Below are 57,671 nucleotides of genomic sequence, written 5' to 3' on the forward strand. Positions count from 1 at the left end.
AATTCTGATAGGTCTGCGACAATACGCTCTCGATGCACTCCCTGAGGAACTCACCTCCATTGTATACGGGCGTGACGATGCTAACTAATGGTTGATTTTGCGCGTTCATATCAAGGCCTCTCTTGAATGTATGTTGCGCCCTCGGTAACGAATTCATCGTTCTCGATGAATACCGCGTCGAATTGCAGGCCGACCTGCGACTGAAATTGTGCGACGCGTCTTTCGATACGATCCTTGACATCCTCCATATTGGCGATCAGGTCATCGGCTCTCGCTGTCAGGTCATCTGCATTGCAACGCGAAATGTCGACGCAGTAATCCGATAAACCCAAGCTCTCCATCAAGGTAGAAACCTTGGGATGCGGCGCCAATGCAAGGCTTGGGACATTCAACAACGATGCGAATACAACGCCGTGGAAACGGCATGTCACGTAGAAATCGACCAGCGAGAGCGCTGCAAAGATATCGTCTGTACTTTCGACGATGTCTTGCGTGACACGATCTGAGGCCAAAGCAGGAAATTTGTCCCGAATGGCTGCATCGAGATCGGCAATCGCTTGGGAATCGAACCAGATATCGCTGCTGAAGAGCTTGATCCGGCATCCGCGCTCGAGCATCTGGCCACAGAATTCAGCCAGGTTGTCGATCAGATGCCGATAGCCGTGATCGTCGTCGACCCAATGCCGGGACGAATCACCATAAGCCATCGGCGCAATGCCGATGACGAGGCCTGCGTCAGGTTCGACCGGCTTCTTCGTCAGTTCTTCCGGGAGTCGAAGGCCCCATACATTGTCGGCAACGACCTTCATCTTGCCGCGGTATCCGATCTCCCGGAGCAATTCGCCGGACGCGTGATCTCGCAGGGACACGTCATCGGCCATGTTGAGCGTCTGCTTGACGAACCAACGGCTGAGAGAGCCATCCAACGGGCCTGCGCCACTATTCAGGACAACGCATTTGACGTTAGCGCATTTGGCGAGGAGCATCCATTTGAACAGCGTGTAGGGAAACGCCCATGGCCCGCCCCAGTCGATAAGCTGCCCTCCTCCGCATATGACGAGCATGTCGAGCTCGTACACCAGAGGCAGCGAACGCAGCAGAAACATCGCTTCGCGAAAGATCTGGACCGGTCGAACGAACAGAGCGTGCCTCAGCGCATTGGCCATGCGAAACAGCGGGCCGGTCTTCTTGATCGCTGCCTTCAGGCGGCCCCTCAGCGTGCTCTCGTCAGCAGGAGACGAGGCGTACGCCCACTCCTGCTTGAATGGGAAAACGCTTTGGCGCATCGCGACACAGGGAATTCCGTGCCGGCGCGACGTGTCTTCCGGATCCATCGTCAGCCCCACGACGGATGCGCCCGGCGATCTGCGCGTAATGTTGTCGAGCGCTGCGGCGATCGAGGCTTCATCACCCAGATTGCCCGTGCCGCAATGCGACATGAGCCCGATCCGGTTGGGCTTGGGGAGCGCGGCGTTCATTCGGTCTCCCCCTGGATGCGCTCTTGCCGGCGTCGGTGAGCCGCACCGAAACCAGCCACTCCAGTTCCAGGTACGACGTTGTTCGGCATGGCTGAGCGTTCCCTGTGTTGTCGCGTCGTTGCGCGGTCACCCTTCGGCCATTGGGATCAGAGGCGCCGGAGCGGCCGCTTTCGGCTGCGCTCCCGCCCCGTTCCGCTCGGCATGATCCTGGAGGAGATATTCGTAGCGCTCGATCTGCCGGCGCGTGAGGGATTGGAGATCCTTCCCTGCCTGGAACGCATGGTACCATTCGACGATCCAGGCGAGGCTCTGGTCGAGTTGCAGGACCGGATGCCAGTCGAGGCCGGTCCTCGCCTTGGACGTGTCGAGGCGCAGCAACTGCGCCTCGGCGGGATGCGCCGCCCCGTCCCGCGTCCAGGACGCGCCCTCGCCCCAAAGCGCCACGAGCTTGTCGGCGATCCATGACACCGGCCTGGCATCGGTCTCCGCCGGTCCGAAATTCCAGCCCGACGCGAAACGAGCACCGTCCTCGGCAAGCCTTTCGCACAGCAGCAGGTAGCCGTGGAGCGGCATCAGGACGAACTGCCAGGGCCTGATCGCCGAAGGACTGCGGATGCGGCAGGGGCGCCGGCCCAGGAAAGCACGGACCAAATCCGGAATGAGCTGATTGGCCGTCCAGTCCCCACCTCCGATGGCGTTGCCCGCGCGCACGCTCGCCAGCGCGACGCCGTGCCGGGACAGCCCATCTGGCGAGAAGTAGGAATCGCGATAGGCGTTGGTGACCAGTTCCGCGCATCCCTTGGAATTGGAATACGGGTCGTGCCCCCCCATCGGATCGTTCTCGCGATAGCCCCAGACCCACTCCTGGTTCTCGTAGCACTTGTCGCTCGTGACATTGACCACGACGCAGGGCCGCCCGAGCTGGCGTACCGCCTCCAGCAGATGAACCGTTCCCATGACGTTCGTCGCATAGGTTTCGACGGGCTCGTCGTAGCTGTAGCGGACCACCGACTGCGCAGCCATGTGGATGACGACGTCGGGATTGCATTCAGCGATCGCGGACTTCAGATGCGCGAAATCGCGCACGTCACCTCGGATCGAGCGGATACATTCGCCGACCCTCGCCTGCTCGAACAGATTGGGCTGGGACGGCGGGTCAAGCGCATAGCCCGTGACGTCGGCCCCCAGCGCCTCCAGCCACAACGCGAGCCAACTGCCCTTGAAGCCGGTGTGGCCGGTTACGAAGACCTTGCGGTTTTGCCAGAAAGAGCGATTCAACATGGCCGACCTAGCCCCGCGTCGATGAAATTACCCGGCTATCTCTGGAGTCCATTCCGCTGCACGAACCTGTCCGTGCAGCGGCTCGTCATGTCATGAGGCCGCCTCGGCGAGGACCGGCCGTCGCACGGCCTCCGCTTCGTGCATCGGCCACCGCTGCTGCTGTTCGCGCCAGAGCACATCCGCCAGGCGTCCGGCCGGCAGCGTGACGTCGTCGAACGAGACGACATCGTCCTTCTGCACGTCGCGCCGCAGAACGCAGTTCTCGGAAAGGCCGATCGGCAACGCGTCGGCAGAGCGCGCGTCGACGGCGTTCTCGATCAGGCCGTAGGCGCAGAACCCGCCGATGCCGTCGAGGCGCTCGCCCGCCTTGAGATCGCGCTTCGCCACCGTGACGACCTCGCACACCGGCCCCGCCAGCGGCGCAACGGTCGGATCGTGATCGATGACAGCACGTCCGATGGTCGCGGCGATCTGCAGATGGGGCAGATGAAACGGCGTATAGAAGACGTAGAACGGGCCGTCGCCCAGCTTGTAATAGGCGAGTTGCGCCTGCTTCAACGGCGCTTCTTCGTGGATCACGACGAAGGCGCCGGTATGGGGGGCCGCGCCCAATGCATAGTCCACCAGCCCGGTTTCCAGCATCGCCTCCGCAGGCAGGCGCTGCGCGATCTCCCGGACATCCTTGCAGGCCGGCCCGAACATTCCGCGACGCCCCGCACGAAAACCCGTCGCATTGGCGAGCACGGTCGTTTCCATCGACAGCTTCGTGGCGTCGGCGAAGGACGTCACCTTGCGGGCATCCTGATCGTTCTTCTCGGCGAAGGCACGCTGCGTGTCGGGGTTGCGGTAGTAGTCGACCATGCCCTTGATGTTGCCGGCGGCGACGGGCTTGAGGCCCAGTGTCCGCAGATAGCGCAGCAGCGTCATGGCAACGCCGGGCTCGTCGCCATCGGTGTTGGTCAGGACCACGCCGGCCTGGCGAGCGCGCTCGTTCAGGATAGGGCCGATCAGCGAGTCGAGTTCGGCATTGACCATCACCACATGCTTGCGATGCGCGATCGCGTCGAGAACGACCGCCGCACCGGCCTCGACCGTCCCGGTGACCTCGACGATGATGTCGATGGCCTCGCAGGCTGTCAGCACGGCAGGATCAGCGGTCAGAACGGGTGTCCCGCGCAGGATGGCCTGCTCGGCCTCGCGGGCGGACGAGACGTGGCACCAGCCATGGATGTTCGCTTCGCGAAAGGCGCGTTCTGCCGTAGCCACGGTTCGGTTGGCGATGGCGACGAGCCGCATTCCCGGCACGGGCGTCCCGAGTTGGAGAGCGATCGCACGGCCGGTGGCGCCCGCTCCGACCATTCCCACGCGGATCGGGCGCCCTGCAGCTTCGCGCTCCCGCAACACGGTATCGACAGCCATGACGTCCCCCTTCCGATAAGGCCTGAAAAAGCAGTCACGCGGTCAAACATGGATCTGAGGCGACAGGGCTGGGCACAGGCGTGCTCGGCGGCCAGTTGCGATCCTGCTCGGAGATTTCGGTCACGGCCAAAGGCCACACGATGCCGAATGCCGGATCGTCGAAGCGCACGCCCCTGACCGCCGACGGCGTGTAGAAAGCCGAGGTCATGTAGTGCATCTCCGTATCCGTCTCGAGCGTCTGGTACCCGTGCGCACACCCCTCGGGGAGGTAGAGCATGCGGCCGTTGTCGCCGCTCAGCTCGACGCCTTGCCACATGCCGTAGCTCGGCGATTCCGGCCGCAGATCCAGCACCACGTCGAACATCGCTCCGCGCGTGCAGCGCACCAGCTTGGCCTCGCTGGCCGGCGCCACCTGGAAGTGCATGCCCCGGACCGTGCCGCGCTTCGTGCTGAAGCCGAGATTGGCCTGGACAGGCTCGAACGCAATGCCCTGATCGGCGAATTCCTTGAGGCACCAGGCTCGCATGAAACGCCCGCGCGTATCGGCATGCTGAACCGGGTCGATGATTATCGCGCCTTCAATGCTGGTCTTCGCGAAGTACATCCGCGACCTCCGGAAATCATGGCCTTCACATAGATAATGCCGAGCGCATTGCCCTGTTCCGGCGCATAACCTGCGTCATGTCGTGGGTTTGCTTTGTCGGTCAGGCCGATTTCGCGACAGCGTCAGTCGTATGCGCCGTTCTCGCGGTACGAAGGAGATCGAGATACAGCGCCTTCTCGCCCGCGATGAGCAGCAGGGCCCCGACATAGGCGGCGCCGAACGAACCGACATCCAGTGCCAGCCGCAGCAGCGGCGACAGCGCCGACGCAGTCAGGGCATGCACCCCGAATGCGATCGCCGCTGCGACCACGCTCGCGGCCAGCGGGCTCGCCAGCGCCGCCAAGACCTCGCGAAGTCGAACCCCTGTACCGCGTAGCGCCAGAACCGCCACCGGGATCACCTTGATCGCCATCACGCTCGAATAGGCGATCGCAACGCCGCGCGGCCCGTAAGGAAGCCCGATCAGGATACCCGTGATCATCAGAGAGGCGGCGAACAACCCGATATACACGCTGCGCTTGACCAGGCCGAGCGCACTCAGCAGCCAACCGAACGGAGTGGAAATCGCAAACACCAGGATTGTCGGCGCGAGAATCCTGAAGATCTCGACGGCACTCACCCATTTCGGCCCCAGGACCACGAGGATCAGGTCGTCGGCGAAAAGCGCGCATACGACCGTCAGCGGCAGGGTGAGCGTCACCACCAGCGCATAGGCTTTGAGGAAGTAGCGCCGGAAGCGTTCGGGCTCGTTCTTCGTCCGAGACAAGGCGGCAAACGCAATCTCGCCGATGGTGTTGTTGAGATTCTCCGTCGGGAAATTGATCAGGTAGAAGCTCCGGCTGTACAGGCCTGTCGCTTCCGTGCCCCAGAAGCGACCGAGCAGAAGCTTGTCGATGTTGACGGTGATGTAGGACAGGAAGCCGGTCAGCGTCGTCCCGCCCCCGAACTGCAGCATGGACAACAGCCCGGTAGCGATCCGCGGCCGCCCTGGGATCCAGCCAGTGGACAGCCATAGGCCGATGGTATTGGCCAGCGGCAGCGTGATGGTCATCGACGCGATAGACCAGTAGTCATAGCCATTCATGGCCATACCGATGGACACGGCCGTCGCGATCAGCAGCGCCACGATCTCGATCTTCGCCAAGGTTCCGAACGACATTCGCCGCTGAAGCAGCACGCCGTGCTGAACGCCCGCGGCCGTGATGATGAAGGTGAAGGCCATCACCTCCATGATCGCGAGCAGACGCGGCTCGCCATAGAAGGCGCTGACCATGGGCCCGGCGAGTATGGCCGTCAGCGTGAGCAACGCGCCGAACGTCACGTTCAGCCAGAACAGCGACGACGATTCTGCTTCACTCAGCTCGTCACGCTGGATGGCGGCCTGGAACAGACCGAAGCAGCCGAACATGTTCAGCACGCCGGTGAAGGCCGTCACCATCGCGACGAGCCCGTAGTCTTCGGGCGTCAGAAGTCGAGCCATGACCATGACAGACGCGATCCGGACCAGAAGGCCAAACGCGCGCGCCCCGACATTGATGATGCCGGCGCGAACGGTTCTGCGCTTCAAGTCATGCATGTCTGTCTCGATTGCCGGTTCAGAGCATCAGCTTGCGGGCATAGAATGCCTCGGCATATCCGCTGGGTGCGTTGCATTCCATGCCGCGCAACCGCATCAGCGCCATGAAGGTCGAACGATCGAACCATGGCTTGTTGCCTTGCGACTTGAAGGTGTCGAGGATCAGATCGACCTTCTTCTCGCAGATGTCGTCCGAGAGCGCATTGAAGACGCTGGGCTGCCCGAGATCGCCGTCATATTTCGGGATCTCGTACTCCAGGATCAGGTGGCTGCGGAACGTGTTCCAGGTCAGCTCGGCGATCAGCCGGTGGTCCTGATGGGAATCGTGACGATTATGCGTGAAGATGATGTCCGGCGAAATCTCGCGCTTGAGTTCTTCGAACACGTTCTTGATGTCGGCTCCGGCGAAAGGCATGTAGCCATCCTGAAAGTCCTTCACGATGACCCGCTTCATGCGCGTCGGGGCGACGAACTGCTGCGCCCCGCTTTGCGCTTCCGATATGCGCACGCCTTTCGCGCTGAAGACCACCCAGTGAAACACGGCGTCGGGGTGGTCTGCCGCGATCTGCAGCACGGTTCCGCCGCAGCCGATTTCGATGTCGTCGGAATGGCATCCCAGACACAGGATCTGCAGCGGCGACCGGCGATCGCCATCCGGTTTGAGGCGGAGCATGGCTAGGCCACCTGCGTCATCGTGGGAGCCACCTTCGCCATCGCATGATGCGGGATGGCCGGACAGTCCTTCCAGACCTTCCATGGTGGGTTGGTATCGTTCAGCTCCTCGAGACGCTGCTTGTCCTTAAACGTGTCCATGCACTGCCAGAAGCCCGTGCACTTGTGCGCCAGCAGGGCCTGTTGCCGGATCAGCCGGGCGAAGGGTTCGCGCACCAGTTCGTCGCCGGGATTGATGTAGTCGAAGATCTCGTTCCGGAAAACGAAGAAGCCGCCATTGATCCAGATGTCGGTCTGGCTCAGCGGTTCGACTTCGGCGATCTTGCCCTCGGGCGTCGTCCTGACGATGTCGAAACTCGCCGTCGGCTGCACCAGGAGCAGCGAGCCGACCGCGTCGCTCTGCTGCAACTCGCCGATCATCGTCGGCAGATGCAGGTCGCTGAGACCGTCGCCGTAATTGGCGAGGAAATACTCCTCGCCCTGCAGATAGGGCTCGACCGCCTTGAGGCGCTCGCCGATCGTCGCATGCATCCCGGTTTCGACGAAGGTGATCGTCCAGTCGTCGCTGTCACGACTGACGAAGTCGATCTTCCGCCCACCCTGGGACCACACGAAATCGTTCGAGATCGACTCGTCGTACTTCAAAAAGTAGTCCTTGATGGCGCCGCCCTTGTGGCCGAGGCAGAGGATGAATTCCCTGTGACCGAAATGGGCATAGTACTTCATCAGGTGCCACAGAATGGGGCGCGAGCCGATCGGGACCATCGGCTTCGGGACGTCATCCACATAGCCCCGCAGCCGCATTCCCTGGCCGCCGCAAAAGAGTACGACCTTCATGATACTCTCCTTCCGTAGATGCCGCGGCCCATGGCCGAGATCGGTTTGCCTCAGGATGCTGTCCGAACCTTCGTCTCCGCAGAGCTGTCATATCCATAACGCTTCATCGTCGCTTCATCGGCCCGGTTGAGCACCGTGCCGACAAATTTATGCCGGGCCTGGCCCGTGGATTGGAAAGCCTGCTGGACGAGCTCGGATTTGGTCACACCCCATTTCACGACGAGCAGGACGCCATCCAGCGATTGAGCGGCGGCGCGCACCTGGGGGCCTGCCGCGAGCGATGGCAGGTCGACGACCACCAGGTCGTAGGACGTCTCCGCGGCATTCAGAATCTCGTCCACCCAACCGCGGCGCATCAGGCGCGCCCCGTCCGCCGACGGCTCGGCAAGCGGCAGGACATGCAACCCGTCCTGCACCTCGACGATGTCATCGAAGGCGTCCGAATCCGGATGGGCCCCCAGCGGGTGCCGGACGCAAGACATGCCCGCGACCCAGCGCGAGATTGAAGGATCTTCCGGCACGGCATCGATCAGCAGGGCCCGCTTTCCCGATGCCGTCGCCGCCAACGCCAGGCCGATGGCGAGCGTCGTTGCCCCCTCGCCCGGCAAGACCGACGTCACGCCGATCGTCCGCGGTCCGCCGGACGCGCCGTCCTGGATCATGGCTGCAACGCGTCGCAACACCGGACTCTTCGATGCGAGCAGACGCCGTGCGGCGGTATCCTCGCCCGCGGCGCCAAGGCCACGGAAGCGCGGCACGACGCCCAGGCACTCCACACCAAGGACATATTCCATCTGGTGCGCGCTGCGGATCGTGTCGTTGAACACGTCGAGCAGAATGGCGACCGCAGCAGCGGCGCTCAGGCCGAACAAGGCCGCAGCAAGAAGGATCAATGCCGCCGGCGGTCCATCGGCCTTGATCGGCGGTTCGGCTTCCGAAACGATCTGGGCGCTCGGACCAAGACTTTGATGAATCTCGCGCAGCGTGGGCGCCTTGGACGAAGCTGCGTCGGATGCACGCCCGCGCTCCTGCAGATAGGTTCGGATCACGCTGTTGACGACCCGGGCGGCCTTTTCAGGGTTCGAAGCCTTGAAACTCACCGTGACTATGTGGCTCGTTCCGACCTGGCGAATGCTGAGCTTGCTGGTCAGCGTCCCCAGCGCAGCGCGGTACGCGGAACTCGCCGCCTTTGCGTCAGTGGCAGGCTGTGCCGGATCGTCCGTCTTCGGCCCGGACGGAGATCTGAGACTGTCGTTGAATTCAGGATCCTGGGTCAGTTGCAGGGCTTCGACGACCTTGGCCAGCACGTTGCCGGAGCGAAGGAGTTCGATCTGGTTCTGGACCATCGAAACGTCGGCCCGCCCCTGCAGGATCGCCTGATCGGGCCCCGACAGGATCTGCTTGATGTATATCAGCAACTGGCTGGACGCGGTGTATATCGTCGGACGCCGGACGACATAGAGCGCGGCGATTGCCAGACAGACCATGGTGCCAAGAGCCAGGAGCCATTTGCGATTGCGGAGGCTTCCCAGGCCGAAAGAGGGCTGCGGCCGCACATTGATCCGGCCATCGAACCTCTCGCTGGGGGCAACCTGCAGATGGTTTATCGTGTCCAGCATGTCTCTCGATCAAAAATGGGCCCCGTCTCCGGCGCCCGGTTCGACTTGACGGATTTGCGAATGAGGAGGGGCACGTGGCCGGGGGCTTCTCCTCCACCCGGCGCGCTCCGCCAGCAGTGAGTGGTATTCACAGAGCAAACGCCGGGTGAACCGTCCCCGTTCCTGCGGCACATGCGGAAAGCCGGCTTCGAAATCACCGACGGTGGACGGGAGAATCCGAGCGAGCACCGCCTCGCCGGTGATGTGAGGATCGGCAGCCCTCTACCGTCGATGCGCCATAGCTCCGGGGTGGATCTGGCGAGGAAATTTCAATTCGCCGCTACGCTGTCCCGCGACCTCTTTCACCGCGCACGGGCTGGGTCTCGTCCAGACGGATCCACGCATAGATCGTGCCCATGACGAACCAGAAGTACCAGTTGAAAGACAAGTAGAAGTGCATGTTGTCCGAATAGGATTCGAGCACATAGGTCATCAGGATGCACAGGATGACCAGGAGCCCGGGCGGATCACGCCGCAGCCCGCTCGCGAAGCGATAGGCGAGCCAACCGAGCAACCAGGCGAGCGCGAGAGCGCCGAGGAGCCCCATCTCGAAGCTGGTCTGCAGATAGAAGTTGTGACCATCGATGCCCTGGGGGCCGATCAGCGGAAAGAAGCTCGAGGTCGACGGCTTGAACGACTCGAGGCCATGGCCCAGCAAGGGTCGCTCCAGCACCTGTGGAATGGCGGACTCCCACAGGGCCTGCCGCCAGACATAGGAGTTCAGCCGCGTGCTTTCGTTGAGCTGCGAGAAGCTGTCGACTTCCGTAGCCGCCGTTACGTCCGTCAAGCGCTCCACCAGGCTTGGATTGGCAATGAACAGCACCGGCACGAGCAGCAGGCCGGCCAGGAACCGGCGGTCGATCTTGAGCGCATAGATCAGGAACATGAGCCCGCATGCGCCCCAGGCGCTGCGCGTCTTGGTCAGCAGCAGAAAGAAGGTCAGGACCGGGATGTAGAGCGTCACCAGCATGTGAAGTCGCGGCGTCACGTGCATGGCGCGCGATGCTCGGACGTAAAGCGCCAGGCCGAGCACCAGCACGAGATAGAACGCATAGATGTTCGGATGGGAGAACGTGCTCTGCAGGCGGAACTCGCCCCAATCGGAAAGCCCCCGCGCAATGTCCACAAAGGCATAAAGCGTCGGCGGAATGGACGATCCGATCACGACGAGGACCAACCGGGAAAGGTCCGGCGAAGAACGCAGGATGAAGAACGGCATCGCGAAGAAGGCCCAATAGGTCAACATGACGAAGGCAAGCCGCGCCGCGGCCCGGAAGTCCGGCGCATAGAGCGTCGAGCCGAAAGCGATCAGCAGAAACGGCCCCCAGATCGCAATGACCGGAAATGGCGCCCGCAACGGCGCCTGCACGAGAAAGGCCAACGCGAGCGCGATGGCGAGCAGGTTGAAAAGCGCACCCACGCCCATCGAGGAGCCCTCGCCACCTCCAAGCAGGTTGAAAATGGGGTCGGACGAAGCCCGGATCAGCAGGACGCCGAACACGGTGGCGCGCAGCAGATTCCAGATCGCCTCGGTGTTGGCCGCTCGCACGGAGGTCGTCCGCCAGTTGCGATCGGCGCCGCGCTGAAGCGCATCGCCCGGGAGCGTATGGATGGAATGAGGCGTCAACGTCATGCCTCCAGCTCCCTGGCAGCGGTCCAGGCCCGGCTGCGCCGCACATCGGTCTGGTTCGCCTCGCGGATCGGCCGCAGCCAGGTCTCAGACTCCTGGCGCCAGGCCGCAGGGACCGCGGCGGACGCGCGGGCCTGGCCGATCCGGTCCGTCATCTGCGGCGCGATCAGTGCAGCGGCCACGCGCGGCAGTTCGCGCCAGCGATGGTGCCTGAAGGCGAGCGCGCCGAAGATCGAGGCGGCCCGCCAACGCGCGCCTGCCCGCAGAAGCTGCTTGGCGAGATAGCGCTCGTGCCCCGCCTCGTCCGACTCGACACCATGCGCCGCCGCCAGCGCCGCGTAGCGCCCGGCGATCACCAGACGGCCCGCACGCATGGGGTTGATGTTCATGGACAGGGATTGCCTGCCCAGCCGATAGGCGATCAGCGGCCGGTCGACTGCGGCGAGCGCCGAATGCCGGGCCAGCTTGATCCAGAGATCCCAATCCTCGGATCCGCGCAGCGCGAGATCGAAACCACCGACCTCCTGGACGAGCCCGCGCTCGACAATCACTGACGACCCGGTCGGAATTCCGTTGCTCTGCAGCAGGCCAGCCAGCACTTCGCCGCCTTTGACATGGTAATGGCCGACGACCTGAAGGTCTTCGTCGACGACCGCGACGCCGGTACAGCCCCATTGCGCCGAACTGGTGCGCAAGGCGGCAAGCTGCGTGGCCAGCTTGTCCGGCGCCCAGAGATCGTCGTCATCGCAGAAGGCGACCCAGCGCCCTGTGGCGCAGGCGATCCCGGCATTCCGCGCGCCCGATATGAACCGCGGCTGTACGTGATGCACCACCTTCACCCTGGGATCGGTCGCGGCAAGCCGATCAAGCCAGGGACCCGTCTCGTCGGTCGAGCCATCATTGACCACGACGAGTTCGATCGAGACGCCGTGCTGGCGCAGGATCGAATGGACCGCCTGCGGCAGGATCTGCCGGCGGTTATGCGTCGGGACGATGACGGTGACATCAACCACTCAGGCGCTCCCCATCCATCTCGCGGCAGGGCCCCGCATGCTCATCGCTTCGACCGGCCCGGATGCCCGGATCGAAGCCTGATCATCTCGCCCGGCCTCTTCCCACGACTACCGGCAAACGCCACTTCGTAGGCGCCAACGGGCTCCTCGATCTGCTCGACGCCACCGACGGATGCCGGCTCCTGATGTGACGCGGCTTTGAACAAAGCGGCCAGTTTCCGGCATTCCCGCACGATGTCATGCTGCTCCAGCACACGTTTTCGCCCTGACGCCCCCATGGTCTGGATGAGAGTGTCGGGCGCAGCCAGGGATTGCCTGATGGCATCGGCGAGTTGATCGACGCTTCCGGCCGGAACCAGCCAGCCACAGACCTGGTCCGTGATCAGTTCCGGAACGCCGGCGACATAGGTCGCGATGACCGGACGCCCGCCCGCCAGGGCCTCCATCAGGACGACGGGCAACCCCTCGGCGAAACTCGGGAGGACCAATGTCCTGGCCTCGAGTATCGCGGCGCGCACCTGTTCATTGCTCAACCAGCCTGCCAGTTCGACCTGCTGTTCAAGCCCCAGTTCCCGGATGCTTCGCTCCAGTTGCGGCCGCAGCGGACCGTCGCCAACAACAGTCAGCTTGAACGGCACGCCCTCGCGAGCGAGGACGGCAAGGGCCTGGAACAAGACCAGTTGCCCCTTCTGCTCGTTGAACCGACCAATGGTCACGAGCTGAGATTTCGGAAGAATTCTGGATGGCTGTGCTTTCAGGAAATCAGCGCCCAGCCCACACCGCACCAGCTTGATTTTCGGCCACTGTTCCGGGGAGACCCAGCGGCAGAGCTGGCTTCCGGTGAACGAACTCACGACGCAGACGAACGCAGCATGCCTCACCTTGGCGCACAGGCCCAGATATTCCGGCCTGTCGAACTCGTCCGGGCCGTGCACCGTGAAGCTGTAGGGGACGCCGGTCAGCATATGGCACAGCATGGCGACTTCCGCGCCATTTGTTCCGAAATGCGTATGGATGTGCTGAATGTTCTGCTCCGTCACCCACCGCGCGAGGACGAGTGCTTCCGCAAGATAGACAAGGTGAATCGGCGCCGGGCGACTCGAGCGCCGCATCATCCTGATCGCGGCGAGAGTGGCTTTCGCCAGAGCCTTGGGCTTTTGCACCACGGCGCCGGCAAGGGCCGCGGCGAACTTGGCAATGCTGCCGTCGAGGATGTACCGCGTGCGGGCCTTCTCGCTGATATCCTCCGGATCCACCAGCTTGCGATCATTGCCCCGGAGCGAAACACGGAGCACGGAAAATCCATTCCGCTCGAGCTCGACGATCTCGCGTCGAATAAACGTATGCGAAACGGCAGGATATTCGGGCACAAAATAGCAGAGTCGCATAAAAGCTTCCCTTCTCGCTCAATAGGCGCCGCTATAGGCGCGCTTCGATATGACGGTCATGATCATGATCTTCAGGTCGAAGAAGAACGACCAGTTGTCGACGTAATAGAGATCGTGCTCGATCCGCTTCTGCATCTTCTCGAATGTATCCGTTTCGCCCCGAAGGCCGTTGACCTGGGCCCAGCCGGTCATTCCCGGTTTGACGTTGTGCCGCCGGAACATCCGGCGGATCTGGTCGGCAAACATCTGATTATGAGCAACGGCATGGGGCCGTGGCCCCACGAGCGACATCTCGCCCCTCAGGACATTCAACAACTGGGGTAGTTCGTCGATATTGGTCCGCCGGAGGATCCGCCCGAGGCGGGTTACGCGCGGGTCGTTACGGACGGCTTGACGAAATTCGTCACGCGCATCGTCGAAGGTCGTCATGCTGCGGAATTTCAGGATCTGGATGGGCTCGTTGTTGAAACCCAGGCGCGTCTGCCGAAAGAAAACCGGGCCGCGCGAGTCGATCTTGATGAAGGCGGCAACGACGAGAAACAGCGGCCACAAGCTCGCCAGAAGCGATGCGGAGACGACGAGGTCGAAGGTCCGCTTCAGGAAACGATCGCGCAGCGAGCACGGCCCGCAAAACAATTCGAGCACCCGCAGATGACCGTAGTTCCCGATGCGGCTGCTCCGCATGAGTTCGCTCAGCTCAACCGGCAGGAGCTGAATTCTGACCGGGAGTTCCGACAATGCCTCCACGGTCTTCGAGACGACTTCCATGTTGTCCGAGCCGAACAGAACGAGCACGGCATCGATCGGCAGCGCCCGGCATTCGTGACGGATGGCTGAAAGTTGTACCTCCAAAGAGGCACTCCCATCAGCCCTATCGGCCTCCGACGGGAAGTCATACCAACGCAGGATATGCCCGTGCCGCGTCCCCAGCCGCCCGAGGACATCGGCGGCCCCCCGCGCACCGGGCATGGTCAAGACGACCATGCTCTCCCGGCGCCACTGCCCGCGCGAGCGAACACGGTCGATGAGCTGCCACAAAACGGCCCGGATGGCGATTTGCCCCAGCAGCGTGGCGGCCAGCTGCGCGAGAAACGTGCCGCGGGAATAGCCGCCGAGGTTGTTGGTCACGTAGCCGAGCGTCAGCAGCAGGATGCACGAAAGAGCGATCGCGGCGCTGCCGCGCGAACGGCTATGCTCGTTCCATTCCGGCCCGAGCAGATCGTACTGATTGTCGGCGATGCACAAGGCGACATACAGCGCGCCGGTCGCGACGGACGCCAAGACATATTCGATCCGAAAGAAGATCACGCCGTAGACGATCGCCGAATACGTGACAAATGCGCCATAGGCGCAAGCGACGATCACGATCATCTCAAGAGCGGCGACCACCACGGTCCAGAACACCTGTGTCCCATGATCCGGCACAGTTGCGGAGAGATGTCGAACCCGATGATGAATAGCATTCGTTGACATGATCTTGCCAAACCGTTCGACACCTGCACAGGCTTAATGCAGTTGGCAAGTCCAAGTTCTTCGTGTTCAGATCGGCCGTATTTTCGTGAAAGCGCGCGATCGTTTCATCTTGAAAACGCAACCTGTTGCGCTTTTGAATACCGCATCGCAGCATTTCTGCAGATTCCGCCCTCTCATCTAATTCATAGAGTCTGAGCGTCTCTTTCGACGACAGCAGAAATCGATATCTCTCGAACAAATCGATTACTTCGTCAGTTAGTTCTCCAGGCGGCGTGCAGACAGAAGCGCGGCGACCTTTCGCCGCGCGGTCTTCGCGGGCCGGCATTTCATGTCGGCGCGAGGACTTTTGCCTGGGGGATTTCCTATGCCATCAGACGCAGATACAGCTCTGCTTCAATTGCCTGAAGCAACACGCTCCGCCCAAATCCAGATCCTGAACGGCCGTTTCGACAGGCTCTCGGCGGATCAGACCGTGGAAGAGCTCATTCGAGCCATCCGGGCAGGAGAGCGCGGTGTCCTGTCGACGGTGAATGTCGCGATCCTGATGATGATGCGGTCCAACCCGCGGCTGCAGCGCTTCGTCGATGCATCGCGGTGGACCGTCGCCGACGGTCAACCGCTCGTCTGGGCGTCGCATCTGCGCCAGCAGCCCTTGCCGGAACGCGTCACCGGTATCGATCTGATCGATCAGCTCTGCGCCCGCGCCTGCCGGGAGGGCATCGGGGTGTATTTTCTCGGAGCCGAGAGCGAGACGGTGCGCGCGGCGGTCGCTGCGCTGCAGAGCCGGCATCGCGGCCTCGATGTCCGCGGCTGCGCCGACGGCTATTTCGGGCCCGACCAGGCGCGGGCACGCGCACGAGCCGTAGCGGACAGCGGGGCCAAGCTTCTCTTCGTCGCGATGGGCGTGCCGCGACAGGAACATTTCATCGAGGAGCAGTGGGAGAATCTCGGCGCACAGGTCGTGATCGGGGTCGGCGGCAGCCTTGACGTCATTGCGGGGCGACGAAAGCGAGCTCCCGCCGTCGTCCAGCGCGCCGGGCTCGAATGGGCCTATCGCCTCGCTCAGGAACCGCGCCGGCTGTTCAGGCGCTATCTGGTCACGAACTCCCAGTTTCTCGGCCTGATTTCCTGGAGTGCGATCGCCCAGGTCGCCCTTGGCCGACATCACGCTCCACGATCCTGAACGAGGGCACAGAATGGCTCCCCGCAAACGAATTCTCGTCGTGATGGGCACACGGCCCGAGGCCATCAAACTCGCCCCGCTCATTCTGGGAGCGCAAGCCGATGACGAACGCTTCGAGATTCTCGCCGTGCGCACCAGCCAGCACCGCGAAATGCTCGACCAGGTCGTCACCTATTTCGATCTGCCGATCCTGGCGGACCTCAACATCATGCGCAAGGATCAGGATCTCGCGCATGTCACGATGGCTGCGCTCGAAGGACTGCAGCGCGTGATCGCGCAGACCCGGCCCGACGTGGTCGTCGTGCAGGGCGACACGACGACGAGTTTCGTCGGCGCGCTGGCCGCATTCTACGAGAATGTTCCGGTCGCTCATGTCGAAGCCGGTCTACGGACCTATGACAAGCGAGCCCCCTTTCCGGAGGAGGTCTATCGCCGCCTGACGAGCGTCATCGCGGACTATCATTTCGCTCCGACGGAAACGGCACGTTACAACCTGCTGAAGGAGAACGTGCCGGTCGAGTCGATCTGGGTCACCGGCAACACCGCGATCGATGCGCTGTTTCTGACGCTGGCGAAGGCGCGTCCTGCGAAGGCGCGCCGCGCCGCCTTTCCCACCCTGCTCCTGACCACGCATCGCCGCGAAAACCACGGCGAACCGATGCAGCGCATCTGCGAGGCGGTTCTGATCCTGCTCAAGGGTTTCCCGAACCTGCGCGTGGTCTGCCCCGTCCATCTCAGCCCCCGCGTGCGGCAGGTCGTCGGCCCGATGCTGGGCTCGCACCCGCGCGTGTCGCTGATCGAGCCCCTCGGCTACGAGCAATTCGTGCTGGCGATGAACAGCGCCCACATCATCCTGTCCGATTCCGGCGGCGTTCAGGAGGAGGCGCCCGCCCTCGGGAAGCCGGTGCTCGTCCTGCGCGATACCACCGAGCGCCCGGAAGCGGTCGAGGCCGGAACGGCGCGCCTCGTCGGAACGGAAGTGGACGCGATCGTTTCCGCCTGCAAGGAGCTGCTGACGGATCCCGAAGCCTATCGCGCCATGGCGCAGGCCAGAAACCCGTTCGGCGACGGCCACGCCTCCGAACGAATTCTCGACGTCCTCGCCAGATCGCTCGACAGCACCGAGCGCCGCGAGAAAGGCGACTTCGCCGACACGCCCGGGCACCCTCCCCTGCCCGACCGGCTGCCGGTCGAAGCTGCGCTCCAGGCGGCGATCGCTGCGGACGCCACCGCGCGGCTCGCGACAGGTGCTCAAGGCCTGGGCTCATCGTGACGGTCATGATCGGCACGGTCACCATCATCTTGCTGGTGCTCGGCCTCGTGGCGGCGATCCCGGTTGCCTTTCTCGCGGTCCAGATCGGCGCAGCGCTTTTTCACACGAAGCGATCCGCTTCGACAGTCGCTACGGCCTGTCCGCGCTTCACGGTGATCATGCCCGCCCATGATGAAGAAGCGGTCATCTCCCGCAGCATCGCCTCGATCATGTCGCAACTGCCACCGACCGGGCGTCTGCTCGTGGTCGCCGACAATTGCTCCGACGACACCGCGCAGATCGCGGCGAGCGCCGGCGCGGACGTGACCATCCGCCACGACATGACACGCATCGGAAAGGGCTATGCGCTGGACCATGGCGTCCGGTCTCTCGGTTCCGATCCGCCGCAGGTCATCATCATCATCGATGCCGATTGTGAGGTAATGCCCGATACGCTCGAGATCCTGGCGAAGCAGTGCGCCGCGACGGGGCACCCCGCCCAGGCGCGATACTCGATGCTGGCGCCCCCGTCGCCGAGCCCGGCCGACAAGGTCTCGCGGCTGGCATGGACGATCAAGACCTTCGTGCGCCCCCTGGGTTCAGCAAATCTCCAATGGCCATGCCAGTTGATGGGTTCGGGAATGGCGCTGCCCATCGGGCTCCTTAGCCGGCTCGATCTCGCGACAGGCCATATCGCGGAGGATCAGAAATTCGGCGCCGAGCTCGCGCTCGCGGGCCGGTCGCCCTTCTTCTGCCCGGACGCGCAGGTCGTCAGCCAACTTCCACAGGGCGAAACCGGAAAGCTCCAGCAACGCACACGATGGGAGCATGGCCACCTTGCGATCATAGGAGAGTTCTTTCTTCCGCTGATCGGCCGTTCGATCTCGAGACGCAGCCTGCACCTCCTCGCCTTCACGCTCGACCTGTGCATCCCGCCGCTGACGCTCCTGGCAATGTCGCTGCTGTTGCTCGAGGGCTTGAGCCTCTCCTGGTTCGCCGCGACAGGCACCGCCGCCCCACTCGTCGTCTCCTCGAGCGTGCTGGCCTGCTTTGCATGGGCTATCGGCAATGCGTGGTGGCGTTTCGGCCGGGAGATTATTTCGGGGCGCGAGCTGGCGGCGGCGCCCGGCTATTGTCTGCTCAAAATCCCTTCATTCATCCGCTTCTTCGTCCACCGCCAGGTCGCCTGGGTCCGGACGGAGCGATGACGGCAAGATGCGGCCAGGCACGGGCCGGTGCCTTCGGGAGAAGCGACCGGATGAGATCACAATACGCGCAGTCGGTCCTTCATCCTCTCCGTGCCCAGACTCTGGTGCGGTTCGCTCTTCTGCTGACGATCGCCATCGCTATGGGATCATTGTCACCCGTCTCGGCGAATGACGTGCGCACCATCGCCGAGCGGACACCGCGCGGCCAGTTCACTCTGGGCGAGCGACCGTTCGCCGCGACCTCGAGCTGGAACACACCGATCCCGCCGAACGCCACGTTTGAAAGGATCGGCTGGCCGCCCGGCGCCCTCTTCGGTGTCGCCTGGAGCAGCTACTCTCCCGCGATCCATATAGCATCGGATTCAGACCCGCTCGTATCCGTCCAACATCCCGCAAGCTGGGGGCGCCCGGCCGGAATGCTCAAGATCAGGATCCCCGCCGAGGTCGATGGTGCGCTGGGGACCGACGGCGAGTTACTGGTGATCGACGGCGACATCGTCCACAACTTCTGGCAGTTCAGGCGGCTGAGCGCCGACATGGCGACGGCCAAATCCTATGCCGCGACGAACGTCGTAACGGGCAGCGGTTGGGGGCGCGCATGGCCGTTTCTCGGCGCGGGCATCGTGGCGACCGGCTCGAGCCAACTCGCCGGCCTGCTGGTTCAGGCGGAGACGGACCGCGGTGAGATTGCCCACGCCTTGCAGATCGCAGTCGACGCAACCTACGCGAAGCCGGGCCGCACCGGCGAGGCGATCAATGGCGATGGCACGAATCCCGACGGCCTGGTCCAGGAGGGCGAGCGCCTCGCCATTCCCGCTACGGTGGCGATGCCGGCACGGCTCTCGCCTCTCGGACAGAAGGTCTTTCGCGCCTACCAGACCTACGGGGCCTTCGTGATCGACATCGCCGGGGGCGTCACCAATCTGCGCGCCCAGGCCAATGCCTACGATCAAGCGACGATTACGGCGTTATACCAAGACCTGGCCCGGATCTCGCCGCTGCTTCAGCGCGTCACATGGTCAGCGAACGGGCGCCCCTGATAGGGTCCCGGAGATACAGGCCCTCGCGAAGGAACCGATCGGAAGCCGGGGCAAGCCGCCCGCTCGGCGTCCGTAGAACGAGGCGATGAGCGCATCGCGAGCCAGACGCGCCGGGCCGGCAGTCTGGAATGCCTTAATTTTCGCCTAAACTTTTCCCCGTTCGGATCACATTCTAAACACGATACGCCGCCACGGTCTTTCGTGGATGCGATTCGAGTTGCTGTTCGAGATGACGATCTCAGGTCATCCGATCGTAAATCTCGCGTAGAACGTGCGTTACCGCAACGTTTTCTCATAATACAGCAGCGCACATCCGGCCTATGGCTTCCTGCTACCGCCTATTCCCGTATAAAAATAAGGAAAACAGGAACGATGGTTTCCCTTGAAAATCGGCCATTTGCCGACTCATCGAGCTGGAATACACCAGTATCCGACACCGCAACCTTCACAAAACTCAACTGGCCGAGTTCAACTGGCTATAATTACAGCGTTTCGTGGGACAGTTATTCCCCATCAGTTTACGTCGCCTCGGCTTCCGATCCGATCGTTCAAGTCACGTATCCCGCGACCTGGGGATACCCCGGCGGCACCGTCAACATTCGCATGCCGGCAGCGGCCACTGGCGCCGCGGGCACGGATGGCGAGTTGATCATCATCGACGGCGATGTCGCCTACAATTTCTGGCAGTTCAAACGAACCAGTGCCACGACCGCGACGGCCGTTTCGTTCGGAGCCGAAAACGCCGTCACCGGCGACGGTTGGGGCAGCAAATCGCCGTTTCTCGGCGCGGGCATCACGGCTGTCGGTGCAAGCCAACTCGGCGGCCTGCTGGTCCAGGATGAAGTGAAGGATGGCGACATCGATCACGCCCTGCAGCTCGTGGTCGACCGCAAGCTCGTCCAGCCCGGTGCAGTCGGCCAGGCGATCTCCAGCGACGGCGGCAGCTCGTCAGGCATCGTCAAGGAAGGACAACTCCTGGCGATCCCGCCCGGCACGCCGATGCCCGCCGGGCTTTCAGAGCTCGGCCAGGACGTTTTCAGGGCCATGCAGACATACGGCGCCTATGTCGTCGACGTGTCCGATGGCGCCACCAATATCCGCGCGCAGGCCAACGCCTTCGACGATGCGACGATGACGGCGCTCTGGCACGACATGGAAAAGATCACGACCTTGCTGCAGGGCGTGAGCAACTCCGGCACGGGTAGCTCGCCGACCACGCCGACGAACCCCACCACCCCGACGAATCCCGCCACGCCGACAACCCCGACCACCGATACGACTGCACCGACCTTGCAGTGGGTTGCGGCCAATGGGCCGGGTGTCACGAATGGCAACGGCACCGTCGAGGCCGGCGACACCGTCAGCCTGGCGCTCAAGTTCAGTGAGGTGGTGAGCGTCAGCGGCACGCCGACCCTCGCGCTGAACAGCAATGGTACCGCAAAATATGTCAGCGGCGCCGGGACCGACACCCTGGTGTTCCAGTACCAGGTGGGCGCCGGCCAGAACGCGGCCGATCTCGCGATCACGGGCTTCAGCCTGTCCGGCGTGAAGGATCAGGCGGGCAATGCCGCCAATCTCTCGGGCGCTCCGCGCCAACCGGCCGGAACGCTTGTCGTCGACACCAGCGCCCCGGCCGAAACGCCGGTTGCACCGCCGACCGACACCACGGCGCCGAAGGTGCAATGGATTGCTGCCACGGGAAGCGGCATCAGCAACGGGAATGGCGCGGTCGGCGCCGGCGGCACCGTCCGGCTGTCGGTCAACTTCAACGAGGTGATGACCGTCAACGGCACGCCGACCCTGTCGCTTAATAGCAATGGCACCGCCAAATACGTAAGCGGCGCCGGCACCAACACCTTGCTGTTCGAGTACAAGGTGGGCGCTGGCGAAAAGGCGTCCGATCTCGCCGTCACCGGCTACAATCTGGGCGGCGTCAGCGATCAGGCGGGCAATGCCGTCAATCTTTCGGGGGCTCCGCTTCAGCCTGCCGGAACGCTGGCCATCAACGCCGCTGCGCCAGTCGCTCCGACGACGCCGGTCGATGCTACGAAGCCCAAGGTCCAATGGATCGCTGCGAACGGCTCCGGCATCAGGAACGGGACCGGCATCGTTCGCGCCGGCGACACCGTGAAGCTGGCGGTCAACTTCAGCGAGGTGATGACGGTCAACGGCACGCCGACCCTGTCGCTCAACAGCAATGGCACCGCCAAATATGTGAGCGGCGCCGGCACCAACACCTTGCTGTTCGAGTACAAGGTGGGCGCGGGCGAGAGGGCATCGGATCTTTCGGTCCGCGGCTACAATCTCGCCGGCGTCACGGATCAGGCGGGCAACGCCGTCAGCCTGTCAGGCGCGCCGCGCCAGCCTGCCGGAACGCTTGCCGTCCGCGGCACGTCATCAAGCCGATGGACGGCGACGTCCACCTCGTCGGAGAGCGCTCTTGCGGCTCCTGCGACGGTGGCATCCGCTACGGATGCCGCGCCCGCGGCATCGCAAACCGACTGGAGCAACTGGTTCGGCAGCAGCAGGACGCTCGGCTTCTCCGGCGCCCAGGATCAGGGCACCGGCTCCACGGCATCCGATGCTTCGGTGTCGCCACGGCTCGCCTTGCTGAATCAGTACTCGGCATCGAGCTTCGCCACGCCCGCGGCGACGTCCACCGGGGCTCAGACCCAGGGCTGGGGCGATAGTTCCACCCTGACGCTGACGAAGCCACAGGCCTGAAGCATAAGCCGACCAGGGCGCTTTCACCCTGATCGGCGCCGGTTCCCGGGCATCGGAGCGAAGGCGGAAGCCGCCGTTCGGGCATGCTGCGACGAGCCGGCAACGAGAAAGATCGCCATGCGCCCGGAAGGGCCCATGGCGATCCGATTAAGTAAGCGCAATGAAATCCGGCGTCTTCGTATCAGCGGTATTCGAGCGTTCGACGCTTGTCGTGAGTGCGCGTGGGCCAATCCCGCGCGCGCATCGAACGACATATCTGCGGGACTGCAGCGATTGAAAAAACCTGACAACGATACCCGTCCACTGCCTGATGGCGGTCTGGCCGCGCTCATGTTCATCCTGGCCAACCAGGGGGTGAGCGTGACCCCGGAGCAGATTCAGCATCAGTTTCCCGGTCGCCCGATCGGCGTCATGGAGATGCTCCGCTGCGCCAAGGGCCTGGGTCTGAAGGCGCGTTCCGTCACGACGAACTGGGAGCGGCTGGCCAAGACGCCGCTACCGGCGATAGCCGCGATGCGCGACGGAAGCTTCCTGCTCCTGGGACGCTGCGGCGAAGACAGCATCCTCGTCCTGGTGCCGAACGCACCACGGCCGAGCATGATGACGCGCGCCGAGTTCGAAGCGGCCTGGGATGGCCGCCTCGTGCTGATGACGAAGCGGGCGGCCCTGACCGATCTCGCGCGCCGCTTCGACATCACCTGGTTCATGGGCGCCATCCATAAATATCGCTTCCTCCTGGGCGAAGTTCTGATGGCGTCGTTCTTCCTCCAGCTCTTCGGCCTGATCTCGCCGCTCTTCTTCCAGGTCGTCATCGACAAGGTGCTCGTGCATCGCAGCTTGAGCACGCTGGACGTGCTGGCGATCGGGCTCGTGGCGATCGCCCTGTTTGAGGTCGTGCTCGGCGCCCTGCGAACCCATCTGTTCTCGCACACCACGAACCGGATCGACGTCGAGTTGGGCGCACGCCTGTTCCGTCACTTGCTGGCGTTGCCGATCGGCTACTTCCAGGCGAGGCGGGTCGGTGATTCCGTCGCCCGGGTGCGCGAGCTCGAGAACATCCGCAACTTTCTCACCAGCTCGGGCCTGACGCTCGTCATCGACCTGTTCTTCACGCTCGTCTTCGTCGCCGCGCTGTTCTTCTATTCACCGCTGCTGACCTGGATCGTCCTCGCGTCGCTACCCGTCTATGTCGTGATATCCGTCGGCGTGACGCCGCTCTTTCGCAGGCATCTCGACGACAAATTCGCCCGCGGCGCTGAAAATCAGGCCTTTCTGGTCGAGAGCGTCACCGCGGTCGAAACCCTCAAGGCCATGGCGATCGAGCCTCAGATGCAACAGCGCTGGGAGGAGCAGCTGGCCGCCTATGTCGCGGCGAGCTTCCGGGTGCTGAACCTGGGCAACGTCGCCAGCCAGGCCGTTCAGTTCGTCAGCAAGCTGGTGACCGCTGCGATCCTTTATGTGGGCGCGAAGCTCGTCATCGCGGGCGACCTTTCGGTCGGCGAACTCGTCGCCTTCAATCTGCTGGCGGGCCGCGTCAGCGGCCCTGTCCTGCGACTGGCGCAGATCTGGCAGGATTTCCATCAGGCACGGCTTTCGGTCGCCCGCCTCGGCGACATTCTCAACACCGCGCCCGAGCCTGCCTTCAGCCCCAGCCGGACGGCCCTCCCGTCGATCCGTGGCGACATCACTTTCCAGAACGTCACGTTCCGCTACCGGATCGACGGCCCGGAAATCCTCCGCGACATCAGCCTGGATATTCCGGCCGGCCAGATGATCGGCATCGTGGGTCCATCCGGGTCCGGGAAGAGCACACTGGCCAAGCTCGCGCAGCGGCTCTACGTGCCGGAAAGCGGCCGCGTCCTGGTCGACGGAGTTGATGTCGCCCAAATCGACCCATCCTGGTTGCGTCGTCAGATCGGCGTCGTCCTCCAGGACAACATCCTGTTCAACCGCTCGGTCCGCGACAACATCGCACTGGCCGATCCTGCCCTTCCGGCGGAGCGCGTGATCGAAGCCGCCAAACTCGCGGGAGCGCATGAGTTCATCCTCAAGCTGCCCGAGGGCTACGACACGATCGTCGGCGAGCGTGGTGGCAGCCTGTCGGGCGGACAGCGGCAACGCATCGCCATCGCCCGCGCCCTGGTCGCCGACCCCCGCATCCTGATCTTCGACGAGGCCACGAGCGCGCTCGACTACGAAAGCGAACACATCATCCAGCAAAACATGACGCAGATCGCGCGCTCCCGAACCGTGCTCATCATCGCACACCGCCTCTCCACGCTCAGGATGGCCGATCGTATCGTCACCATCGAGGGCGGACGCCTGATCGAGGACGGCACGCATGAGCAACTGATCCGGTCAGGCGGCCGATATGCCACGCTGCATCGGCTCCAGTCCGGTTTGCCTGAGGTCGGCGGCACGCAAACCACAGCGAGCCAGGCCGCACGGGCGCCGTCATCGCACTTGAGCCACGAGCGTCACCGGGAGATCGCCGGATGAGCGCTCTTTCCATCGCACCGAGAGCCAACGCGCCGAGTTCGTCGCCCGAGGGGGGCAGCCACGTCGAACCCGACACCATGAACACGGCTACGAACGATCAGTCGGGGCTTTTTGCCCTCGAGATGTTGTTGCGCCTGCGCGGAGCCAGCGTCACGAAGGAAGACCTGCGCCCTCACATCGGTGACGGCGCCGTCGGCGTCGTCGAGATCCTGCGCGGAGCGCAGGCCTATGGCTTCGTCGGCCAGATCCTGTCCGCGACCTGGGACAAGCTGGCCGATCTTTCCCTGCCCTGCATTGCGGCGCTTCACGACGGCGGCTTCCTCCTGCTCGGAAAGGTCAATGACGAGAAGGCTATCGTCATGGCGGCCAACGTCATGCAGCCGACCGTGATGACGCGGACCGCGTTCGAAGCCCAATGGAGCGGGCGTCTGGTGTTGCTGGCGCGAGCCGAGGCGGCAGCCGAGCCCATGCCGCGTCACGACAAGGCCGTGGTGGTGCGAGCGCGTCAGGCTCTGGCGACGACGACGCAATGGGGCGCGCGCAACACCCGCGCCGCCATGACGAGCCTCGCCACGCGCTCGCAAGCGCTCCAGCAGGCCATCATCGCGCGCTCCACCGATGACAAGCGCCGGCGGTCCGAGGAACTCGCATTCCTGCCGGCCGCGCTCGAGATCGTGGAAACGCCACCTTCGCCATTGGGACGCACCATCGGCCTGAGCATCATCGCGATCTTCGCCGCCGCCTTGATCTGGTCCTGCATCGGCACGGTCGACATCGTCGCCATTGCTCCCGGCAAGATCGTTCCGAGCGGCCGCACCAAGATGATCCAGCCTTTCGAGACCGGAGTGGTCCGCGCGATTCAGGTTCGCGACGGCCAGAGCGTCAAGGCGGGCGACGTGCTGATCGACCTCGATACGACGACCGTCGATGCGGAACTCGGGCACCTGCAGAGCGATCTGATGGCCGCACGCCTGGACATCGCGAGACTTCAGGCGGCGATCTCCGACAAGGGGAATCCGGTTTCGGCCTTCGCTCCCCCGAGCGACGCCCCCGCCGATCTGGTGCAGATCTATCGCGGCTTCCTGATAAGCCAAAGCAGCGAACAGAAGGCCAAGCTGGCGGCCATCGATGGCCAGCTCGCACAGAAGGATGCGGAGCGGGCCACGATTCAGGCCTCCGTCGACAAGCTGAAATCGACCATCGTGCCGCTCCAGCAACGGGTCGAGATCCGCGAGCATCTGTTTCAGAAGGAACTCGGCTCCAAGGTCACCTATCTGACCGAATTGCAGGATCTCGTCGGGCAGCGCCAGGACATCCTCGTCCAGGAGAAGCGCAGCACGGAAACGCATGCTGCGCTTGCCGCGCTGACGGAAACCCGGACGAAAACCGAAGCCGAGTACGAGCGCGCCCTGTTCGACGACCTGACCAAGGCCCAGCAGAAGGCTGCCGGCCTCAGGCGGGACATCGTCAAGGCAGAGCAACGCAAGAGCCTGCAAAGGCTGACGGCGCCTGTCGACGGAATGGTTCAGCAGCTCGCCGTTCACACGATCGGCGGCGTCGTCACTCCCGCGCAGACGCTGATGTTCGTCGTTCCGGCGGAGAGCCGCCTGGAGATCGAAGCGATGGTCTCGAACCGCGATATCGGCTTCGTCAGCGCTGGGCAGGAAGCCGCCATCAAGATCGATACCTTCAATTTCACGCGCTACGGCCTGCTTCATGGCAACATCCTGAGCGTTTCCCAGGATGCGATCACGCGTGACAAGGCCCCCGGCAGCGGCGAGAAGACCTCCGGTGCGGCAAACGACAGCAGCGAACCTCGCGGCCAGGAACTGCTCTATTCCGCGCGTATCGCGCTCGATCGCACGCAGTTGGCGATAGAGGACAAGCAGGTCAGCCTGTCGCCCGGCATGGCCGTGACGGCGGAAATCAAGACCGGCCGCCGACGGATCATCAGCTATCTGCTCTCCCCGCTCGCTCGCTATCGGCACGACAGCCTGCGGGAACGCTAGAAACTGACTCGGGGACCTCAGGGCAGCAGCATTTCAACGGCACCGGGCTTGAAGTCGCACTCAGCCCGATGCCACCGGCGGTCAAACGAGCCGCCGCGTTGCATCGCCCGTCCGATTGACGACCATGACCGCACGGACCCGGTCGTCGAAACCGATCTGGCTGGTGCTCTCGATCCCGAGCAGCGCAGCGAGCCGGGAGCGGGCCCGGTTGATCCGGCTCTTGATCGTTCCGGTGGTGGTTCGGCAAAGCGTGGCCGTGTCTTCGTAGGACATTCCTGCCGCACCGACGAGCATGAGCGCCTCGCGCTGATCGAACGGGATTTCCTTCAGAGCCGCGCAGAACTCCTTGTATTCCAGCAGACCTTCCTGCTCCGGCGCCACGCGCAACGCCTCGGAATAGCAGCCGTCCACATCCTCCACCTCATGGCGGCGTCTGCGGAGATCGGAGAGGTAGCAATTTCGCAAGATCGTCGTCAGCCAGGCCCCGAGTTTCGTGCCGGCCTGGAAAGTATCGATCTTGCTGATCGCGCGGAGCATCGTCTCCTGTACGAGATCGTCGGACCTGTCCGCGCTTCGGCTGATGGACATGGCGTAGGCGCGCAGTTGAGGCGCGAATGCCAGCATCTGCTGCTGCAGGGAGAGCACCTCGGCTTTCGTCTTTCTGCCGGAACCGTCTTCTCCGAAGCTCATCGTCGATCTCCCACTCACATCAACGGGACGAAACAAACCATCACTCGCAGGCGAAACGGGGCTTTCGGCTTCCGGCGGCGAAGAGCGCGCCGCCGGGCCGCTATTGTTCAATCTTGGCAGGCGACATGACATTGACCCGTTGGCGCGGGACGGGACCCGGCGCCCCCGGAAGGATCGCTCTCTGTACCCTGAGGACATCCCCAGGCAGGAGTTCCATGTGTTCCTCTGCGTCGATCGTCTGCGACTTGCCGTTCTGCACGCGGACAACCGCCAGGCTGCGGGTTTCAACCGTGCCGTCGGAACTCCCGACCAGCGTTGGCATCGTCACCTGGGCCTCGACCAGGAGGCTCTGGTTGGTGTCGAACTTGACGCCGATTTCGTCGAGATCCATCCGGATCTTCTGTATCTCGGCGGTCAGGGTCGCGTTCCGCTCGCTCTTCAGGTCGAAGATCCTCTGATCGGCCTGCGTAATGCTTTGATGCGAGCGCAGGATCAGCATCTGGAAGCCCTGCTCGTTCGACTCGAGCTGCGCCTGCATACGTTCGAGGTTCGCCAGGCGGCTGAGGGTCGTCAGGCCGCGCTTGACCAGGCTCCGGACCTCGACCAGTTCCCGTTCGACGCTCGCCGTTTGCGCCTTGTTGGCCTGAATCTGGCGCTTGATTGCTTCGATCTCGCGCTCATACAGGCTTCGGTTCTGCCCCACGCTGTCGATCTGCGTCCTCAGCGCATCGACGCGAATGTTCAGGAGCGAGCGCTCTTCGTCGAGCAATTGTCTCAGGCTCGCGTCGTTCTGTGCCTTCATGGTCAGATCGGGCGGAAACTGGATATCGCTCTTCATCACCAGTTCAGCGTTCAGGCGAGCGCGGCGCGCGGTCAGCTGATAATGCCGCTTGACGAGATTCTGCATGTCGCCGGTGATCGTGATGCTGTCGCGATCAAGCCGCATCAGGCCGGGGTCGTTGAACCGAAGCCACCCCCCTGCCAGACTGATGACCTGCAGAACGGTCATCCCCGGACGAAACTGATACTCGCCGGGCTTCTGGACATCGCCGAGCACATAGACCGGCCTCGTTTCGAGAACCTCGACCGACGTGCCGGGCTTGTCGGAAATGCCAGCGCTGACGAAGCGCTCGGATATCTGGTTCGCGATCTCCTTGGCCGAAAGACCGTGAACCGGGATATCCCCGACGGGCGCGATCGAAATCGTTCCGTTCGCACGGACCTTATAGTCGCCGCTCAGCTCGGGATATTGAAAGATCTTGATCTTGAGCTTGTCATCAGCGCGAACGATGTAATCGGTCATCCCGTGAACGGCATGACTGCTGGTCAAGTACAGAACCAGCGCAATTGATCCGGCGAGATATGGCCATGAACGGTTCTGCTTCATTGTAGCACCTTTCCCCTTCATGACTATCCGGCAACGGGCGCCGCTGGTATTGCAGGCCCAGGCAGGCGTCGGACAGCCATGAATGCTTCCGCCTCCCAGAATTTGTCGCCGAACCGTCCAATCATCCGGTCGTCGACCATGTTCAATACCGCTCCGATGAAGTCCGACGGCGCAGCACCCGATACGGCGAAGGCGCGCTCGATCCGCTCCATGTCCGCGCCACCCCACTTCATCACCAGCAGGATTCCGTCGATGTCCCGCGCGGCCACTCGAAACTCGGGGCCCCGTTCCAGAGGCGGCAGGCCGACGACGATCAGGTCGTAGGCGGCCAGGAGCTTCCGATCGCAATGCACCCACCAGTTCGCGGCGTCGTCACGATCATTCGCGGCCTCCACCGCAAGCACATCGGGACCGTCGCCATTACCGCTCCGAAGGTTGCCGCCGAATGGCCCCGACCGCGTGCCGGAGAATGCCTTCGGCCCACAAGACGCCTCTCCAAGGGACACCTCCCCGACGACAGGCCGCGGCGCTTCGCTTCGGTCGTGCTCCACGAGCAATACTTTCCTTCCGCTGCGGGCGGCCGTGCAGGCGAGATTCCTTGCCACGGTCGTCGCGCCTTCTCCGGCGGTCGGCGAAGCGACACCCACAATGCGCGCCTCCGCCGCCTCGATCGCCACCGCGGCCCGCAGCAGCGTCTGTTTCAGCATGGGGTTGGATGCAGCCTCGCCGTCCCCGGCATGCCCTTGCCTGGGCCGCGCCCGGTTCGACGCCCTTGCCCTTCTGCTCTTGAGCATGGGGATCGGCCCGATGCATTCCAGGCCGAACTGCTCGACTTGCTGGGCGGTGCGGATCGCCTTGTCCTTGAAGTCCAGCAGTAGCGCCAACGCCGCCCCGATCATGGACCCGGCAGCCACCGCTGCCAGGATGAGGAGAATCTTCCGCGGCCCGTTCGGCCTCTCCGGCACCAGGGCCGGCGTCATCACATAGGCGCTGGGCCCCAAACCACGTAACCTCTCCCGCAGCAACGGCGACTTGTCGCCGTCCTGCGCCGCGCTGATACGCCCCTGAACCATGATTTGGCCGACGCCATTTGCAATGCGCGCAGATTTCTCCGGATCGGAGGTCGTGACGTTGATGAGGATGGTGTGGCTCGTTCCGACCCGCTTGACCGCGAGGTGCTTTGCAAGTGTTTCAACGGCGATTTCCGACCCGCTGCGGCTCTCGTCGGCCGTCGCCCGCGGCTCGCCGACAAGCCCGGAAAGCGATTGCGCGATCCCCCAGAGCGGTGTCGCGGCGGGAGCGAATTCCGGATCCTCCGTCAAATTCAGGGCTCGCACGACTTTGGCCAACATGCCGCGCGAGCGGACAATCTCACTCTCGTTCTCGACCTGGGTCAGATCGGCGCGCCCAATCGAAATGACGGGATCCGGGCCGGGCAGGACCTCCTTCACATAAATCAGGAGCTGGGTGGAGGCCGTGTAACTTGTCGGCTTGAGCGCTACCGCGAGCATGCCCGCCGCCGCTGACACCGCGATGGACGCGCCAATCAATTTCCAACGACGGCGAAGACTGAGAAAGCCGAAGGTCGTTAAGGGCTGACGCTCGTTAATATAGACCGACATTGGAGTTCCGATCTTTATCAACCTACCGTTAGATCGGCCGCGCGAGCGTCGCCTTTCGAAAAAGCAGACCTCCCACGCCACTCGAACCGGATCGGAAGATAATTAATATTAAATAGTATATAAAATACCTATTGAAATTTAGAAGATGCTAATTCAGCTGATTGAGTAGCTGTCGAATTCGATTTATTTAAATCAACATGCTCCGATTCAACTATATGGGCAGACTTCATCCAAACAAAAGCCTTATTCCAAATCTCCCAATCTATGCACTCCATAATAATTCTATAATCTTCCGAACTGAGTCGGCGAAGAATCAATTCAGCCACCATGCGTGCCTGGTCCCCGCCCGAGTTGCTTCGCCCCCCCTGGGTGGCGCCGTGAACCTCGCGCCCGGCGAAGAACGACGAGGAGAATCCGTCCCGCAGCGGGCCCCCATCCGCTTCCGCTTTTGCCTTCCTCCTTGTGCCCGAAGCCTGAGAATACAGTTGGCTGCGCGACACGTGCTCGCCATTCTCGAGTTGCTTCAGCACAGTGCTGCGAACCGCAGGGGAGATCGTCTTCGACAGGTAGACACGCAGTGTCGATGGAACCATCAGCGCGACGAGCTTCGTGTTTGCATCGGAATTCGCCTCGCGAGCGAGCTTCATCAAGTCTTGTGCAGTCCTGATTTTGAACTCGCACGCCTTCTCGACCCATTTAACAAAGACGCCGTGCGGCAATCTTTCTTTTACCTCAAGAAGCTCGCGCCCGATTTCAACGGCATGCTCTGTCGCAGCTCGACGCAGTGCCTTGATCCTCTGCGCAACATCATGCAGCTCCGTCGCGGAGATTTTCGTTGCTGAGATCTGTGCGTTCGGAACCACGACCAACCCCTCACTCAACCTACATCTGCGATTGAGCTTACGCTTGGTGCACTGCACGGTGAAGCGAGCAAAGGGATTACGGTCGAGGGTGCAAAGGGTTTCCCGCGAGCACGAAGGGGGTAGCCCTTTCAGGTTACCTCGGAATTCGTGTCGACGATGATGAAGCGCCGGCAATGGACCGACGGCGTTCCAACCGCGATCGAGGCGATGGCTTGCCAGAGCCGGCGTGCGCGGCATCAATAGCGCTGAACCGGGCCGGGGCCGGGAGGCAACGGCTGATTTTCATGGCGTCATAACCCATCCGAAAGAGGCAGGCCGGGAGCGTGCGATCAAAGTCGCATGCCGCCATCGACGGCGATCTCTGCGCCATTGATATAGCTTCCCTCCGGCGAGCACAGCAGGAGCGCGATGCCCGCGCAATCCTGGGGCGTGCCGATCCGGCCGAGCGGGATATGCGAAAGCACCAGTTCCTCCCGGCCGGGCTCCGCCAGGACCACGCGGTTGCGGCCGGTGCGGATGGCGCCGGGCTGGATCACGTTGAAGGTGAGATCGCCGGCTCGGACGGTGCGGGCGAGCGTCAGGACCATGTGCGTCTGCGCCGCCTTCGTGGCCGCATAATAGAGACAATCGGCATTGCCCCGCGCCTCCTGCACCGAGCCGATCGCGATCACGCGGCCGAAACCGCGCGCCGTCATGCCGGGCACGAAAGCCTTCAGCAGCCGGGCCGTCGCATGCAGGTTGACTTCGCTCTGCAAGGCCATGGCATCGTCGGTCACCGCCTCGAGCGTCTGCCGGATCTCGGCCGAGGCGCAGAGCACGAGGATGTCGGGCGAGAGCCGGGCTTCGTCCAGTGACGCTTGCACCCGCCCCGTTGCATCGGCCTCGGAGAGATCCACGATGATCGCGCTCGCATGAACGCCATCCCCCTCGTCCTGAAGCCTGCGCGCCACCGCCTTGGCCTCGGCGTCACGATCATGGATCACGACATGCGCCCCTGCCTGCGCGAGAGCCGATGTGATCGCAAGCCCGATGCCACGCGCCCCGCCCGTAACCAGCGCGACGCGGCCGCAAAGGATGCCCGCCATCAGCCGAGCAACGGCTTCGCGCGCACCACCGCGTCGTCCATCGCCTGCTGGGGCGGCTTGCGGCCGAGGACGGCGGCATGCGTCTCCTCGATGAAGATATCATGAGCGCGGGCCTGCTCGTCGAAGGCCGGCAAATGGATGCGCGAGGCCTTCAGCGCCGCGGCCTCATCGGCAGCATAGGGCATCGCGGCGACCAGCTTCTCGTCGGCATAGGTCGAAATCCGGGTCGGGCCGTTGCCGTTCAGTGCCATCGCCATCGTTCCGGCCTTCGACGACAGTGCCCGGATGAATTCCCAGCTCAGTTGCTTCTGCTTCGCGTTCCGCGGGATCATCAGCGACCAGAACTCGACGGTCGGCGCATAGGCCGTCTTGCCGGCGAGATCGGCCGCCATCGGCGGCAGCAGCGACTTGAAGCGGCCGCCGAACTTGCCCTTGGCCGGGTCATTGTAGGTAACGAGCCGGGCGAAGGGATTGATCGTCATCGCCGCCCTGCCCTGCTGCATCCAGGTGGTGATCTCCTCATTGTTCACCGTCGCGAAATTCCGCGGCAGGACACCGGCCTTGTAGAGATCCGCCAACACGGTCAGCGCCTTGACCATCGGCGGCTCGTTGGCGACGAGCTTGCCGTCGGGCGTCATGTAGTCGCCGCCGAGGCAGCGCGCGAGCGTCAGGAAATTCGAGGCGAAGACCGCAGTAAAGGCGAGGCCATGAACCTGCGTGCCGTCATCGCGCTTGAAGGTCAGCTTGCGGGCGAGTTCGACCAGTTCCTCGAAGCTCTTCGGCAGCGCCGTGACGCCGCGCTCCTCCAGGATCGCCTCGTTGTAGATCAGCGCATTGGTGGCGTGGCGCACGGGTATGCCGTGCAGCGCGCCGTCGACCCTGAGCGGCGCGATCAGCCCCGGCGCGAAATCGTCGAAGGCCTCGATCGGCGCGTCCTTCATGAATGCATCGAGTGGCTCGAACAGCTTGAGATTGCGCGGCACGGCGCGGCCATTGACGAGATAGGCGACGTCGATCGTCGTCTCCACGAGCGAGGCCTCGCGCAGCAGCCGCTCATGCACCGCGTTGACGTCGCCGAAGGTGACCCAGTTCAGGCTGGCGCCACTCGCCTTGCGAAAGGCTTCGGTGGCGTCGCCGCCCGGCCCGGTCGTCGCCGCGGTCTGGTGGACGCGATGGCCGAGCGCGGTCACCGTCCTGGACTGGGCGAAGGCGCCCGTCGGCAACCCACCGGCGAGGGCGGCCGCTCCCGCGAGTCGCCCGAAATGCCGGCGCGAGATCGAATGGGACATGATGATCCTCCGCATGGTTCGTTGGCGCTGTCACCGCGCCTTTTCGCGAGGGCAGGAACGCTCAGGCCGGCAGCAGCGGCTGGACGCGCTGGACCAGTGAGGTCATCGCCTCCTCCGGCGTCTTCAGGCCGAGGACGGCGGCCTCCGCCTCCTCCTTGAAGAGATCGCCGGCCCGCGCCGCCTCGTCGAAGGCCGGCATCGGCACGCGGGCGACCTTGAGCACCTTCAGCTCCTCGGCCGCATAGGGCACGGTGCCGGCGAAGCCCGCATCGGCATAGGTCGAGGCGCGGACCGGGCCGTTGCCGTTGAGGGCGGCCTTCAGCGTCGCGTCCTTCGAGACCATCGCCTTGATGAAGCTCCAGGCCAGGTCCTTGCGCCTGGCGTTCTTCGGGATGACCATGCCCCAGAACTCGACCTTGGCCGGCGCGGCGTCGTACTTGCCCGCGAGCGTCTTCGAGGCCGGCACCGCGACCGTCTTGATCTTGCCGGGGAATTTCGACTTCTGCGGGTCGTTGTAGATGCGGTTGCGGCCCATGCTCTGCAGGCTCATCGCGGCGCGGCCCGTCTGCATCCAGACGTTGACGTCCTCCGGCGAGAGCGTTGCGAAGGTGCGCGGGAAGGCTCCGGCCTCGAACAGGGCGCGCAGCAGCTTGATCGCGTTCAGCATCGGCGGCTGGTCGGCGACGCATTTGAAGGCGGGCGTGATGAAGTCGCCGTCCCAGGCGCGGGCGATGTCGATCACGTTGGGATATGTGACGCCGGGCATGCAGAGTCCGGTCACCGCCGTGCCGTCGGCCCGGCGATAGGTGCAGGCGCGGGCGATCTCGACCATCTCCTCGATCGTCGCGGGCGGCTTCGAGAAGCCCTTCTCGGCCAGCAGTTCCTCATTATAGTGCAGGCCCGACGAGGCATGGCGGAAGGGAATGGCGACCTGCTGCCCGCCGACCTTCATCCCCTGCATCAGGCCGGGGAAGATGTCGGCGCCATCCTCGATAGGATCGCGCTTGAGATAGTCGTCGAGCGGCTCGAACAGGGTGGCGGCGCGCGGGATCGCCTGTGTGTTCAGGAGGAAACCGACATCGACCGAGGTCTCGCCGAGGCTCGCCTCGCGGAACAGCCGCTCCTGCAGCGGGCCGGTGTCGAAGGTCGTCCACTGGATCGTGGTGCCGTTCTTCTGCGCCCAGTCCTTGGTGATGTCGCCGCCCTGCGCGCCGGTCGAGACCGTCTGCATGACGCGATGCGCGAAGACGTTGAGCGGGCCGGCCTGCGCGAACACGGCGGAGGTCTCGAGCCCGGCGAGGCTTACACCAGCGATGCCGGCGACGAACTGTCTACGGTCGAGCCCTTGTCCTGTTGTCATGGTCGTCCTCCCGTGATGTCGCGATTTCCGCGATGGCGGCTTCAGCCGCTTCGAAATGCTTGTTCATGGCGGTCCGCGCCGCATTGGCGTCGCCCGCGCGGATCGCCCCGATCACGCGCACATGCCGCTCATAGGTCTTGCGCCAGTCCGCTTGGGTGCGGGCTTCGCGCGAATTGAAGATCTCCATCACCTGCCGGATCACGGGCCTCAGCCCGCGGATCTGAAAGTCGAGCAGGCGATTGCCCGAGGAGGCAGCGATCGCCTCATGGAAATCGAGATCGGCCTCGATCCAGCGCGGCACGTCGCCGAGCGCCGCCTCCATGCGCGCCATGATCGCATCCAGCCGCGCGAGGTCAGTCTCGCTGCGCCGCTCCGCGCTATGCGCCGCGATCGGGGGTTCGAGGATGCGGCGCAGTTCCACCGCCTCGATCAGCCCGGCCCTGCTGCCGCCGACGGCGAAACGGAAGAACCGGTCGAGCGGCGCGGCGTTCAGCGCCTGCACCCGTGTCACCTTGCCCTGCTGGATATGGACGACGCCCATCGCCGCAAGCTGGCGGACCGCCTCGCGGGCGATCGGCTTGCTGACGCCGAAGGACGCCGCGATCCGCGATTCCGACGGCAACGCATCGCCCGGCTTCAACCGGCCGTCCTGGATCGCCTGCGTGATGCGCTGGATAACCGCATCACCCAGCCGCATCGGCACGACATCGGCCCCGCCGAACGGGTCGTCGCTGAAGCTGTCGATCGCTGCGCCCACCATTCTCGTCTCCGTGGAAATGATGATTGACAGACGATCGACATCTTTGCAACTGATGAACTTATCAAATAAGTTTGCTTGTCCTGGGGAGGACAGCGCCACATGACGGCAGACCAGATCGAGAAGGTCGTGGCGTATCCGCTGCGCGCGACCCTGCCCAAGGTCCAGCGCACCTCGCAGGGCGACTATCCCGCGATCGAGCTTCTCGTCATCGAGGTCGTGACCGCCGATGGCGTCACGGGCTTCGGCGAAGGTCTGTGCCGCCGCGGCGCCGCCGGATATGCCCGGCTTGTCGACGAAGTTCTGGCTCCGCGCCTGATCGGCAAGGATGCCGCCGACCGCCGTGCCTTGTGGAAGGCGATGCGCGCCGCGCTATCAGGCCGCCCGGGCGGACAACTGGTCGAGGCGATCTCGGCGATCGACATCGCCCTCTGGGACATCGCGGGAAAACGCGCCGGCCTGCCCGCCCACAAGCTGCTCGGCGGCATCGGGCGCACCGAGGTCGCGGCCTACGCCTCCTCGATCAACTGGCTCGACGACGCGACCGTTGAGGCGGAGGTCGCCGCCGCCGTGAAGGCCGGCTTCCGCGAGATCAAGGTCAAGCTCGGCCACCCGCTGAAGGATGCGATCGCCCGGGCCAGGCTGGTGCGCAAGCTCGCGGGCGACGACGTCGCCCTCTATGTCGACGCCAACTGGGCCTATGACGTCGACGACGCCATGATCGTCGGCCGCGCCCTCGCCGATCTCGGCTACGGCTTCTTCGAGGAGCCGATCGCGCCGCATGATCGGGAAGGCTACCGCCGCCTCGCCCAGCACCTGCCGATCCGCCTTGCCGCCGGTGAAAGCGATTATGTCGCCTCGGAGGCGCTGACCATGCTGCAGGACCGCTCGCTCGGGCTGATCCAGCCGGATGTGACACGCTCGGGCGGCATCACCGAAACCTGGCGCATCGCCGAACTGGCGGCCGCCTTCAACACGGCCTATGCGCCGCATGTCGGCTGGTCTGGGGCGATCTGCGTCGCCGCCAGCCTCCAGCTCGCCGCCGCCGCCGAGAGCTTCCGCACCTTCGAGTGCATGGTCTACGAAAATCCCTTGCGCGACGCCTTCACCCATCAAATCGTCGGCGAGGGCTCGCAGCTCGTCGCCGGCAAGCTCGCCGTGCCGCAGGGGCCGGGGCTGGGCATCGAGATCGACCGCGACGCGCTCGCGCGCTTCCGGATCGCCTGATGAGCGCGCGCACGCCATTGTCGGCCATAGCGCTGGTCGGGCCGGTGCAGCTCATGGTCGGCGGCATCATCTTCCTGCCGGCCATCTATGTCTTCTGGCTCAGCCTCAACCAGTCCTCCTTCGGCCAGGCGGCGACGTTCGTCGGGTTGGCCAACTACGCCAAGGTGCTGGGCGATGCCTATTTCTGGCGGGCGCTGCTCAACACGATCATCGTCGTCGCGGTCGTCGTGCATGTCGAGCTGTTGCTCGGCTTGGCTGTGGCGCTGTTCTTCGCCTCGGGCGTGCCGTTCCGACCGATCCTGCTCGCCATCGTGCTGGCGCCGTATGCGGTCTCGGAAGTCTCCGCGGTGGTGATGTGGCGCTATCTGTTCGAGCCCGATGTCGGGATGATGAGCCAGATGCTCTCGTTCTTCGGCCTGCCGCCGATCGAATGGGCGGTGAAGCCGAGCCATGGCCTATTCATGGTCTCGCTGCTGTCGATCTGGCTGCACCTGCCCTTCAGCTTCATCATCATCTACGCCGCAAGGCTCTCGATCCCCAGCGATCTCTACGAGGCCGGAGCAATCGATGGCGCGACGGGCTGGGCCGCGTTCCGGCGCATCACCCTGCCCTTGCTGATGCCGGCGCTGCTGATCGCGGCGCTCTTCCGCTACATCTTCGCCTTCCGCCTCTTCTCCGAGGTCTGGCTGATGACCGGCGGCGGACCGGCGCGCACGACCGAGGTGCTGGCGGTTTATCTCTATCTCGAGGCCTTCCGCTACAACGCCTTCGGCTCGGCCGCCGCCACCGGCTGGCTGCTCGTGCTCGCCTCGCTCCTGCTGGCCCTGTTCTATCTGCGCCGGCTCTACAGGGAGATGTTCGGCAAGCATGCCTAAGCTCCCTGCCCTCCTGCGCACGCTGCTCAAGCTCCTCGGCATCCTCGTGATCGTCGCATGGTCGCTGCTGCCGATCGCGCTGATCGCGATGTCGTCCTTCAAGGCCGACCGCGACATCTTCTCTACCGGCCAGCGCTTCGTGTTCGCACCGACATTGGCGAATTACGAATTGCTCTGGAGCCGCTGGGGCGACTTCTTCTTCGGGCTCTGGAACAGTTTCCTGGTGACGGTCGGCGCCACGGTGCTGGCGGTGGGCGTCTCGCTGCTGGCGGGCTTCGCCTATTCGCGTTTCGCCTCCAGGGGCCTGCAGGCCTCGGCCTTCTTCCTGATCTTCATCCGGCTGATCCCGCCGATCGTGATCACCCTGCCGCTGTTCCCCGTCGTGAACTGGCTCGGGCTCAACGACACCCATCTCATCCTGATCCTGCTCTACGCGACCTTCTTCGTCTCGCTCGGCACGATCGTCATGCGCACCTTCATCGACCAGATCCCGCGCGAGCTGGACGAGGCGGCGATGATGGACGGCGCCTCGCAGATGCAGATCGTCTGGCGTGTCATCCTGCCCATGGCGGCGCAGGGCATGTTGGCGGTCTCGGTCTTCGTCATCGTCTATGCCTGGAACGAGTTCCTCTTTGCCTTCATTTTCACGACCACAAAGGCCAAGACCGCGCCGCTGGTGATCTCCGAGATGATCGGCGCCGTCGAGGGCGTCGAATGGGGCGTGCTCTTCGCGGCCTCCACCGTCCAGCTCGTGCCCGTGCTCGCCTTCGTCATCTTCATGCAGAAGCATCTCGTCGCGGGCCTGACCGCCGGCGCGGTGAAGGGGTAGGATCATGACTCAGCTCGACGACCTGCGCCGCGCCATTCGCGAGGCCGATCCGCAACTCAGCCGCTTCGACCCGCTGCCGCGCATCATCTGCCTCGACGATTTCGACCGCGGCATGTGCGGCTGGACCCAGCTCGTCGGCAATTACGAGGATACGCTCGACGCGATGCTGCCCGGCTACGCCCAGCACAGCCACGCAATGCTCTCGACGCTGCCGAACTGGGATTTCGGCTCGCATGGCGGCGTCGACGGCTCCTACGCGCTGAAGATCGCGACACGGCCGAAGAAGGGGGCGCAGAACGTCGCGATCAAGCGCCTGACCTTCCGCAAGCCCGGCCCGATCCGGATCGAGGCCTATTTCACCTTCAAGCCGGAGGCGAGCGAACTGGCGCTGTCGGAGACCGACATCCGCTCCTTCGGCTTCCTCTACGATCTCCAGGTCACCGACCAGCATGGCGCGGGCGGCAATCGCGTGATGCCGCATCTGCGCTTTCTCAACGCGCTCGATGGCAAGCATGTTCAGAAATGGCAGTTCAAGCGGAAGACCACGCCGATCCAGCCGATCGGTACGGCCGGCAAGACGATCACGCATTATCACCTGGCGGAATCGGACTGGGAGGACCTGCCGGGCGGCGAGCAGCGGCTCTGCTACAACGAGATCCCGACCAAGGTGAACTGGCACTATTTCCGTTTCGACTTCGACCTCGCGACGATGCAGGCGACTGGCTTTCAGGTGAACGACCGGGTCTTCGACATCGGCGGGTTCGAACCGATCCGCATCCCCGCGATGAAGAATCTCTGGTGCATGCTGAACCTCGCCTTCTTCGCCGAGACTGACACCGACAAGCGCGCCTTCGCCTATCTCGATTCCGTCTGCCTGTCGGGAGACTTCTGATGCTGCCCGAGAACCTGACCGCCGTCGTCGCACGCAACGAGAGCTGGACTGGAGAAAGCGCGACCGAGCCTTACGAGGCCGGCTGGGCCCGGGAGGCGATCGTCTTCGTCCGCGCCCTGAAGCAGCCGAAAGGCCTTCTGCCGAAGGCTCGCATCGAGATTTCCGCTGACGGCATGCACTGGTGCGCGGAGGGCTCGGAATTCGTTCTGCCGGCGGAGAAGGATGCCGTCAGCTTTCAGCGGCTCAGGCACTTTGGCAACTTCGTCCGCGTCGCGGCATCGCTGCCCTCGGGCGCCGAGATCGTGGTGCTGGTAACGCTGCATCTCAAGGCCTGAGCGACGCCGACGCAGCCCGCATTGAGGAAGCCGGGCCGGCAACGGCCCGCATGCACCGGATGCAGCCCCGCCAGCCGAAAACCGGCCTCGACGCTGGCCGAACATTCCCGGAAGACAGGTGCAACGCTGCAGAGCCGAGTCAACTGTCGTCCCACCGCGGAGCAGGACATCTAGCGGCGACGGGATGGAGACGCGCCGTTGAAGCTCCCTGTGTGGGCGAGCGCCTTGTGCGCCACCCTCCTCGTTCAAGTCGTCAGCTCGTTCGCGGCGGCGGCCATGCCACTCCTCGGGCCGATCCTGACACAGCGCTGGGGCCTGCCGCCCGAAAGCATCGGCTATGTCTCGGCCGTCGTTTCGATCGGCATCTGTTGGTGCCTGGCCTGCGGTGGCCCGATGCTGGATCACTACGGCCCCATTCGCACCCTGCAGTTCAGCTTGGCATTTGTCGCCACCGGGATCGCGCTGCTGGCGCAACCCCATGCCCTCTCGGGCCTCGTCGGGGCGCTGGCCATCGGCCTCGGCCTGGCTCCGAACAATCCGGCGGGCAGCAAGGTGCTGATGCGCACGGCGCCGGCCGGGCACCGGACCCTGATCTTCTCGATCAAGCAGGCGGGCGTTCCCCTGGGCGGGGCGATCGCGGGCCTGACCGTGGCCCCGGCCGTGCTCGGGCTGGGCTTCGCCAACGCGATCTGGATGATCGTCGCGATCGTGGCCATCAGCGCGCTGGTGGTGCAGCCGTTCCAGGAACGGCTGGATGCGGAGAAAGGCCCGCTCAATCGGGCCTGGGCGCGCCTCTTCCTGTCGCCCTCTGCCCTGCTGCGCTCGGCGAGCGTGATCCGTTCCCACCCGGCCTTGCCCTTGCTCACGGGAATGGGCGTCGCCTTTTTCGATCGCCCAGGCCAGCGTCACCGCCTTCACCGCGACCTATTTGGTAACGCAGCAGGGCAAGTCTCTGGCCGAAGCAGGCTCCTTCGTCGCCGTGCTGCTCGCGGCGAGCACGCTTTCGCGCATCCTGCTCGGCTGGCTGGCGGATCGCCTCGGGCGCGGCCTGCTGCTGCTCTACCTTCTTTCGCTCGGGACGAGCGCCGCGATCATGCTCCTCGTCTGGTCCGCGGCCGCGCCCGCCGCCTGGATCTATGTCTGCGTCGCCCTGGTTGGCGCGACCTCCATGGGCTGGAACGGCGTCTACATGGCCGAACTCGCCAGGCTGGCGCCGCCGACGCTGATCGGCGATGTCACCTCCGCTGCGAACCTCTTCGGCTTCGTCGGCTCGGTCTGCGGCCCCATAGGCCTTCGCGTTGATCGCGAGCCGGACCGCCAGCTTCGACTGGTCGTTTGTCCTCATGGGAGCCCAGGTGGGCGTTTTCGGCGTCTTCGCGATCTGGCGCCACGGCCGGAGCGGAATAGCGAGCGGCTGAACCGGGCAGCCGGGCTTCAATCGCCTCAGTTCAGGCCGATCTTGCGTGCGCCATCGCGAAATAGCTGCGCCCCTTCGGGCGAGAAATGCATCGCGGTGAGGAAGTCCTCGATGCCGTAGCGTGGCAGCGCCCGGCGGATCGCTGCGAGATGGACCCGCGCCTCGTCGAGCCGCCCGGCGAGCCCGAGCGACAGCGCGGCGATCGCCAGGATCTGCGCATGTGCGTTCGGGCGGGCCGCGGCCCTGATCGCCCAGTCGGCCGCCTCGTCGAACCGCCCCAAGCGGACCAGCGCCATGGCACGGGCGCCGAGCATGCCGAACAGCATGGGGTCGAACGGGCTGAGCTGGCGCGAATGGTCCGAAGAGGCGATCGCGGCGGCCGCATCGCCGGCCTGCGAATGGACGAAGGCCAGCGCATAATGCCCCTGGGCGAAATTGGGACTGAGTTCGATCGCCTGCTCCAGTTCCGTGACCGACTGGTCGTGCCGGCCGCGCAGCCAGAGCGCCCGGCCCATCGCCCAATGCGCCGCAGGATCGCGGTCATCGACCATGAGGCTCTGCCCGGCCGCCTCGAAGGCGAGATCGATCTGCGGCGCGCGTGCCGTCCAGCCCTGGAAGGCGTTCTGGAAATGGGTGAAGGATAGCCCGGCATAGGCGCGTGCGAAGGTCGGATCGAGTCGGATCGCCCGCTGGAAGAGGTCGCGCGCCGTGTCGTTGTCGGCCTGGTTGAAGCGGTACATATGCCACAGGCCGCGATGATGCGCCTCCCAGGCGTCGAGGCCGTTGGGCGGCTTCAGGATCGCCCGGTTGCGCTCGGCCGCCTCGACCTCACTGGCGACGCTGGCGACGATGCGGTCGCCGATCTCGTCGAGAACTGCGAAGATGTCGTTCGTCGCCCGGTTGAAGATCTCCGCCCAGACGACTCTGCCGCCTTCAGTTTCGGCAAGCTCGACGGTGATCGTCAGGCGGCCGCCCTGGCGCCGCAGCGAGCCGCTGACGACATAGGCGACCTTGAGCATCCGGCCGGCCTGCCGCGCGCCGATATGCCGTTCGTGCAGCCTGAAGACGGAGCCCTGCGCGATGACGAAGAGGCAGCGCAGCTTCGCCAGACGGGTGATGACGTCACGCACGAGCGCAGCCCCCGCCCCGCCATCCTCGCCGGCCGCCGGGGACTGGTCGGTGAACGGCATCACCGCGATCGAAGCTCGCCGCGCCGAGGTGCCGACAACCCCGCCATCCTCAGCCGCACCGGCGTCAGAAGCGCTGGCGGGCACCACGACGACGGCCTGCGGGGGGTCGGAGCCGCGCATCCGGGCCGCAGCCCAGGCCTGGCGCAGCGGCGCAGCGTCGAAGCCTTCCGCTTCAAACAGGCGGCTCGCCGCCGCCAGATGCGCGTCGCCGTCGCGAAGCTGGCCATGACGCACCAGCCTCCCGAACAGGAAGCCATGCGCGTTCAGATCGAAGGGCGCCAGCTCCAGCCAGCGCTCCAGATGGCCGTCGCCAGGGTCGTCGTCGCCCGCGACCAGCCTTTCGAGCAGGGCGATGTGAGCGCAATGGAAGCGCCGCCGTTGCGCGACGAGCCAGTTGTCGAAAGCTGGGCAGCGCTCGATCTCGAGCCCGTCGAGGAACTCGCTCTCGAAGAGCCCCGCAAGGGCTTTCGCCTGCGCGAGGCCGAGCGACCCGATCCCCGCCTGGCTCGCATGCGCGATGTCGCGCGCATCGACGCTGCAATCCGACAGGTCAAACTGCACCGTGTCGGCCTGCGTGCGGAGCCTTACCCGGCCGGGTTCGTCGACGAGGTGCCTGATCTTGCTCAGGCACCAGCGCAACTCCCCGCGCGGGTCGTTTGGTACGTCCCAGAGCAATTCGCACAGCCTGGCCCGCGGGATCGCCTGCTGCGCCAGCGCGAGATAGCCGAGGAGGGCGCGAACCTTGCGAGACGCCGGAAGCGCCAGCGGCGTCCCGTTGCGCCGGATGGCCAGCGGCCCGAGCAACCGGACCTGCAGGGCCGGGCCTCCTCCGGGAATGGTGGCGAGGTCGGATTCCACGGCCATTTCCACTCCGGCTCCCACGCTCGTTTCCACGAGTGGCCAGTAGTCTTCGCGGCATCGTCGCAAGGCTTCGCGGCGACAGGCCTGTCCCTGCCGTCGCAGGCATGGGCCGCATCATGGCCGCACGGCCCCTCTCTCAGGGAGAACGAACGATGTCAGCCACTGCCACGATCCAGAGCCAACCCGCACCGACCATCGACTTCGCCGCGATCAAGGCCCGCCAGCACGGCGCCTGGTCGTCAGGCGATTATGCCGTCGTCGGCACCACCCTGCAAATCGTCGGAGAGAACCTTTGCGAGGCCCTCGACCTGCGTGCGGGGCAGACGGTGCTCGACGTCGCCGCCGGCAACGGCAATGCGAGCCTGGCAGCCGCGCGGCGCTGGTGCAAGGTGACGAGCACGGACTATGTCGGCGCCCTGCTCGACCGCGCCCGCGAGCGGGCCGGCGCGGAGCGCCTGGAGATGGTCTTTCGCGAGGCTGATGCGGAAGCCCTGCCCTTTCCGGACGCCAGCTTCGATGCCGTCCTCTCGACCTTCGGCGTGATGTTCACACCCGACCAGGAACGCGCCGCCGGCGAAATGCTGCGTGTCTGCCGGCCCGGCGGCAAGATCGGAATGGCCAACTGGACTCCCGAAGGCTTCATCGGCCAGCTCTTCAAGACGATCGGGCAGCATGTCGCGCCGCCGCCCGGCGCACGCTCGCCGGCGCTTTGGGGCACTCGGGCGCGGCTGGCCGAGCTCTTCCCCGCTCGCGGGGCGACGGTCGAGGCGACGGAACGCCATTTCGTCTTCCGCTATCGCTCGCCGGAGCATTGGCTCGAAGTATTCAGGGGCTACTACGGCCCCGTGCTCAAGACGTTCGCCGCCCTGGCGCCGCCGGCGCAGCTCGCACTGGAGCAGGACCTCAAGGCTCTGATCGCCCGCTTCAACCGCTCCGGCGACGCAACGGTGGTCGTGCCGAGCGCCTATCTCGAAGTCGTTGTCACGCGGCGCTGACGGCGTCCTGTATCCGACTATACCGCGACCGAGCGCATAGGATAAGATTGTACGTTTCACGCTGACAGGCGATGTTGGTTGGAAGGAGAGACGGCCTTGCGCTTCGTGCCCTCCGCCTCGGCCGCGACAGCCGCTCGAATGAGGCGGCGCGATCTCATCGCACTCCTCGGCGGAGCGGTGGCGTCGTGGACTTGCCCGGCCCATGCGCAGCGCCCCCCGATGCCGGTGATCGGCTATCTCGGCTCCGAAACGCCGGATCGTTACGCCAGCCGTCTTGCGGCCTTCCGGGCCGGGCTGGCCGAAACCGGGTATATCGAGGGGCGCAACGTCGCGATCGATTATCTCTGGGCGGAAGGCCAATATCGCCGCTTGCCGACGCTGGCGAAGGATCTGGCCGACCGTCAGGTCAGCGTGATCGTCGCGCCCGGCGGCGCCGAAGTCGCGCTGGCGGCCAAATCGGCGACCTCCGTCATTCCGGTCGTGTTCGAGATGGGGGGCGACCCAATCGCGCTCGGCGTGGTGGACAGCCTCTCCCGGCCGGCAGGCAATCTGACGGGCGTGTCCAGCCTGAGCGTCGAGGTCTCGCGCAAGCGTCTGGAGTTCATGAGCGAACTGCGCCCGGACATCAAGCTGTTCGCGGTCGCCGTCAATCCGGCGAGCCCGACGGCGAAGTCGCAGCTGGCCAACCTCCGGGCCGCTGCGGGCAGCCTCGGTCTGGAGCTGCGCGTCCTCGAGGCCAGCGCCGAACAGGAGTTCGATAATCTGTTCGGCGCCGCAGTCGAGATGCGCGCCGGCGGCCTCGTCTTCACCTCCGACCCCTACTTCGCCTATCGCAGCCCGCAACTCGCGGCGCTGGCGGTCGCCCGGGCTGTGCCGGCTATCATGCAATCGCGCGACTTCCCGCTTTCCGGCGGCCTGATGAGCTATGGCGGCGATTTCGACCAGTCCCACCGGCACACGGGCATCTATGCCGGCCGCATCCTCAAGGGCATGAGACCGTCGGAACTCCCGGTCCAGCGCGTCACCAAAGTCGAGATGTGCATCAATCTGAAGGCCGCGAGGACCCTGGACCTTACCTTTCCGCCTTCGCTTCTGAGCAGCGCCGACCTCGTCATCGAATGACCCTCTGACCGCATGATCCGACCGGCGCGCCGCCCGGGAGCCAAGACCGTGTCCGATCCCCGCGCCGCACCGCGAATGTCGCTGTTCAGCAAATATTTCCTCGTCTTGTTCGCGGCAGTGGTCGTACCGCTCCTGATCGCGGGCGGGAGCCAGGCCTGGTTCGGCTATCGCGACCGGCGGGCCGATCTGAACGCCCTGCTCGACACCGAAGCACGCGCGGCTGCGGCGAGGATTCAGGATTTCATGGAAGGCATCCGCGACCAGCTCGGATGGACCGTGCAACTGCCCTGGTCGGAGATTGCCAATCAGAGACGCCGGCTCGACGCTTTGCTCCTCCTGCGCCAGGTCCCGGCGGTCCTTAGCCTCGCTCTGTTCGATGCCGCCGGCAAGGAGCGCCTGTTCGTGTCCCGCCTCGGCCTCAACCGGATCGAGGGCGGCGACGACCATTCCACCGATCCGGCCGTGACCGGCGCCCGCGAGGACCGTGCCTGGTTCGGGCCGGTCACGTTCCAGCGCGGCTCGGAACCCTTCATGACGGTTGCGGTCGCGGGTAATCGCGCGGCTGCCGGCGTCGCCGTCGCAGAGGTCAACCTCAAATTCATCTGGGACGTGGTTTCGGCGATAAGGGTCGGGCGCACCGGGGAGGCCTTCGTGCTCGATCGGCAAGGCCGCCTGATAGCTCATCCCGACATCAGCCTGGTGCTGCGCGCCGACGAGACCGCGACCCAGCCGCTTCGGGACCTGCTGGCAGCCGTTCTCGATCGTCCCGGCGAGGCGATCGCCGGCCGGGACATGGCCGGGAGCACGGTGCTGGCGGCGATGGCGCCGATCTCCGCGACCGGGTGGAGCGTGGTCGTCAGCCAGCCTCTCGCCGAGGCGTTCGGGCCGATCTATGCCGCCTTATGGCGCACGCTGGGCCTGCTCGTCGCCGGCGCGGCACTGGCGGCGGCACTGGCCTACTGGCTGACCCAGCGCATGACCCGGCCGATCCTGCTTCTGGAAGATGGGGCCGCCCGGATCGGCGCAGGGCAGTTCGACCACCGGATCAGCATCGTAACAGGCGACGAACTCGAGCGGCTCGCAGCCCGCTTCAACGAGATGGCGGGCGAACTGGCGGTATCGCAGGAGCGCTCGGAACGCATCAGCCGGCTCAAGCGCTTTCTCGCGCCGCAGGTGGCCGAGCTGGTCGACCGCAGCGGTGACGACCATGTGCTCGACGGCCGGCGCGTGGAGGTGGTCGTGGTCTTCTGCGACTTGCGTGGCTTCACCGCCTTCTCGGCGCGCGCCGAGCCCGAGACCGTGATCCATCTGCTGGGCGAGTATTACGACGCCCTCGAAAGAGTGGTCGGGAGGCATGGCGCGACGCTGACCAACTTCTCCGGTGACGGCGCGATGGTGCTCGTCAACGCGCCGGTGCCCTGCCCCGATCCCGCCCTGCGCGCCGTGGAAATGGCCCGCGACATGCAGGCGGACGTGCAGAACCTCCTGGCCCGCCGCCAGGTGCTCGATCACCACCTCGGCTTCGGCGTCGGTCTGGCCATGGGGCCGGCGACCGTCGGCCGGATCGGCTCCGAAGGCCGGCTCGACTACACCGCGATCGGGAATGTGGTGAACCTCGCGGCGCGGCTGTGCTCCGGCGCCTATGACCGCGAGATCCTGGTCGATCGCGTCGCAGCCGAGGCGGTCGGCAGGCGCCTGCCCCTGGTCGAGCTCGCGCCGCGCGCGCTGAAGGGGTTCGACCGGCCCGTCTCCGTTTTTGCCGCCGCAGTGCTTTCTCCGCATGCAGCGCAGCCGCCGGGATAGGCGCTGACGGCTGTTGGGCGCGGCAACCTCGCCCGTCAGATCGCCCCGGTCTTCTCAAATCGCCCCGGTCTTGGCCAGCCGCCTCAACTGGTCGAGATCATGGATCATAAGCCGCCCGCGTCCCAGGGAAAGGACGCCGTTGCGCTTCCAACCCTGTAGCTGGCGGTTCACGGTCTCGCGCGTCACACCCGCGAGCGAGGCCAGTTCTTCCTGCGAGGCATGCACTTCCGTGCCGTAATCGGTGGCGAGCACCAGAATCCGGCGCGCGAGCCGCGTCTCGGCGGGCAGGAACGTCGTCTCCTCCATCCGCTCGATGATGTCGCGCAGTCGCGCGCACAGAAGCTCGATCAACTGCAGCGCGATCGAAGGCTCGCTTCTGAGCAGGTTCAGGAGGTCGCGCCGTGGCAGGAAGAACATCTCGGTGTCCTCCATCGCCACCGCGTCCGCCGTGCGCGAGCGACCGTCCAGCAACGCGATCTCTCCGAAGACGTCGCCGCCTCCAAGCACGTTCATCGTCATCTGCTGCCCGAGCTCATCCGTGGTTCCGATGCGGATCAACCCGCGCCGGATCGCATAGAGCCCATCGCTCGGGTCTCCCTTGAGGAACAGCACCTCGCGCGCGGCGAGATGGTGCGGCTTGCAGATGTTCGCGATCCTGTCGAGCGTGTCCTGGACCAGGCCGGAGAAGAACGGGTTCGCCGACAGGAGGCTCGCAATGCGCTGATGTCCCTCGTTCATTCCGCGCCCCCGACGACCGGCTGCGCCGAGCAACCGGAGCTTGTGTGACCCAGCGCACAGAACGCGAAGCGGGAAAGTCCCAAAACCCATCACCGATCAGCCGCCGTGATCGCCAGCCGCGATCGGGTGGAAAGCCGATCAGGAGGGGAGTTTCATCGTGTTCAGTGCCACAAACCGTCATCAAACGCCCTTGAACCTAGCAGACCTTGAGCCGCTGCGCGACATCGCGCCGGCTGCCCGCGCCGGTGAATGCCCGTTCCTGGCCCGGTTGTCGCGGCAAGCTGGACATCTCCGTCGCTGGCTGTTCCGGACGGGCGACGATCGGCGTACCGGCTTCGACGTGGAGCCTCTCGACGATCATACCCTGAGCGACATCGGAATACCCCGCATCGAGGCCTTGTATTGGGATCCGAAGTGACGCGAGCAGATGGCTGATTTGTCACGACAATTGCAATCGGCCGTCATGCTCGTCAGCAGGCCGTCGCGGCCGCCCGCCGGCCGCGACGCACGCAAATGTGTTCAACCACGGTCGCTCTCTGCGCCCCATGCCTCGAAGCCGCTCAGCATAGCGGTGGACCACGCACGTCTCTCATGCCAGCATCCGCAGAAGCTTGAACCTGCACTGGCCGTCTCGACCGGCGCCTTCCGGTCTGGATGCGAGAGCTTCGTAGCGAAGATGCAGCGCCATCTGACCGCCATTCTCTCCGCCGACGTCGTCGGATATATGCGCCTCAGCGAGGCGGCGGAGGAAGCGACTCATAATCGCCTGATGCGCCTGCGCTCCAGCCTGATCGACCCTTGCGTCCAGAAGCATGGGGGACGGATCGTCAAGAACACCGGCGACGGGTTTCTGGCGACCTTCGACAGTGCGCCGGCGGCGACCCGTTGCGCGCTCTCCCTGCAGCGCGCGCTCGCCGTCGCGACCGCCGACCAGCCGCTCGCTCTGCGCATCGCGTTCCGGATGGGCATCCATCTCGCCGACGTCATTCTGGAGAACGACGATATCTTCGGCGACGGCGTCAATGTCGCCGCCCGGCTGCAATCCTATGCCGAGCAAGGCGGCGTCATCATATCGAAGGCCGTCTTCGAGCGGGCCGACGAGGAATCCAGATCGCTCGCCTTTGACATGGGCGAAATCTACCTGCGCAATCACAAGCGCCCGGTGCGCGTTTTCGCCCTTCGCTCGGAGGCCGGGGCGGGGCCGACCCGCAAGATCGGCGAGAGCCATGCCGATGCCGATGCGCGGGCCTCCATAGCAGTCCTCCCCTTCCGTATGAATGGATCGAGCCCCAACAAGGCCTTCGTCGCCGACGGCGTCGTCGACTCGATCATCCAATCGCTGTCCGGCCTCAAGGACCTGTTCGTCATCTCGCGCGGGTCGACGCTGGAATACGGCCGGCGGCGGATCGATCCGGTCGCGATCGGCCGCAAGCTCGGCGTTCGCTACGTCATGGACGGCACCGTCGCCCTCTCTGACGGCCGGGTCAGGATCAGCACCGAGCTGATCGCCAACGAGAACGGCGCCGTGGTCAGCGCCGATCACTATGACGGCAAGATGGCCGAATTGTTCGAGCTGCAGGATCGCATCTCGCTGAAGCTCGTCAGGACCATCGCTCCCCATGTCCGTGAGCGCGAGCTGCGCCGGGCCCTGCGCCAGCATCCCCAGAACATGACCGCCTACGACCTGCTGCTGCAAGCGCTCGATCTGCTCTACAAGATGGACCCCGACAGCTTCGCCCGTGCGCGCGGGCTGCTGCAGCAGGCCATGGCGCTGGATCCGTCCTACGCGCCGCCCTTCACCTATGCGGCCCTCTGGCATGTCTTCCGCGTCGGCGAACTCGGATCGCCAGATCCTGACGGCGACGCCAGGGAGGCGGTCGACCGGGCACTCGCAGCGATCGAGCGCGACGGCAACGACCCGCTCGCGCTCGCGATCTACGGCCATGTCCAGGCCTTCCTGCTGCGCGATTTCGTGACCGCGCAGCGTTTCCTCGATCGCGCGATCGAGGCTGGGCCGAGCGTCGCGATGGCCTGGACGATGAGCAGCGCGACCCGTGGCTTCGTCGGCAACGGCCCGCTGGCTGTGCTGCACGGCGAGAACGGCCAGCGCCTGGCGCCGGCCGATCCCTACCGCTTCTGGCACGAAGGCATGCTCGCCCAGGCGCATTACATCAACGGCGACTACGATCAGGCGGTTGGCTGGGCGCGCAGCGCGGTGGCTCACAATCCCTCAATCCGCTTTACATTGCGCACGCTTGCGGCCAGCTTGGTCGCCGCTGGCCGCCTGGCGGAGGCCGCGAGCGCGGCCGACCGCCTGATGCTGGTCCAGCCTGATTTTCGCCTGACCTCCTACGCCCCGCGCTGCCCGTTCGTGCCATCCGTTCTGGAGCCATGGATCGGACATCTGCGCGAGGCGGGACTGCCTGACTGAGCCGAAGCCTAACGAGTTGCAATCGCGGCAATCGTGCGGGGGCGCCATGACCGGCAATACGGGAAACACCGGGAATACCGGAAACACCGGGAATACGGGAAATGCCGGCATCAGCGGCGACATGGGAGGCGGCTGGTTCCTTCCCGACAGAGCCGATTTCCCCTTCGTGATGGAAACCTATCCCGCCGGGCCAGGCGCGGTCGGGCGCCTCGCCGAGCTTTGCCGCACGGTGCATATCCGCGACGAGTCCAACGGTACGAGGCGAAGGGTCCGCTTCCGCAGCGCCGATGCCGACGACGCCCCCTCGGTCGAGTTCGACGACAACAACTGGGGCGCTCGCTGGTACGCCTTCAAGGTTCTCGCGCGCTTCGCCGACAATTGGTCGCCGGGCGCGATCCACGACGACCTCGTCGACATCCTGCTCGACCTCAACGGATACGCCGACCCGACCGACGCGACATCGCCGACGAAGCAGGCCGTCGAAATCGACATCCTTCGTACCATGGCCCGCGACGAGCGGGCCTCGGCGCTGGGAGAGATCCTGGCCCAGGACATCGAGTTCATCACGGCCTTCATGGGCCTGCTGGCGATGACGCCCGGCTCGCATCCGCGCACATTCCGCGTGCTGCACGTCGCGAGCCTGATCGGCTCCTTCACCGCGCTCCACTTCAAGCACGAGTTCAACCGGCCCCGCCCCTCCTGGGAATGCCCGGCGCTCCTGCCGCCGGTGCCGGTGCCCGGCCACTCCTCCTATCCGAGCGGCCACGCGACGCAGGCCCATCTGATCGCGCTCTGCATGCAGCACGTGCTGGAACAGGTCGATCCGCCCCTGCCCCCGGACGACGTCACGGCCCTGACGGAGGCGTTGCTCGCGCTGGCGCGCCGCGTCGCGCGCAACCGCGAGATCGCCGGCTTGCACTATCCGAGCGATTCCGCTGCCGGACAGGCGCTCGCCAGGGCGGCCTTCGACGTCCTGACGGAGCCCGACACGCAGGATCCGGCCGGCTACGCGATCCGGCCTTTCGGGCGCGCCGTGATCGCCGCCGCGAGGCGCGAATGGACGCCGGATAGGAGCTTTCCGTGACGGCCGGGCGTGGCGGGCGTGGCGGGCGCGGTGGACGCGAAGCGGACCTGCCGCGGCGCGCCCGGATCGAAACCTTCGGCGTGCCGCCCGACGACTTCGTACCGTCGCGCGCGTCCGACAGCGCGCTGCTCCGCCTGGGCTTGCCGACGCTCAACGCGATGCCGACCAACCCGAATGCGACGGCGTTCCGCCGCGCCTTTCTGAAGGGCGCGGTCGATGGTCGCCCTCACAACTACATGGCGGCGCTGGCCATGACCGATCTGGCGCCGGATGGCGCCGTCGTCCCCCTCGCGGCCCCCACCGCGCAGCCGGCGCAGAAGAGCGTCAACTGGTCGGGCGGCTACATCACGCCCCGCGACGGCCACAGCTTCGCTTCGGTCATGGCCGACTGGACGGTCCCAGCCGTGTCCGTCCCGCCCGGCGGCACCGAACCGGAATACCGCAGCTCGACCTGGATCGGCCTCGACGGCCAGAGAGCCTATCTCGACTCCTCGCTGCCGCAGATCGGCACGAAGCAGCGCTGCACGAGCGGAACGACGGGGCGTGCCGAATACGGCGCCTGGTTCCAGTGGTGGGCGCGCGGCCAAGTGACGGACGAGGAGCCTCTCGCCCTGCCCGTCGACCCCGGCGACGTGATCAGCGCCAGCATCAGGGTGTTCGACGCGACCTCGGTGATCTGCAATATCAGGAACGTCACCAGGGACATCACGCTCGAGGCCTTCAAGGCCTTTGCGCCCGGCCCTTGCCGCATCAGCGGCGCCACCGCCGAATGGATCATGGAACGTCCGAGCCCGCCGGAAACGGATGGCTGGGAGGCCTATGAGTTGCCGATCTACACGCCCTTCGCTTTCACCGGCTGCATCGCCGAGACGCGCCCGCCCCGCAGCGCTGTCCTGCACGACCGCGACCTGGAGGGGTCGCGGCTGATCCGCATGTACGCCATCGACGCGGCTCCGCCCCGGATTCGCACGGTCTCGACGGCCCGTCGCGTCCTCGCGCCGGCGCAGAAGCTGGCCATGAGCTACGTCGCTCCATAGGACACCGGCCCGGAAGCGTGAATCCGCTCATTGGAGAAGCCGATGCACGGCCAGGGGGCCACGCCACGTCACCGCCCCGGCCCGCCGTCGCGCCGCTCGGATGAGCTCGGCGAGGCATTGTCCCGCAGACGTCTGACCATCAGCCGCGTCACCGACAGCGCCATCTTCGGGAACTCGGCGAGCAGCGCCAGGAAGACGTCCTTGCGCAGCTTCAATGCGTCGACGGCAGAGGTCGCAACCACGGTAGCCGAGCGGGGGTCGTCCGTGACGAGCCCCATCTCGCCGACGATCGCGTTCTGGGCGAGGCTCGAAACGCGGACCGGGCCGCCATCTCCGGCCGCGATCACGACATCTGCTGTGCCCGAGAGCAGGACATAGGCCGCATCCGATTCATCGCCCTGCCGGAACAGCACATCGCCTGCAGCAAAGGCGACGCGTTCGCCGGTGAAGGCGAGCAGCTTGAGACGCGCCGTGTCGAGGTCGCCGAAGATCGGCACCGCCCGCAGGACGCGGATCTCCTCGGTGTCGATCCGCGCGGCCCTGTCGGCTTCGGCCTCGATCGGCTCCGGCCATTCCGCGGCCAGCGCCGCCCCGGCACCGCTCTGAACGGTCGACAGCCTGGCGCCCTCGAAGGCGATGTGCAGGTCATAGCCCTGGTCGGAGGCCAGATCGCGCCCGGCGACGATCACCGTCCGCCCAGCCATCGCCGCCCGGACGCGCTTGAGGATCTGCCGCGCATCGCTCTGGCCGAAGGCTCCGAAAGCGTTGTTGAGAATGAGCAGCTGCGGCTGCTTGATTAGGCAGCGCGCCAGCGCGATCTGCACCTTCATCGCCGGAAACAGCAGCCGCCCCGCATAGCCGGCCGGCTGTTCTAGCCCGCGGCGATAGATCTCCGCATCCAGCCCGAGCTCCGCCAGCGTGTCGCGGATGACCTCGTCGGCCACGGCCGCGTCATGCGCCACCGCGCCGAACAGGACGTTGTCGCGCACGGGTGCGGCCGTGCAGTAGCTCTGGGGATCGTAAAAGGCGATCGAATGGACGGAATCGGCCGGCGCCCGTTCGTGAAAGGCCGAACGCGCCGCCAGGATACGTCCCTCGACGCCTGCGTCCAGCAAGCCGAGACGGTGCCGCGGCTCGATATAGAGAAGGGCTAGCCCGATGAGCCGCGTGCGGTCCGCCTCGCTCGCCACGCCGCTCGCCATGCGGCCGAGCGTCTCCCGGTACTCCTGGAAATCGTCGGCGGCGATGAAGGAATATTGCTCGAACAGCATATGGCCAGGGGCGAGATCGCGAAAGATCTCCAGCATCGTCGCAGCGATGCGCCGCCCGATCCCCAGGAGCGTGTCGGTCAGGCCGAGATCGGCCAGCACGCGGCGCGTCGGGGCATGGCTGGCGAGACGCGCTCCGACCAGCGCCGGATCGACCGGCACGCCGAAGAGGATGTTCTCGCCGATCGTCGCATTGCGCGTGTAGCGACCCGGATCATAGGGCTCGATCGCGGCGTCCATCCCCCGCTCCGCCAGCCTGGCGCGGATGCGGGGGCGGATATCGGAGATGCGGGGCACGACCTCGGATGGGGTGTCGCGGTCGAGCTTGCAGGCGAGCCCGAACCGGAACACCGCATCGGCGAGCCCGACGACCCTCAGCACCTCGATCAGCATCTGGTCGAGTTCGGCCTCGTCGGCGGCGTTGGCCCGGCCGGGATCGACGGACCACCCTGCCGGGCCGGCCTCGTCCGGCACGACCCGGCGCAGGCCATAGAGGATGTTGTCCCGCAGGCTCCCTTCGAGGATCACGGGCTCGGGGCCGAGATAGGCGATCGCGCGACCGCGCGCCTCGGGCGACAGCAGCGACAGGGGCGTGCCGGCGATGGTCAGGGAACCGTCGCTGACGCTCAGGCCGCCGCCCAGCAGTTGTGCCAGGACGCCTGCTCCTTCGCTCGCGCCACCCGACAGGGCGATATGCCCCGGCAGCGGCAGCGACAGCGAGACCCGGTCGAGCACATGATCGCCGGCCGGATTCACGACCGTCAGCCCGCGAGCGATGATCGCGCCTGGACCGGCGAGGCAGGCAGCCCCGTCGCCTCCGCCGGCCGTGCTTTCGTCCGGTGCATCGCCGTTCAGGGAAAAGTGCTCGACCACCTGCTGGAACTTGGCTTCGACATCGAGCCGCTGCTGGTCCCAGTCGATCAGCTCCTTCACCGGAGACGGCAGATCGCGATAGGCCGCGATGACGGCGACGAGCTGGCCGAGATCGAGGCGGCCCGCCAGGGCGAAATAGCCGCCGACCGCGTAGAACAGGAACGGCGTGATCTGCGCCAGCAGGTTGTTCAGCGTCTTGACCGCAAATTTGCGACCGTAGAGACGGTAGCGAATGCCGAACAGCGTCTCCAGCCGCTGCGCCACCTGGCTCTTCTCGACGGCGGAGGTGCCGTGGTTGGTGACCTCCGCCATGGTCTCGACCACTTCGCCGATCTTGCCGGCGAAGGCCCGCGACGCGATCTGCCGCTGCCTGCCGAGCCGGATCTGCTCGCGCCGCAGGCGGGGGATGACCGCGCCCTGGATCAGGATCATGCCCGCGGCGATCAGGCCGAGCGCGACGTTCTGCGCGAGGATGAAGGCGAGCGCCGTCAGGGCCTGCCCCGCCAGGAAGACCGGCTGCACGAAGGCGTCCCCGACGAAGCCGCCGATCGGCTCGACCTCGTCCTTGATGATCGTCGCCGCCTCGGAGGGCTTGATGCGCTGCAGCGCCTCGGGCTTGAAGCGCAGCACCGCCGAGAACAGGTCGAGACGCAGGCGCTGCAGCAGGCGCTCGCCCAAGGCGCCCTTGCGCATGTTGATGACGTATTTGAACCCGCCATTGATCAGCACGAGCAGCAGGAAAAGCCCCGACAGCGCGAACAGATAGGACAGCCTGTCGAGCCAGACCCCGTCGAAGATGGTCCGCGGCCCGCCCAGCCAGTCCGGCAGGCTCAAGGCGACGTGAAACAGCCGCGCGCTCTCCCGCCCGTCCGCGAAGGCGCGACCCTGCAGGGCGTCGGAGATGATGTACCGGGGAACGTCGAGGGAGAAGTAATAGAACGGCAGCGACAGGACGACGATGCAGATGATCCTGATCTGCTCACGGCGGCTGTTGCGCCAGATGTAATCGAAAAAGCCGACCATCGCAGCCGCCGCTTTTTGAGTACCGTGGATATCTTGGCCGTAGCGTCGGCCCGTCCTGACCGCCCTCTCGATGTCCCATGCGTCGCGGTTGCGCGGGCCCAGGCCACGCAACCGATCATGTCGCCATCAGCTCGGATCGGAAAGGCCCCTCGCGACCGTTTCCGCTTCCGTTTCAAGCCCGAGCACGGCGCCGTTCGCCTATCGTGACAGGCTCGCGGCGCTGGCCGGTATTGTCGCGGGGCCCAGGCCCCGCCCTTCACCGCGGCTGCGGCAGCACGCGCAGATAAGGCTTCAGCGTCGTCCAGCCCTGGGGGAACTGCTTCTTGGCGTCGTCATCGGAAACCGAAGCGAGGATGATGACGTCGTCGCCGTTCTGCCAGTTCACCGGCGTCGCGACCTTGTGCTTGGCGGTGAGTTGCATCGAGTCGATCACGCGCAGGATCTCGTCGAAGTTGCGGCCTGTGCTCATCGGATAGACCAGCATCAGCTTGATGCGCTTGTCCGGTCCGATGACGAAGACCGTACGGACGGTCGCATTGTCGGCGGCGGTGCGGCCCTCGGAGGTGCCTTCGATTTCGGCCGGCAGCATGTTGTAGAGCTTGGAGACCGCGAGATCGGTGTCGCCGATCATCGGATAGTTCGGCGCGAAGCCTTGGGTCTCGGCGATGTCCTGGGCCCAGCTCGCATGCCGGTCGACCGGATCGACGCTGAGCCCGATGATCTTGACGCCGCGCCGGTCGAACTCCGGCTTGAGCTTGGCCATCTTGCCGAGTTCCGTCGTGCAGACGGGCGTGAAGTCCTTGGGATGGGAAAAGAGCACGCACCAGCCCTCCCCGATCCAGTCGTGGAACCGGATCTTGCCTTCGGTCGTCTGCGCCTCGAAATCAGGAGCGATGCTGTTGATTTGGAGTGTCATGACCTGTCCTCCCGCTTCCGGCGTCCCCTGAAACGCCAAGGGACACGCGGACCGGACCATGGCGCGCAGGACATGGCGTGGCAACAAGGCATCGCATCGCGAGGCCGGTGGTGACGTCGCCGGGCTAGAGTTCAGCGCCGCTTGCCTTTCGGCCCCCTCGCCTCCGGCGTCTTGGCCTTGTTCTCGAGATCGAGCTTGCGCCAGCGCGCCAGCCTTTCGGGGTCGATGATGCCCTGCTTGACCGCCTCCTGTACCGCGCAGCCGGGCTCGTGCTCGTGGCTGCAATCGCGGAAGCGGCAGAGATGCGTGCGCTCGCTGATCTCGGCGAACAGCGTCTCGAGGCCCGACGCCGCATCGCTGACATGGAGGGTGCGCATGCCCGGGGTATCGATGACCCAGCCCCCACCGGCGATCGCATGCAGCGAGCGCGAGGTCGTGGTGTGGCGGCCCTTGTCGTCGCGGGCGCGGATGCCGCCGGTCTGCTGCTGTTCGCTCTCGCCAGTGCCGGCGAGCGCGTTGACCAGCGTCGACTTGCCGACGCCGGACGAGCCTACGAGCGCGACCGTCCGCCCCTCCTTGCACCAGGGCGCGAGCACGGCAGCCGCATCCGCCCCACGCGGGTTCACGCTCGCGACGACCAGCCCGCGCTGCAGCGCCGCCGCCTGCGCGCGATAGGTTTCGACGTCGTCGACGAGATCGGCCTTGGTCAGCAGGATGACGGGCTCGGCGCCGCTTTCATTGGCGAGCGCCAGATAACG

General features: G+C 65.1%; 46 protein-coding genes and 1 pseudogene (2 of these 47 cut by a window edge). 21 read left to right on the forward strand and 26 right to left on the reverse strand.

Annotation, left to right across the window (positions count from 1 at the left end):
* From AC1RMY_RS16220 to AC1RMY_RS16280, 13 genes are all read right to left on the reverse strand, one after another.
* Nucleotides 1–109 carry the start of a glycosyltransferase family 2 protein gene (locus AC1RMY_RS16220; protein ID WP_492866190.1) on the reverse strand. 923 nt of this gene lie to the left of the window's left edge, so the window shows 109 of its 1,032 coding nt (coding positions 1–109); its start codon is at nt 107–109; its stop codon lies beyond the left edge, outside the window.
* 1 nt (nt 110) lies between these two features.
* Nucleotides 111–1,478, reverse strand: a complete 1,368-nt coding sequence (locus tag AC1RMY_RS16225; protein WP_492866192.1) for a polysaccharide pyruvyl transferase family protein — start codon at nt 1,476–1,478, stop codon at nt 111–113.
* A 126-nt stretch (nt 1,479–1,604) separates the two neighbouring features.
* Nucleotides 1,605–2,759 (reverse strand): CDP-glucose 4,6-dehydratase, encoded by a 1,155-nt coding sequence (gene rfbG / locus AC1RMY_RS16230; protein WP_492866194.1) that lies wholly within the window; start codon nt 2,757–2,759, stop codon nt 1,605–1,607.
* Nucleotides 2,760–2,849: 90 nt separating this feature from the next.
* Nucleotides 2,850–4,178 (reverse strand): NAD(P)H-dependent oxidoreductase, encoded by a 1,329-nt coding sequence (locus tag AC1RMY_RS16235; RefSeq protein WP_492866196.1) that lies wholly within the window; start codon nt 4,176–4,178, stop codon nt 2,850–2,852.
* A gap of 34 nt (nt 4,179–4,212) precedes the next feature.
* The gene (gene rfbC, locus AC1RMY_RS16240) at nt 4,213–4,782 is read right to left on the reverse strand and encodes a dTDP-4-dehydrorhamnose 3,5-epimerase (RefSeq protein WP_492866198.1); all 570 of its coding nucleotides are present in this window, start codon (nt 4,780–4,782) and stop codon (nt 4,213–4,215) included.
* 100 nt (nt 4,783–4,882) lie between these two features.
* Nucleotides 4,883–6,358 (reverse strand): lipopolysaccharide biosynthesis protein, encoded by a 1,476-nt coding sequence (locus AC1RMY_RS16245; RefSeq protein WP_492866199.1) that lies wholly within the window; start codon nt 6,356–6,358, stop codon nt 4,883–4,885.
* A gap of 19 nt (nt 6,359–6,377) precedes the next feature.
* On the reverse strand, nt 6,378–7,031 hold the full coding sequence (locus tag AC1RMY_RS16250) for a PIG-L deacetylase family protein (protein WP_492866201.1): 654 nt from the start codon (nt 7,029–7,031) through the stop codon (nt 6,378–6,380).
* A gap of 2 nt (nt 7,032–7,033) precedes the next feature.
* Complete coding sequence (locus AC1RMY_RS16255; protein WP_492866203.1) at nt 7,034–7,867, reverse strand: sugar phosphate nucleotidyltransferase; 834 nt, start codon at nt 7,865–7,867, stop codon at nt 7,034–7,036.
* A gap of 50 nt (nt 7,868–7,917) precedes the next feature.
* On the reverse strand, nt 7,918–9,486 hold the full coding sequence (locus AC1RMY_RS16260) for a tyrosine-protein kinase domain-containing protein (protein ID WP_492866205.1): 1,569 nt from the start codon (nt 9,484–9,486) through the stop codon (nt 7,918–7,920).
* A gap of 319 nt (nt 9,487–9,805) precedes the next feature.
* Nucleotides 9,806–11,158: an O-antigen ligase family protein gene (locus tag AC1RMY_RS16265; RefSeq protein WP_492866206.1), complete on the reverse strand. Its 1,353-nt coding sequence runs from the start codon at nt 11,156–11,158 to the stop codon at nt 9,806–9,808.
* Nucleotides 11,155–12,168, reverse strand: a complete 1,014-nt coding sequence (locus AC1RMY_RS16270; RefSeq protein ID WP_492866208.1) for a glycosyltransferase family 2 protein — start codon at nt 12,166–12,168, stop codon at nt 11,155–11,157. The genes AC1RMY_RS16265 and AC1RMY_RS16270 overlap by 4 nt, the downstream gene beginning before the upstream one ends.
* Nucleotides 12,169–12,209: 41 nt before the next feature.
* A complete protein-coding gene (locus tag AC1RMY_RS16275) occupies nt 12,210–13,556 on the reverse strand; it encodes a glycosyltransferase (RefSeq protein ID WP_492866210.1) in 1,347 nt (448 codons plus the stop codon).
* A gap of 18 nt (nt 13,557–13,574) precedes the next feature.
* Nucleotides 13,575–14,960, reverse strand: coding sequence for an exopolysaccharide biosynthesis polyprenyl glycosylphosphotransferase (locus AC1RMY_RS16280; protein ID WP_492866211.1), 1,386 nt, complete (start codon nt 14,958–14,960; stop codon nt 13,575–13,577).
* 433 nt (nt 14,961–15,393) lie between these two features.
* Here AC1RMY_RS16280 and AC1RMY_RS16285 point away from each other — a divergent pair, with 433 nt between their 5' ends.
* The 7 genes from AC1RMY_RS16285 to AC1RMY_RS16315 all read left to right on the forward strand — a co-directional run bounded on the left by AC1RMY_RS16285 (nt 15,394) and on the right by AC1RMY_RS16315 (nt 26,944).
* The gene (locus AC1RMY_RS16285) at nt 15,394–16,212 is read left to right on the forward strand and encodes a WecB/TagA/CpsF family glycosyltransferase (protein WP_492866213.1); all 819 of its coding nucleotides are present in this window, start codon (nt 15,394–15,396) and stop codon (nt 16,210–16,212) included.
* A gap of 13 nt (nt 16,213–16,225) precedes the next feature.
* A complete protein-coding gene (gene wecB, locus AC1RMY_RS16290; protein ID WP_492866215.1) occupies nt 16,226–17,485 on the forward strand; it encodes a non-hydrolyzing UDP-N-acetylglucosamine 2-epimerase in 1,260 nt (419 codons plus the stop codon).
* A 5-nt stretch (nt 17,486–17,490) separates the two neighbouring features.
* Nucleotides 17,491–18,672, forward strand: coding sequence for a glycosyltransferase family 2 protein (locus AC1RMY_RS16295; protein ID WP_492866624.1), 1,182 nt, complete (start codon nt 17,491–17,493; stop codon nt 18,670–18,672).
* Between the two features lie 104 nt (nt 18,673–18,776).
* Nucleotides 18,777–19,712, forward strand: a complete 936-nt coding sequence (locus AC1RMY_RS16300) for a hypothetical protein (RefSeq protein WP_492866216.1) — start codon at nt 18,777–18,779, stop codon at nt 19,710–19,712.
* Nucleotides 19,713–20,084: 372 nt separating this feature from the next.
* Entirely contained in the window at nt 20,085–22,436 is a 2,352-nt protein-coding gene (locus AC1RMY_RS16305; RefSeq protein ID WP_492866218.1) for a hypothetical protein, read from the forward strand.
* Nucleotides 22,437–22,766: 330 nt separating this feature from the next.
* Complete coding sequence (locus AC1RMY_RS16310) at nt 22,767–24,935, forward strand: type I secretion system permease/ATPase (protein ID WP_492866626.1); 2,169 nt, start codon at nt 22,767–22,769, stop codon at nt 24,933–24,935.
* On the forward strand, nt 24,932–26,944 hold the full coding sequence (locus AC1RMY_RS16315) for an HlyD family type I secretion periplasmic adaptor subunit (RefSeq protein WP_492866220.1): 2,013 nt from the start codon (nt 24,932–24,934) through the stop codon (nt 26,942–26,944). The genes AC1RMY_RS16310 and AC1RMY_RS16315 overlap by 4 nt, the downstream gene beginning before the upstream one ends.
* Nucleotides 26,945–27,025: 81 nt before the next feature.
* On the opposite strand, the gene AC1RMY_RS16320 is transcribed toward AC1RMY_RS16315, so the two are convergent.
* The 8 genes from AC1RMY_RS16320 to AC1RMY_RS16355 all read right to left on the reverse strand — a co-directional run bounded on the left by AC1RMY_RS16320 (nt 27,026) and on the right by AC1RMY_RS16355 (nt 36,000).
* Nucleotides 27,026–27,634: a sigma-70 family RNA polymerase sigma factor gene (locus AC1RMY_RS16320; protein WP_492866221.1), complete on the reverse strand. Its 609-nt coding sequence runs from the start codon at nt 27,632–27,634 to the stop codon at nt 27,026–27,028.
* Between the two features lie 100 nt (nt 27,635–27,734).
* On the reverse strand, nt 27,735–29,021 hold the full coding sequence (locus AC1RMY_RS16325; RefSeq protein WP_492866223.1) for a polysaccharide biosynthesis/export family protein: 1,287 nt from the start codon (nt 29,019–29,021) through the stop codon (nt 27,735–27,737).
* Between the two features lie 23 nt (nt 29,022–29,044).
* On the reverse strand, nt 29,045–30,643 hold the full coding sequence (locus tag AC1RMY_RS16330) for a Wzz/FepE/Etk N-terminal domain-containing protein (RefSeq protein WP_492866225.1): 1,599 nt from the start codon (nt 30,641–30,643) through the stop codon (nt 29,045–29,047).
* 128 nt (nt 30,644–30,771) lie between these two features.
* The gene (locus AC1RMY_RS16335; protein WP_492866226.1) at nt 30,772–31,506 is read right to left on the reverse strand and encodes a DUF3102 domain-containing protein; all 735 of its coding nucleotides are present in this window, start codon (nt 31,504–31,506) and stop codon (nt 30,772–30,774) included.
* A gap of 329 nt (nt 31,507–31,835) precedes the next feature.
* Nucleotides 31,836–32,591, reverse strand: a complete 756-nt coding sequence (locus AC1RMY_RS16340) for an SDR family NAD(P)-dependent oxidoreductase (RefSeq protein WP_492866228.1) — start codon at nt 32,589–32,591, stop codon at nt 31,836–31,838.
* Nucleotides 32,591–33,880: an ABC transporter substrate-binding protein gene (locus AC1RMY_RS16345; RefSeq protein ID WP_492866230.1), complete on the reverse strand. Its 1,290-nt coding sequence runs from the start codon at nt 33,878–33,880 to the stop codon at nt 32,591–32,593. Before AC1RMY_RS16345 ends, AC1RMY_RS16340 begins: the two co-directional genes overlap by 1 nt.
* A gap of 61 nt (nt 33,881–33,941) precedes the next feature.
* Nucleotides 33,942–35,240, reverse strand: a complete 1,299-nt coding sequence (locus tag AC1RMY_RS16350) for an ABC transporter substrate-binding protein (protein WP_492866232.1) — start codon at nt 35,238–35,240, stop codon at nt 33,942–33,944.
* Complete coding sequence (locus tag AC1RMY_RS16355; protein ID WP_492866234.1) at nt 35,212–36,000, reverse strand: FadR/GntR family transcriptional regulator; 789 nt, start codon at nt 35,998–36,000, stop codon at nt 35,212–35,214. Before AC1RMY_RS16355 ends, AC1RMY_RS16350 begins: the two co-directional genes overlap by 29 nt.
* Nucleotides 36,001–36,099: 99 nt before the next feature.
* Between AC1RMY_RS16355 and AC1RMY_RS16360 the strand changes: the two genes are divergently transcribed.
* From AC1RMY_RS16360 to AC1RMY_RS16390, 7 genes and pseudogenes are all read left to right on the forward strand, one after another.
* On the forward strand, nt 36,100–37,224 hold the full coding sequence (locus tag AC1RMY_RS16360) for a mandelate racemase/muconate lactonizing enzyme family protein (RefSeq protein ID WP_492866236.1): 1,125 nt from the start codon (nt 36,100–36,102) through the stop codon (nt 37,222–37,224).
* Entirely contained in the window at nt 37,224–38,099 is an 876-nt protein-coding gene (locus tag AC1RMY_RS16365) for a carbohydrate ABC transporter permease (RefSeq protein WP_492866238.1), read from the forward strand. The genes AC1RMY_RS16360 and AC1RMY_RS16365 overlap by 1 nt, the downstream gene beginning before the upstream one ends.
* Entirely contained in the window at nt 38,092–38,928 is an 837-nt protein-coding gene (locus tag AC1RMY_RS16370; RefSeq protein ID WP_492866240.1) for a carbohydrate ABC transporter permease, read from the forward strand. Before AC1RMY_RS16365 ends, AC1RMY_RS16370 begins: the two co-directional genes overlap by 8 nt.
* Before the next feature lie 4 nt (nt 38,929–38,932).
* Nucleotides 38,933–39,820, forward strand: coding sequence for a DUF6772 family protein (locus AC1RMY_RS16375; protein WP_492866242.1), 888 nt, complete (start codon nt 38,933–38,935; stop codon nt 39,818–39,820).
* Nucleotides 39,820–40,155 (forward strand): hypothetical protein, encoded by a 336-nt coding sequence (locus AC1RMY_RS16380; protein ID WP_492866244.1) that lies wholly within the window; start codon nt 39,820–39,822, stop codon nt 40,153–40,155. Before AC1RMY_RS16375 ends, AC1RMY_RS16380 begins: the two co-directional genes overlap by 1 nt.
* 210 nt (nt 40,156–40,365) lie before the next feature.
* A pseudogene (locus AC1RMY_RS16385) lies at nt 40,366–41,013 on the forward strand (MFS transporter); the annotation flags it as partial.
* Nucleotides 41,014–41,083: 70 nt separating this feature from the next.
* Nucleotides 41,084–41,692: an MFS transporter gene (locus AC1RMY_RS16390; protein WP_492866628.1), complete on the forward strand. Its 609-nt coding sequence runs from the start codon at nt 41,084–41,086 to the stop codon at nt 41,690–41,692.
* On the opposite strand, the gene AC1RMY_RS16395 is transcribed toward AC1RMY_RS16390, so the two are convergent.
* The gene (locus tag AC1RMY_RS16395) at nt 41,599–43,626 is read right to left on the reverse strand and encodes a tetratricopeptide repeat protein (protein WP_492866246.1); all 2,028 of its coding nucleotides are present in this window, start codon (nt 43,624–43,626) and stop codon (nt 41,599–41,601) included. The genes AC1RMY_RS16390 and AC1RMY_RS16395 overlap by 94 nt on opposite strands.
* A 149-nt stretch (nt 43,627–43,775) precedes the next feature.
* On the opposite strand from AC1RMY_RS16395, the gene AC1RMY_RS16400 reads away from it, so the two are divergent.
* The 3 genes from AC1RMY_RS16400 (at nt 43,776) to AC1RMY_RS16410 (ending at nt 47,543) form a co-directional block, all read left to right on the forward strand.
* On the forward strand, nt 43,776–44,618 hold the full coding sequence (locus AC1RMY_RS16400) for a class I SAM-dependent methyltransferase (protein WP_492866247.1): 843 nt from the start codon (nt 43,776–43,778) through the stop codon (nt 44,616–44,618).
* A 138-nt stretch (nt 44,619–44,756) separates the two neighbouring features.
* On the forward strand, nt 44,757–45,740 hold the full coding sequence (locus AC1RMY_RS16405; RefSeq protein ID WP_492866630.1) for an ABC transporter substrate-binding protein: 984 nt from the start codon (nt 44,757–44,759) through the stop codon (nt 45,738–45,740).
* Between the two features lie 12 nt (nt 45,741–45,752).
* Entirely contained in the window at nt 45,753–47,543 is a 1,791-nt protein-coding gene (locus tag AC1RMY_RS16410) for a cache domain-containing protein (RefSeq protein WP_492866249.1), read from the forward strand.
* 54 nt (nt 47,544–47,597) lie between these two features.
* On the opposite strand, the gene AC1RMY_RS16415 is transcribed toward AC1RMY_RS16410, so the two are convergent.
* A complete protein-coding gene (locus tag AC1RMY_RS16415) occupies nt 47,598–48,281 on the reverse strand; it encodes a Crp/Fnr family transcriptional regulator (protein WP_492866251.1) in 684 nt (227 codons plus the stop codon).
* A gap of 157 nt (nt 48,282–48,438) precedes the next feature.
* Between AC1RMY_RS16415 and AC1RMY_RS16420 the strand changes: the two genes are divergently transcribed.
* The 4 genes from AC1RMY_RS16420 to AC1RMY_RS16435 all read left to right on the forward strand — a co-directional run bounded on the left by AC1RMY_RS16420 (nt 48,439) and on the right by AC1RMY_RS16435 (nt 52,833).
* On the forward strand, nt 48,439–48,699 hold the full coding sequence (locus tag AC1RMY_RS16420; RefSeq protein WP_492866252.1) for a hypothetical protein: 261 nt from the start codon (nt 48,439–48,441) through the stop codon (nt 48,697–48,699).
* Between the two features lie 258 nt (nt 48,700–48,957).
* Nucleotides 48,958–50,712: an adenylate/guanylate cyclase domain-containing protein gene (locus AC1RMY_RS16425; RefSeq protein WP_492866254.1), complete on the forward strand. Its 1,755-nt coding sequence runs from the start codon at nt 48,958–48,960 to the stop codon at nt 50,710–50,712.
* Between the two features lie 46 nt (nt 50,713–50,758).
* Nucleotides 50,759–51,796 (forward strand): phosphatase PAP2 family protein, encoded by a 1,038-nt coding sequence (locus AC1RMY_RS16430; RefSeq protein WP_492866256.1) that lies wholly within the window; start codon nt 50,759–50,761, stop codon nt 51,794–51,796.
* A complete protein-coding gene (locus tag AC1RMY_RS16435; protein ID WP_492866258.1) occupies nt 51,793–52,833 on the forward strand; it encodes a G1 family glutamic endopeptidase in 1,041 nt (346 codons plus the stop codon). The genes AC1RMY_RS16430 and AC1RMY_RS16435 overlap by 4 nt, the downstream gene beginning before the upstream one ends.
* A 68-nt stretch (nt 52,834–52,901) precedes the next feature.
* On the opposite strand, the gene AC1RMY_RS16440 is transcribed toward AC1RMY_RS16435, so the two are convergent.
* The 3 genes from AC1RMY_RS16440 to rsgA all read right to left on the reverse strand — a co-directional run.
* Nucleotides 52,902–55,997, reverse strand: coding sequence for a cyclic nucleotide-binding domain-containing protein (locus AC1RMY_RS16440; RefSeq protein WP_492866259.1), 3,096 nt, complete (start codon nt 55,995–55,997; stop codon nt 52,902–52,904).
* A 256-nt stretch (nt 55,998–56,253) separates the two neighbouring features.
* Nucleotides 56,254–56,913 carry a peroxiredoxin gene (locus AC1RMY_RS16445; protein WP_492866261.1) on the reverse strand — a complete coding sequence of 220 codons (660 nt, stop codon included), beginning with the start codon at nt 56,911–56,913 and terminating at the stop codon, nt 56,254–56,256.
* 131 nt (nt 56,914–57,044) lie between these two features.
* On the reverse strand, nt 57,045–57,671 hold the 3' portion of the coding sequence (rsgA, locus tag AC1RMY_RS16450; protein WP_492866263.1) for a ribosome small subunit-dependent GTPase A. It continues 387 nt past the right edge of the window; only the last 627 of its 1,014 coding nucleotides appear in the window; the start codon falls outside the window, past its right edge; its stop codon occupies nt 57,045–57,047.

This window comes from Allobosea sp. GW822-FHT03F07 (genome assembly GCF_058801345.1).

Bases quoted from the DNA above. Each gene is read 5' to 3' on its own strand.
- AC1RMY_RS16305 (WP_492866218.1), top strand. From the start codon at position 20,085: ATGGTTTCCCTTGAAAATCGGCCATTTGCCGACTCATCGAGCTGGAAT.
- AC1RMY_RS16235 (WP_492866196.1), bottom strand. From the start codon at position 4,178: ATGGCTGTCGATACCGTGTTGCGGGAGCGCGAAGCTGCAGGGCGCCCG.
- AC1RMY_RS16345 (WP_492866230.1), bottom strand. From the start codon at position 33,880: ATGTCCCATTCGATCTCGCGCCGGCATTTCGGGCGACTCGCGGGAGCG.
- AC1RMY_RS16255 (WP_492866203.1), bottom strand. From the start codon at position 7,867: ATGAAGGTCGTACTCTTTTGCGGCGGCCAGGGAATGCGGCTGCGGGGC.
- AC1RMY_RS16310 (WP_492866626.1), top strand. From the start codon at position 22,767: ATGTTCATCCTGGCCAACCAGGGGGTGAGCGTGACCCCGGAGCAGATT.
- rfbG (WP_492866194.1), bottom strand. From the start codon at position 2,759: ATGTTGAATCGCTCTTTCTGGCAAAACCGCAAGGTCTTCGTAACCGGC.
- AC1RMY_RS16415 (WP_492866251.1), bottom strand. From the start codon at position 48,281: ATGAACGAGGGACATCAGCGCATTGCGAGCCTCCTGTCGGCGAACCCG.
- AC1RMY_RS16330 (WP_492866225.1), bottom strand. From the start codon at position 30,643: ATGTCGGTCTATATTAACGAGCGTCAGCCCTTAACGACCTTCGGCTTT.
- AC1RMY_RS16350 (WP_492866232.1), bottom strand. From the start codon at position 35,240: ATGACAACAGGACAAGGGCTCGACCGTAGACAGTTCGTCGCCGGCATC.
- AC1RMY_RS16320 (WP_492866221.1), bottom strand. From the start codon at position 27,634: ATGAGCTTCGGAGAAGACGGTTCCGGCAGAAAGACGAAAGCCGAGGTG.
- AC1RMY_RS16285 (WP_492866213.1), top strand. From the start codon at position 15,394: ATGCCATCAGACGCAGATACAGCTCTGCTTCAATTGCCTGAAGCAACA.
- AC1RMY_RS16260 (WP_492866205.1), bottom strand. From the start codon at position 9,486: ATGCTGGACACGATAAACCATCTGCAGGTTGCCCCCAGCGAGAGGTTC.
- AC1RMY_RS16425 (WP_492866254.1), top strand. From the start codon at position 48,958: ATGCAGCGCCATCTGACCGCCATTCTCTCCGCCGACGTCGTCGGATAT.
- AC1RMY_RS16275 (WP_492866210.1), bottom strand. From the start codon at position 13,556: ATGCGACTCTGCTATTTTGTGCCCGAATATCCTGCCGTTTCGCATACG.
- AC1RMY_RS16265 (WP_492866206.1), bottom strand. From the start codon at position 11,158: ATGACGTTGACGCCTCATTCCATCCATACGCTCCCGGGCGATGCGCTT.
- AC1RMY_RS16375 (WP_492866242.1), top strand. From the start codon at position 38,933: ATGACTCAGCTCGACGACCTGCGCCGCGCCATTCGCGAGGCCGATCCG.
- AC1RMY_RS16360 (WP_492866236.1), top strand. From the start codon at position 36,100: ATGACGGCAGACCAGATCGAGAAGGTCGTGGCGTATCCGCTGCGCGCG.
- AC1RMY_RS16445 (WP_492866261.1), bottom strand. From the start codon at position 56,913: ATGACACTCCAAATCAACAGCATCGCTCCTGATTTCGAGGCGCAGACG.
- AC1RMY_RS16225 (WP_492866192.1), bottom strand. From the start codon at position 1,478: ATGAACGCCGCGCTCCCCAAGCCCAACCGGATCGGGCTCATGTCGCAT.
- AC1RMY_RS16440 (WP_492866259.1), bottom strand. From the start codon at position 55,997: ATGGTCGGCTTTTTCGATTACATCTGGCGCAACAGCCGCCGTGAGCAG.
- AC1RMY_RS16325 (WP_492866223.1), bottom strand. From the start codon at position 29,021: ATGAAGCAGAACCGTTCATGGCCATATCTCGCCGGATCAATTGCGCTG.
- AC1RMY_RS16405 (WP_492866630.1), top strand. From the start codon at position 44,757: ATGAGGCGGCGCGATCTCATCGCACTCCTCGGCGGAGCGGTGGCGTCG.
- AC1RMY_RS16245 (WP_492866199.1), bottom strand. From the start codon at position 6,358: ATGCATGACTTGAAGCGCAGAACCGTTCGCGCCGGCATCATCAATGTC.
- rfbC (WP_492866198.1), bottom strand. From the start codon at position 4,782: ATGTACTTCGCGAAGACCAGCATTGAAGGCGCGATAATCATCGACCCG.
- AC1RMY_RS16355 (WP_492866234.1), bottom strand. From the start codon at position 36,000: ATGGTGGGCGCAGCGATCGACAGCTTCAGCGACGACCCGTTCGGCGGG.
- AC1RMY_RS16315 (WP_492866220.1), top strand. From the start codon at position 24,932: ATGAGCGCTCTTTCCATCGCACCGAGAGCCAACGCGCCGAGTTCGTCG.
- AC1RMY_RS16370 (WP_492866240.1), top strand. From the start codon at position 38,092: ATGCCTAAGCTCCCTGCCCTCCTGCGCACGCTGCTCAAGCTCCTCGGC.
- AC1RMY_RS16380 (WP_492866244.1), top strand. From the start codon at position 39,820: ATGCTGCCCGAGAACCTGACCGCCGTCGTCGCACGCAACGAGAGCTGG.
- AC1RMY_RS16250 (WP_492866201.1), bottom strand. From the start codon at position 7,031: ATGCTCCGCCTCAAACCGGATGGCGATCGCCGGTCGCCGCTGCAGATC.
- AC1RMY_RS16295 (WP_492866624.1), top strand. From the start codon at position 17,491: ATGATCGGCACGGTCACCATCATCTTGCTGGTGCTCGGCCTCGTGGCG.
- AC1RMY_RS16365 (WP_492866238.1), top strand. From the start codon at position 37,224: ATGAGCGCGCGCACGCCATTGTCGGCCATAGCGCTGGTCGGGCCGGTG.
- wecB (WP_492866215.1), top strand. From the start codon at position 16,226: ATGGCTCCCCGCAAACGAATTCTCGTCGTGATGGGCACACGGCCCGAG.
- AC1RMY_RS16395 (WP_492866246.1), bottom strand. From the start codon at position 43,626: ATGGCCGTGGAATCCGACCTCGCCACCATTCCCGGAGGAGGCCCGGCC.
- AC1RMY_RS16400 (WP_492866247.1), top strand. From the start codon at position 43,776: ATGTCAGCCACTGCCACGATCCAGAGCCAACCCGCACCGACCATCGAC.
- AC1RMY_RS16410 (WP_492866249.1), top strand. From the start codon at position 45,753: ATGATCCGACCGGCGCGCCGCCCGGGAGCCAAGACCGTGTCCGATCCC.
- AC1RMY_RS16430 (WP_492866256.1), top strand. From the start codon at position 50,759: ATGACCGGCAATACGGGAAACACCGGGAATACCGGAAACACCGGGAAT.
- AC1RMY_RS16340 (WP_492866228.1), bottom strand. From the start codon at position 32,591: ATGGCGGGCATCCTTTGCGGCCGCGTCGCGCTGGTTACGGGCGGGGCG.